This window comes from Citrobacter sp. JUb117 (assembly GCF_024809055.1).
Lineage (GTDB): Bacteria > Pseudomonadota > Gammaproteobacteria > Enterobacterales > Enterobacteriaceae > Citrobacter > Citrobacter gillenii.
Genome location: NZ_JANUFB010000010.1, coordinates 115,344 through 157,827 on the forward strand (window position 1 = coordinate 115,344; position 42,484 = coordinate 157,827).

The window sequence follows — 42,484 nt, forward strand, 5'->3', positions numbered from 1 at the left end:
GCGTACAGAAATTCTTCGCCGTTTCCTGGCTCGGTCGCGACAGTTTTGTCCGTTTCTCGCCGTCGGTCTCTCTGCGCCGCATGGCAGACGAACACGGTACGGATAAAATCATCGCCCAGAAACTGGCGCGCGTGGCGCGTATGCACTTTGCCCGTCAGCGTTTGGCCGCTGTTGGCCCGCGCCTCCCTGCCCGCCAGGATCTGTTTAATAAGCTGCTGGCCTCAAAAGCAATCGCCCGTGCGGTAGAAGATGAAGCCCGCAGTAAAAAGATCTCCCACGAAAAAGCGCAGCAAAATGCCATTGCGCTGATGGAAGAGATCGCCGCCAACTTCTCCTACGAGATGATCCGCCTGACAGACCGTATTCTGGGATTCACCTGGAACCGACTGTATCAGGGTATTAACGTTCACAATGCAGAACGCGTTCGCCAATTGGCGCACGACGGGCATGAAATTGTCTATGTCCCCTGCCACCGCAGCCATATGGATTACATGCTGCTGTCGTACGTTCTGTATCACCAGGGGCTGGTTCCTCCGCACATTGCGGCCGGGATCAACCTGAACTTCTGGCCGGCTGGCCCGATTTTCCGCCGCCTGGGTGCGTTCTTTATTCGTCGTACCTTCAAGGGCAATAAGCTCTATTCCACCGTCTTCCGCGAATACCTCGGCGAGTTGTTCAGCCGCGGTTATTCGGTTGAGTACTTTGTCGAAGGTGGCCGCTCACGTACCGGTCGTTTGCTGGATCCGAAAACCGGCACGCTGTCGATGACCATCCAGGCAATGCTGCGCGGCGGTACGCGTCCTATCACCCTGGTGCCGATTTACATTGGCTACGAGCACGTGATGGAAGTCGGCACCTACGCGAAAGAACTGCGTGGCGCGACAAAAGAGAAAGAGAGCCTGCCGCAGATGCTGCGTGGCTTAAGCAAGCTGCGTAATCTGGGTCAGGGCTACGTCAACTTTGGCGAACCGATGCCATTGATGACCTACCTCAACCAGCACGTGCCGGAGTGGCGTGAGTCTATCGATCCTATCGAGTCGATTCGCCCTGCCTGGCTGACGCCGACGGTCAATAACATTGCCGCCGATCTGATGGTGCGCATTAACAACGCCGGTGCGGCCAACGCCATGAACCTGTGCTGTACCGCGCTACTGGCATCCCGCCAGCGTTCCCTGACCCGCGAGCAGTTAACTGAGCAGCTTGATTGCTACCTCAGCCTGCTGCGTAACGTACCGTATGCATCAGATGCAACGGTTCCGACGCAGAGTGCCAGTGAGCTTATCGATCACGCCCTGCAGATGAACAAGTTTGAGGTCGAGAAAGATACCATCGGTGACATCATCATTCTGCCGCGCGAGCAGGCGGTATTGATGACTTACTACCGCAACAACATTGCGCATATGCTGGTACTGCCGTCACTGATGGCGGCGATTGTGACTCAGCATCGCCGGATTTCACGCGTCGCATTGCAGCAACATATTGATGCGCTGTATCCGATGCTGAAAGCCGAGCTGTTCCTGCGCTGGGAGCGCGATGAGCTTACAGGGGTGATCGACGAACTGGCTGGAGAAATGCAGCGTCAGGGTCTGATTACGTTGCAAAACGATGAGCTGCAAATCAACCCGGCACGCTCCCGCACGCTACAGCTGCTGGCCGCAGGTGCGCGTGAGACTCTGCAGCGCTACGCCATCACCTTCTGGCTGCTGAGCGCGAATCCGTCGATCAACCGCGGTACGCTGGAGAAAGAGAGCCGCACCGTCGCTCAACGTCTTTCCGTACTGCACGGTATCAACGCACCGGAATTCTTCGATAAAGCGGTGTTCAGCTCCCTGGTGCTGACCCTGCGTGACGAAGGCTACATCAGCGACACCGGAGATGCCGAGCCGGAAGAGACGATGAAGATATACCAGATGCTGGCCGAACTGGTGACGTCGGATGTCCGTCTGACCATCGAGAGCGCCACTCAGGGTGAGTAAGCATAAAAAAACCGGTCGAAATGACCGGTTTTTATTTTATCGCAGACTAAAACTCAAAGATGCCAGTAACTCATCGCAAGGCCTAAGAACAACACCAGGCCCACGTAGTTGTTATTCATAAACGCTTTAAAGCAGGCATCCCGCTCGCGGTTAACGATCAGCTTCTGCTGATACACAAACAGCGCCCCTGCCACCAGCAAAGACCAGTAATAGCCCAGCGCCAGTCCGTTCAGCCAGCCCACCAGCGCCATCAGCACCAGTACGCCCACTTGCAGAAGACCAATAATCAGTTTGTCGTTTTGGCCGAACAGGATAGCGGTCGATTTAATGCCAATCTTCAGGTCATCATCGCGGTCGACCATCGCATATTGGGTGTCATAAGCCACTGCCCAGAGAATATTGGCCAGAAACATCAACCAGCAGCTGAGCGGCACCGACTCGCTCACGGCGGCAAACGCCATCGGGATAGACCAGCCAAACGCTGCACCCAGCACCACCTGCGGCAGGTGCGTATAGCGCTTCATGAAGGGATAAACCCATGCCAGCGCCAACGCGGCAATCGACAACAAAATGGTCATCGTGTTGAGCGTCAGGACCAGCAGGAAGGCGAGCAGCACCAGCACAACAAACAACGTGCGGGCTTCTTTCTCCGTCACGGCACCGCTTGGCAGCGGTCGGTTCGCGGTGCGTTTCACATGACCGTCAAATTTGCGGTCAGCGTAATCATTCACCACGCATCCGGCGGCGCGCATTAACCAGACGCCAGCCACAAACACCGCCAGGATCCACAATTGCGGAACCCCAGGGGTCGCCACCCACAACGCCCACAGCGTTGGCCAGAGCAGCAGTAAGGCGCCGATTGGCTTATCCGTACGCATCAAGCGGTGAAACGCCAGCAGCTTATTCTGCGTCAGACTCCACTCCATCTTTATCTTCCTCTCAGTACAACGGCGATGCAGGTAAAAAAAGCTCGGTAAGCATCAGTGGCTTACCGCTCAGCCGCAGGCGGGAACGACGCCCCCACAGCTCTGCATCGCGGCCAATCTCAATAAAATCTCGGGTCAATGTCGATGACGTAAACAGGTAGCGCCCGAGCGGGGTTTTCCCCAGATTTTGCAAGGCCAGTTCAGGGCCACACAATGTCGATTCCGGCACCACGGTGCGCCCGGCAAGCCAGGGTTCACCATCCGCGCAGAGCAGGATTTCACGTAACCAATAGCGGGATTCTGTCGGCAGTAGCGTCAGTTCTTCGGCCACCTCATTTTGCCCAACAAATCCTTCTCGTATCAACGTTACGCTGACCTGCTTTCCCTGCTGCTCAAAACGTTGGGTCATGGAGTCTTCCAGTAACAACCAGTCAAGCAGTTGGGGGTCCAGCGTCGGGATCGCATCAAAATAACGCAGCGCACGCAGTTGCGTTAACGCAGGGTGTGGCATGCCTTACTCTCCGATTTATCACGTTCAGGCATTGTATCGCAGAAAAGGCATTACGGGGTGAGCAAACATGATTAAGTGATCGGCGGAGCAACACAAGCGTAACAAGTAGCATGGAAGGATAAAAAAAGGTGCGCCAGGAGACGCACCAGTTGTTGCAAAATCAGCAATGTGGGGAGACGGTTACCCCTTGCCTTTTACACTGCTGATAAAGGTGGAACGGGCAGATTTGGATCCCAGACGTTCAGCTTCATCAAGCAGCTTCAGCGCTTTATCGACATCGCCTTTGGCCACAGCTTCCTTAATCGCCTGGTTAAAATAGCTTTCCGTGTCGTTCAGCATCGGCTCGCTTTTCTGCGGGGCTGGTGCGGCGACCGGGGCAGCTGCCACCGCAGCCGGAGCCGCATAGGCCGCTGCTGGTGCGGCAGTATTGCCCACCGTCACCGGTCCCGGACCGGATGAGCCAAACAGCGGCCCGACCAGCACGCTGGAGGAGGAGCTGGTTTTGACTTTTAGTTTCAGCAAGCCATCTGTGGTATGACGGGCGATCGGATCCGGGATATCCGGCACGGCGTTACCCACGCCCTTGGCATAGGCTTTTGCCGGGTCAAGCAGAGTCGTGGTCTGCTGGAGATCTTTCTCGGTGGTGAAGACCAGAACATAGAGCTTCTGCTGGCCCAGCGCTGGCGTCAGGCGCATGACCCCTTCCAGGCGATCCGCGCTCATCACGCCGGGCTCCTGATAGGTGAAATAGCTGCTGGGGAAGAAAGCAGATGGCGTCATGCTCTGATCAAGAATCAGGACGTTTGGCGCAAATACGCTGGTTTGTTTGTTCACTTCACTGGAGAGCGTCAGTGTCAGCTCACCAATATTGGCCGGTACGCTATAGGCGGCAACCGGACCGCTAATTCCCGCTACGTCCAGACGCTGACCGGCGGTCGCAAGCTGTGTGGACTGAACCTTAGATTGATCAACAGGCGTCCAGGCTAATTGTTGCAGTGCGGCAGTGGGGATTGCGGGTGCACCGGTGGTGTTCTGTGGCACAAAATTCACATCGGCCAGGCTGATGCCGGGCGCACTGGCAAATAACCCTGCAGATAAACAAAGGGCAACGAGACTTTTCTTCATTTTCATTGTTATCACCTCAGATAGCATGGGTTCAGCGGTGGCCAGGCAATAGCGCGCTAAACCTTAAGTAAGAGGGGCTTACGCCCCTCTTTCGGTCTTTACGTCAGGTTAATGCTGGATTACCACCAGATTTCCATCTGGGCACCGAAGGACCACTCGTCGCTGTCGCCACGGCTGGTGGTGCTGAGACCGGAGTTGGTTGCTGCCGCGAATTTGGTAACGTCGTTACCATTTTTCACGTAGCCCCACTCTTCATCCCATTTGGCATAGGTTGCGAAGACGCGGATTGCCGGACGAGACCAGATGCTGTCGCCCGCCTGCCATTGTTGCGCCAGGGTGACTTTGTACTGGCTGTTGCGATCGCTGGTCTGCTGCGATTTCACGTTGTCATAGCCCACTTCCAGCAGGGTGCTCATGATCGGCGTCCATTTGTACATCGGACGGATACCCACGGTGTACCATTCGGTACCCAGGTCGTTATCCATGTCGAGGTTCTGGTACATACCGACGTACATCAGGTCCCATTTGTCGCCCAGCGAGATAGCACCGTGGTCCAGCACGCGGAACAGGCTACCGTTGTTATTCACCACGTTATTGGCGAAGTTTGTCGTAGAACCGTCTGGATTGGTAACTGAGCGGGTAGAAGAACCGTAAGAGCCCTGGTTCAGGCCTTTACCCTGCGTGGTCATGGAGTCTGTCGCATACTGAACAACAAACTTGTTATAGCCTTTCAGCATGCTCTGAGTATGTTCAGCGGTGAACATCCAGCCATCTTTTGATGCGCCATCTGCCAGGCTGTAGTCGTCGGTGGTGTTAGCACGACCGTAGTCCACACCCAGTTCCAGCATACCGTCCGGGTTAATCGCCATTTGCGCTAAACGCACGTCGAACACGTCGTTGGCGGTGTCTTTGGTACGATCATAAATATTCTGGCTGCTGAACGCGTAAGAGCCGCCCGCTTCCTGAGAACGGGTCGCTGCCAGCGCCAGTTTACCGAAGCCCAGATCGATGTTTTCAATACCGGCACCAGGACCTGAAATATCCCAGTAGTAGAAGTCGATCATGTGCACATCATGACGCTGGTAGAAGCGCTTACCGGCCCAAATGGTGGAACCTGGCAGCCATTCAATCAGGTTTTTACCCTGCACGTTTGCTTCACGGAATGCCGGGTCAGTTCCTTCCCAGTCATTCTGCTGTGCGACGGAGTAGGCGACGTTGGTGTCGAAGTAGAAGCTCTTATCGCCCTCTTTCCACACTTCCTGACCCAGTTTAATTTCCGCATAGGTTTCACATTCGTTACCGAGACGGTATTTACTTTGTGCACCGGTTGCCTGGAAACACTGTTGTTCGCCGCCACTACCCGTCCAGCCGATACCGGAACGAGCATAACCATGGAAATCCACGGCCATTGCCTGAACAGACATAATGCCTGCTGCTACAGCAACCGCCAGAGGGAGTTTGCGCAGAGTAATCATCATTCTATCTCCTGAGATCATTGCTTTTCTTTGAACGCTTCACCTTGACGGATTTGCGCTTTTTTTTAATGGGACACCTTAAACGCCCGGCTCTTGATGCAACCGACGACATGCAGTGCCATCTTCACGGAACAGATGGCAACGCTCTGGCGGCAGGCCGATAGCGAATGTGGCACCCTCTTCTACCAACACCACGTCATTCTGGCGGTACACCAGGTTTTGACGGATGGCGGGGATCTGGATATGAATTTGCGTTTCGTGGCCCAACTGCTCGACCACCTGAACTTCACCTTCGAGGGTGACGTCAGCGATATCGCTGGGCAGCAGATGTTCCGGGCGAATACCTAAGGACATGTTGGCGCCAACCTGCACGGCACGGCTTTCTACCGGTAGCCAGATTTGCTGGCGGTTAGGTAATTCAACCTGCACTTGGTCGATTGCGGTTGCGGTGACTTTCACCGGCAGGAAGTTCATCTTCGGTGAACCAATAAAGCCCGCCACAAAGCGGTCGGCTGGGTAGTGATACAGCTCCAGCGGCTTGCCGACTTGCGCGACGCGGCCCGCATCCAGCACCACGATTTTGTCGGCCAGCGTCATCGCTTCGACCTGATCGTGGGTGACGTAAATCATCGTGCGGCCCAGACGTTTATGCAGGCGGGAGATTTCAATACGCATCTGCACACGCAGTGCCGCATCCAGGTTAGAAAGCGGTTCATCGAGCAGAAACACGCGCGGTTCAGCCACCAGCGTACGGCCAATCGCCACGCGTTGACGCTGACCGCCAGAGAGTGCTTTTGGCTTACGCTCAAGCAGGTGCGCCAGCTGCAGGACTTCAGCGACCTGATTCACCCGCTGGTTCATGACGTCTTTTTTGGCACCGGCTAGTTTGAGACCGAAAGACATATTCTCGGCGACGGATAAATGGGGATACAGCGCGTAGGACTGGAAGACCATACCCACGCCGCGTTCGGCGGGCGGGATGTCGTTCATTCGGGTGTCCCCGATAAACAGGTCGCCGCTGGTGATGGTTTCCAGCCCGGCGATCATACGCAGCAAGGTCGACTTACCGCAGCCTGACGGTCCGACAAATACCACGAACTCTCCTTCGTGAATGTCGAGATTGATATCCTTCGATACCACCACGTCACCCCAGGCTTTCGTTACATTTCGCAGCTGTACGCTCGCCATGCCCTTCTCCCTTCGTTACAACCTGTCATCGACAGCAACATTCATCATGGGCTGACTATGCGTTATCCATTAGGAGCGTGAATCCTCCACCCCCCAGCTTTTTTATGGGGGAGGAGGCGGGAGGATGAGAGAGTCGCGTCTGAGACCCGGGCCGTACGCCGCCAAGGAATTTCGTGATGTCGCCCGCAAAAATCAGTGGGTTTTTATGTGCGCCAGCACGCATTACTCACATTTCTGTAACACAGATCACATAAAGAGTGGGTGGGGCGTAGGGGTAAGGAGGATGGAAAGAGGTTGCCGTATAAAGAAACTAGACACCGTTAAGCCACCTCTGTGTATCCAAGCGCACATCACCAAAAAGGATGGGGAATATGAAAATCAAAACCGGCGCACGCATCCTCGCATTGTCTGCATTGACGACGATGATGTTTTCCGCCTCGGCTCTCGCCAAGATTGAAGAGGGCAAACTGGTTATCTGGATCAACGGCGACAAAGGCTATAACGGCCTCGCTGAAGTGGGTAAAAAATTCGAGAAAGACACCGGCATCAAAGTCACCATTGAACATCCGGATAAGCTGGAAGAAAAATTCCCGCAGGTTGCCGCGACCGGTGACGGCCCGGACATCATCTTCTGGGCACATGACCGTTTTGGCGGCTACGCGCAATCGGGTCTGTTGGCTGAAGTTACGCCAGACAAAGCGTTCCAGGACAAACTGTTCCCGTTCACCTGGGATGCCGTACGTTACAACGGTAAGCTGATCGCCTACCCGATCGCCGTTGAAGCACTGTCGCTGATTTACAACAAAGACCTCGTGCCAAACCCACCGAAAACCTGGGAAGAAATTCCTGCGCTGGATAAAGAGCTGAAGGCGAAAGGCAAATCTGCCCTGATGTTCAACCTGCAAGAACCGTACTTCACCTGGCCGCTGATTGCTGCCGACGGCGGATACGCGTTCAAGTTTGAAAACGGCAAATACGACGTCAAAGACGTGGGCGTGGATAACGCTGGCGCGAAAGCGGGTCTGACCTTCCTGGTTGACCTGATTAAGAACAAACACATGAACGCGGATACCGACTACTCCATCGCTGAAGCGGCCTTTAACAAAGGCGATACCGCGATGACCATCAACGGTCCGTGGGCCTGGTCGAACATCGATAAGAGCAAGGTGAACTACGGCGTAACGCTGCTGCCAACCTTCAAAGGCAAAGCGTCTAAACCGTTTGTCGGCGTACTGAGCGCCGGTATTAACGCCGCCAGCCCGAACAAAGAACTGGCGAAAGAGTTCCTCGAAAACTACCTGCTGACCGATCAGGGTCTGGATGAAGTGAACAAGGACAAACCGCTGGGTGCCGTCGCGCTGAAATCCTTCCAGGAAGAGTTAGCGAAAGATCCACGTATCGCGGCCACCATGGGTAACGCCGAGAAAGGCGAAATCATGCCGAACATCCCGCAGATGTCTGCATTCTGGTATGCCGTTCGTACCGCAGTGATCAACGCCGCCAGCGGTCGTCAAACCGTTGATGCTGCGCTGAAAGATGCACAAGGTCGTATCACCAAGTAATGCTGTAGCGCACGTGCCGGATGGCGGCATGAATGCCTTATCCGGCCTACAAATCACTGTAGGCCTGATAAGCGCAGCGCCATCAGGCATTTTTGCCGACAGATGTTCAAAGTTGTAGAGGAAGATCCCCATGGATGTCATTAAAAAGAAATACTGGTGGCAAAGCGACACGCTGAAATGGTCAGTGATGGGTCTGCTGGGTCTGCTGGTGGGCTACCTTGTTGTTTTGATGTACGCTCAGGGGGAGTACCTGTTTGCCATCATGACGCTTATTTTAAGCTCTGCTGGCCTGTATATTTTCGCCAACCGTAAAGCCTATGCCTGGCGCTATGTCTATCCTGGCGTGGCTGGTATGGGGTTATTTGTTCTGTTCCCACTCATTTGCACCATTGCAATTGCCTTTACCAACTACAGCAGTACCAACCAACTGACCTTTGAGCGCGCCCAGGAAGTCCTGATGGACCGTTCTTATCAGGCGGGTAAAACTTACAACTTTGGTCTGTATCCGGCGGGTACGGAGTGGCAACTGGCCCTCACCGACGGTGAAACAGGTAAAAATTATGTCTCCGACGCCTTTAAATTTGGCGGCGAGCAGAAACTACAACTGAAAGAAGCCGAAGCGCTGCCAGCAGGTGAACGTGCCACGCTGCGTATCATCACGCAAAACCGCCAGGCGCTGACCCAACTGACCGCCGTGCTGCCGGATGACAGCAAGGTGATTATGAGCTCGCTGCGCCAGTTCTCCGGTACGCAGCCACTGTATACGCTTGCTGATGACGGCACGCTCACCAACAATCAGAGCGGCGTAAAATACCGTGCCAATAACGATATTGGTTACTACCAGTCACTCGCGCTAGACGGTAGCTGGGGTACAGAGAAACTCAGCCCAGGCTATACCGTCGCCATCGGCTGGGATAACTTCACCCGTGTCTTTACCGATGAAGGCATTCAGAAACCGTTCTTCGCGATCTTTATCTGGACCGTCGTCTTCTCAGTGCTCACCGTCATCCTGACCGTTGCCGTCGGTATGATTCTGGCCTGTCTGGTGCAATGGGAATCGCTGAAAGGCAAAGCGATTTATCGCGTGCTGCTGATTCTGCCTTACGCCGTGCCGTCGTTTATCTCGATACTGATTTTCAAGGGGTTATTTAACCAGAGCTTCGGTGAAATCAACATGATGTTGAGCGCGCTGTTCGGCATCAAGCCGGCCTGGTTCAGCGACCCAACCACCGCGCGTTCGATGATTATCATCGTCAACACCTGGCTGGGCTATCCGTACATGATGATCCTGTGCATGGGGCTGCTGAAGGCGATTCCCGACGATCTGTATGAAGCCTCGGCAATGGATGGCGCTGGCCCATTCCAGAACTTCTTTAAGATTACGCTGCCGTTGCTGATCAAGCCGCTGACGCCGCTGATGATCGCCAGCTTTGCCTTTAACTTTAACAACTTCGTGCTGATTCAGCTGTTGACCAACGGTGGCCCGGACCGACTCGGTACCACCACGCCAGCCGGTTATACCGACCTGCTTGTCAGTTACACCTACCGTATCGCCTTTGAAGGCGGCGGCGGTCAGGACTTCGGTCTGGCGGCGGCGATAGCCACCCTGATCTTCCTGCTGGTTGGCGCGCTGGCGATTGTGAACCTGAAAGCCACACGTATGAAGTTTGATTAAGGGAGATAACGACAATGGCTATGGTCCAACCGAAATCACAAAAGTTACGTTTATTCGCAACGCACTTAGGTCTGCTGATTTTTATCGCGGCAATTATGTTCCCGCTGCTGATGGTCATTGCCATCTCGCTGCGCGAAGGTAACTTCGCCACCGGCAGTCTGATCCCGGAAAATATCTCCTGGGAACACTGGAAACTGGCGCTGGGCTTTAGCGTGGAACACGCGGATGGCCGCGTGACGCCGCCTCCGTTCCCGGTGCTGCTGTGGCTGTGGAACTCGGTGAAAGTGGCCACCATTACCGCGATCGGTATCGTGACCCTCTCCACCACCTGTGCTTACGCCTTCGCCCGCATGCGCTTCCCAGGTAAAGCCACGTTACTGAAAGGCATGCTGATTTTCCAGATGTTCCCGGCGGTACTGTCGCTGGTGGCGTTATATGCCTTGTTTGACCGTCTGGGCCAGTACATTCCGTTTATCGGTCTGAACACCCACGGTGGCGTGATCTTCGCCTACCTTGGCGGCATTGCGCTGCACGTCTGGACAATCAAGGGGTATTTCGAAACCATCGACGGTTCACTGGAAGAAGCGGCCGCGCTGGATGGCGCAACGCCGTGGCAGGCATTCCGCCTGGTGCTGTTGCCGTTGTCGGTGCCGATTCTGGCGGTGGTGTTCATTCTGTCGTTCATCGCCGCAATTACCGAAGTCCCGGTCGCCTCACTGTTGTTGCGTGATGTGAACAGCTATACCCTGGCAGTCGGTATGCAGCAGTATCTCAATCCACAGAACTATTTGTGGGGCGACTTTGCCGCTGCAGCCGTGCTTTCTGCTATTCCGATCACCCTGGTGTTCCTGCTGGCCCAGCGCTGGCTGGTTAACGGCCTGACGGCAGGCGGTGTGAAAGGCTAAGTTTCATCGATGTACCCGCCCGGCAACGGGCATGCCACTGCAACCCTCAACTTATGTTATCCCAACCTGTGACTGTTTTTCGGCGCTCTACGGAGCGCCCTTTTTTTATGTAATTTTGCATTGCGGTTACGATTATTTTCTTTCGTGCTCGCCATCACTGCAATTTTATTTCTCGCCTGAGCGGACATTAATTAAACAGAGTGAAGATCACAGAAAAGACAAAACGTAATTGCAATGTAAAAAATGATAATTGTCATACCTGCCTGTTAAATCCACCATCACAACACTGATAAAAAGAGCTGTATCTTCTAAGGCAGGTCTGAATGAATACCCAATATAATTCCAGTTATATTTTTTCGATTACATTAGTTGCCACATTAGGAGGACTGTTATTCGGCTACGACACCGCCGTCATCTCCGGTACCGTCGAGTCCTTAAATACGGTTTTTGTCGCCCCACAACATCTGAGCGAATCCGCCGCAAACTCACTGTTAGGCTTCTGCGTCGCCAGCGCGCTGATTGGCTGTATCATCGGTGGTGCGCTGGGTGGCTATTGCAGTAACCGCTTTGGTCGTCGCGATTCACTCAAAATCGCCGCGATCCTGTTCTTTATTTCCGGCATCGGTTCCGCATGGCCGGAATTAGGATTTACCGCCATTAATCCGGATAATGCTGTTCCTGTTTATTTAGCCGGATACGTCCCCGAATTTGTTATTTATCGCATTATTGGTGGTATCGGCGTCGGTTTAGCCTCCATGCTCTCACCGATGTATATCGCAGAACTGGCCCCGGCACATATTCGTGGAAAACTGGTTTCCTTTAACCAGTTCGCGATTATTTTCGGGCAACTGATGGTCTACTGCGTAAACTATTTTATTGCCCGTTCCGGCGACGCCAGCTGGCTGAATACCGATGGCTGGCGTTATATGTTTGCCTCTGAAAGCATTCCTGCCCTGCTGTTTTTAATACTGTTGTATACCGTACCGGAAAGCCCACGCTGGCTGATGGCGCGCGGCAGACACGAGCAGGCGGAAGGTATTCTGCGCAAAATTATGGGCAGCAATCTTGCTACCCAGGCGATGCAGGAGATCAATCAGTCACTGGAGCACGGTCGCAAAACAGGCGGGCGTCTGCTGATGTTTGGCACTGCGGTCATCGTCATCGGCGTCATGCTGTCCATCTTCCAGCAGTTCGTCGGCATCAACGTTGTGCTCTACTACGCGCCGGAAGTTTTTAAAACCCTGGGCGCCAGCACCGACGTCGCGCTGTTGCAGACCATCATCGTGGGCGTAATCAACCTGAGCTTCACCGTGCTGGCAATCATGACGGTCGATAAATTTGGCCGCAAACCGCTGCAAATTATTGGCGCGCTGGGTATGGCCATCGGCATGTTCAGCCTCGGTACTGCGTTTTATACCCAGGCTTCTGGTCTGGTGGCGCTGCTGTCGATGCTGTTTTATGTTGCGGCATTCGCCATGTCCTGGGGCCCGGTGTGCTGGGTACTGCTGGCTGAGATTTTCCCCAACGCGATCCGTGGCAAAGCGCTCGCCATTGCGGTGGCCGCCCAGTGGCTGGCAAACTACTTCGTCTCCTGGACCTTCCCGATGATGGACAAAAATTCGTGGCTGGTTGCCCATTTCCACAACGGTTTCTCCTACTGGATTTACGGTTGTATGGGCATTCTGGCGGCGCTGTTTATGTGGAAATTCGTACCGGAAACCAAAGGCAAAACGCTGGAAGAACTTGAAGAGCTGTGGGAACCCACAGCAGAGAAAGCGAAACCTGCGTCTGCGCAGTAATCAACGAGAACAACACGCCGCAGCCCATGCGGCGCGTTGTTGTTTACTCACGCTTCAGCCGTTTGGAATTACACAGCCACAGCGTGATCACCAGCAGCAGGATCGCTGCGGAATAGATCAACACGTCCATGGGAGCTTTATGATCGACGATGATCAACCGCACAATCGCCGTGATCCCGATATAAACAAAGTAGCGCAGCGGAAAGTGAAAACCTGACTGAAAGTACTTCACAATCAGCGCGATAAATTCAAAGTAGAGGAAGTAAACCACCAGCCCTTCCACCAGCTCATATTTGCTGGTTTGTTCCGGCGCGAACAGCACATCCGCCAGATGCAGCGTCTCTTTGCCGAGGAATACCACCAGAATCAGCCCCAGACTCAGTAGCCCAAGATTCAACACAGTCTGTAACATCGTGGAGATAAACTCCACGCGCGGACGAGATATCGGCGTCATAGCAGCCCCTTTTGCTCAATGGCGAAGTTCCTGTATAACGCAAAAATGTGACGGAGAACTACATTTTTTGTTTATGTTTTGTTCACACAACGGTTCTTGCCGGATGGCGGCTTTGCCTTATCCGGCCTACCGTAGGCCCGGTAAGCGTAGCGTCACCGGGCGATCAACATTCACATCAACGGAAGTTCTCACTCCTGTCACTGGTCATATCGTACAAACCAAACTTACGCCCAAGCTGCTGACCACCGTCGCGCGTCAACGGCGTCCAGCCAATTGCCGCACGGCTGCGGGTTGGTCCCGAGGAGAAGAGATCCAGCGGCACGGAGACATACACGCCTTTGGTGAAATCACCTTCCCCATACTCATCCGGTGATGCATCGGTGAGGGTTGCATAACCGCCGACCACCACGCCGCTGTCGAAGCGTTTGGCGATTTCCAGGGTCCCGCCTTTATCGCCCGCCAGGTACTGCCCCACGCTGGCTTTTACCAGTACATCCTGGGTGAACGACGGGTTCCAGTACGCCGTCAGATGTCCGGTCTTCACGCTGTAGTCGGTGAATTTCATCATGTCCTGCGCACTGCGCCAGTCACGCTGCTTCACATAGTTGGCGTCAACGCCAAACGCCCAATTGCTGTCCAGTGGACGGTACAGCACTTCAGCCCCTGCGCCGCCAAACATGGTTTCCAGATAGCCACCGTACACTTGTCCGTAAAACCCGTTGCCGAGTGACTGGAAGTAGTTGGCCTGCAGGTTATTCACATACACATCGTTCTGCACGTAGTCACGGACGTGAGTACGGACCCGCGGCAAATGTGAATCACTGGGCGGATTGGTATAGTTAAACTTGTCGTAGTTATTGGCCAGGTTAGCAAACAGACTGCCGGTCGTGAGCAGATGGTCTGTCACCCACAGATCTGCCGTTCCCATGACACCCAGCTGATACATATAGAAGTTTTCCGGGCCGCCCACGGACTGGTTGAGTACCGGATCAATGTGAAAATCAAAGCGTGATTTATCGATATACCAGCCCTGCTCGGTGGTCTGCGGCACCACGGGCTCCACGCGCTTTTGCGCCAGCGGTGTTTCATGGCCCAGCGGCTCGCCTTGCAGATGATCCTGCAGACTCGCAACATCTGTTTCGGTGGTGACCTGCGGTAAATTCAGGCGATTTTCCGTAATACGGATCGTACGGATCCCCTCAGGGAGATCGTTCATTACGATCCGATTTGCCCGTTCGATCCCTTCCCGCGAGTCACGGTATTTCACCTGTTCGCCGGTCACGTACAGCGTATCGCCCTGCACCTGGAGTTTCGGATCCGCCAGCCCGGCGTTGTATTTCAGTAGCGTGAGCTGATTCGCCACCACCGAATGTTGCAGGATGGCATCCTGCGGCTGGGGCTGATATTGCGGTCGCGCGTTGTCGTTATACGTTGGTCGCAGATCGTTGAAGTTCGTGCGTAGCGTGACGCCGAACATAAAGGTATTACCGCGCTCGTAGCTGAGATTAACGTCGGCCCAATCGGTGACGCGGTAAATGGCGCCGACGTTAAACTTGCTCTTCTGATCCAGCTTGCCGGCAAAATCCTGCTGGTAGTTGTTACCTTCATATTCCAGCTTCAGGCGCAGCGGCTGCCAGGGCGTCTGGTATTCCACGCCGCCAAACAGTGACGCAGGGCCGTGGAACATCTGGCTACCGTCGATGGAGCCCGCCTGTTTATAGCTGTTATCGCGATAACAGAATTTATCGCTGTACGAGCACAGCGGATTACTCACATTGCCGCTGGTACCAAGATATCCCCAGCCAAGACCAAGCGAGAAATCAAACGGCCCCCAGGCTTTGTTGGCCACGATGTATTCCGCATCAAACAGACCGGTTCCGCCGATATCCCGTGCGCCAACCGCGACCTGCGGCATCCAGTAGCTCTCTTCCCACAATCGCAATTTGAGATCGAACGCTTTGTCTTTATACGTCTGATCGCCTGAAAATGACTCCACGCTGCTGTATTTTTTGGTGCGCACATCGGTATAGCGTAAGGTCGTTTCCAGCCACGGGAACAACTGCACCGACGCGGAGTAGTAGCGGTACTGATCGTTATCGCGGTAGTTGAGGCTCATTTCCCCTTCACGCGCCATCCGCGCGGTTGGCGTTTGCAGCAGCCCCACGCCGCCAAAGTCAGACTGGGAAGGCCCAATCGGCGCAGGGTACGTTTCACCGTGGCAGGCCGTGCTGATACCCAGCGCCAGCAGGCTGAGCAGATAAGTTTTTCTCATTATTCAGGTATCCGCTGGGTCAGAGTGCGAAGAATGTCGGCATTGATTTGATCCGGGGCGCGGCTCCAGACAGAGTCAGACAGCCCAACAAAAATGATGCTGCCGGGCATCGGCTCAACGTGACGTTTATTCCAGTAAGCGACCGGTACTTTTTGCGTGCGTCCATCGGGATAGACTACCCACGCATAGCTGCGATCTGCACCGCTCAGCAGACTTTGTCCGGCGAGATAGCTGGCGATATCACGCCCTGGCATAAACGGCTGTTTACCCGGATGATTGATCGCGCCAAACAGGGTGATTTCCGTTGGCTGAGGCCCAACCCACAGCGTGTAGTTGCCCTGCAACGGCGGATTCCCCCGTTCACTCACCCGCACCGCGTCCGGGTCGAGATTCACCCGCTGTCTGCCGGTTACCTTCAGGGTCTGAATTTGCTGGCGTAGCGTGTTGATAGCGGCTGCATCGTCGCCGCCTTCTTCTGCACTCAGCGCCGCCAGCCGTCCCAACAGCGCCTGTTGCTGGCGCTGCGCGGTAACCGTCGCCAGCTCTTCCCCGATCACCGCCGCGGGCCACCAGCTATTCGCCAGCGTGGGTTGACCCACCAGATCGATAAGATGTTCCGCGCCGGTCAGCGTTTTCGGTTCTGCACTGCCTGAGGTGATCACTTTTACCGTTCCTGCGGCAAAAACAGATGCCGCACAAAGGCTAAAAGTCAGCGCGGTAATCATTCGTTTCATCATGATTTTGCCGCCTTGATCAGCGTGGTCTTCACCGGGAAATAATTCGCACCCAGATACTGCTCTGACTGGCGAATCATCCCGTCACTGTCGATCCAGTAACGGTTATGCCAGCGAGTCCGATCGGTGGTGACTTCTTCGTCCAGCACGCGTACCGGGGTATCTTCGCTGGCAACCCGAATGCTGTCAGTGCCGTCCCATCTGAAGACCGAACGGGCGGTGGCGTAGCGCACCTGCTTATGCTCGGTCCAGCCTATCGTGCGGGTCCAGGTGACGCCATCAACAATCTGGTTTGGTTTGATAAGCGGGTCCGCCGCCAGATTATTCACCGCGATCAGGTTGTCTCCGCCCAGCAGCGTTTTCACCAGACGCCCGTGTTGCGTTACGAGCATGGCCTGGTCCTGGGTGACCCATTTCTGCTGCCCGTTTTCAGCGAAAGCGAGCACCACAAACAGCTGCGGACCGCCGTTAAGCTGCATGTACTGGCTGGCGTAAGGCATGTTGTGGATATCATCATCCGTCATCTGTACGCCAGGAGTACCCAACACGCTTTGCCACAGCGAATGACCCAGCCCTTCGGTGGTAGCTGAACACGCCTGTAATAACAGACAAACCAATATGAGCGCTGGTCGCATCACGACGTTTCTCCGCATTATTGCCGGGTGGCGCGACGCTTACCCGGCCTACAAATCCCACAGGCTTTTGGAAATTCAAAATAACCACACCGAAGTGTGGTTATGGTTAATCCCCTTCATACTTCAGGGGCTACGTACCGGAATTACTGGGTACTGGTGGTCGTGGTGGTGGTGGTTCCGGTATTCGAACCATCGCCACCGCCGGTTGCCGCCAGGGCGACCCCCACCGCGGAGCTTACGGTGCTCACACTGGTTGCGGAGGAACTTCCTGCCGAAACCGACGCGGCTGCCGACCCTGCCGCCTCCCCCACCTGAACGGGGGCAGCATAGACAGAGGTCGTCGCAAGCGCAGATATAGCCAACAGGCCATACAGTACTTTTTTCATCACAATATCCCTTCATTGTATGAATGGAGATTTACCCAAAAGAATTTCGGGCGAGATCGAGTATACACAACCGAAAGTGTGTAAATTACGCCGCGCAGGAATTTAGGATAATTAGAAAAAAGTGGGAGCTAACATTATTAAAAAATACATAAATCAATATAAATCAATCACATGAAATAAATACACAAATAATGCAATATCCGTAAAATCTGAAAATCATTGTGTTAAATCTAACGTGGTATAATTATTTTAGGATTAAACTCAATTAAATCCTATGTAATGAGGAAGACAAGATAAATTATCTTATAAAAAAAGCCGATAATAATATCGGCTTTTTTTATAAGTAATCAGCAAATTCATTCGAATTGCAGCAAGGCGGCAAGATCGTTAATCCCCGGGAGCATAGATTACTATGTGACCGGGGTTAACGAACGCAGCCAACACCGCTGCGGTTCGAAGGAAGAAGCTGATTAACGCCAGGACTTATAACGGTTAATCAAACCGTTAGTCGAGCAATCATGGCTGTTGATCTCTTGATCATCGTTCAACTCAGGCAGAATGCGGTTCGCCAGCTGTTTGCCCAGCTCTACGCCCCACTGGTCGAAGGTGAAGATGTTCAGGATAACGCCCTGAGTAAAGATTTTATGCTCATACAGCGCAATCAGCGCACCCAGGCTGTACGGAGTGATTTCGCGCAGCAGGATAGAGTTCGTAGGACGGTTGCCTTCGAACACTTTGAACGGCACAACGTGGTCCAGCGTCGCCGGATCTTTACCCTGGTCGCGGTATTCTTGTTCAACCACTTCACGAGACTTGCCAAACGCCAGCGCTTCGGTCTGGGCGAAGAAGTTAGACAGCAGCTTCGGATGGTGGTCAGACAACGGGTTATGCGTGATAGCCGGAGCGATGAAATCGCACGGCACCATTTTGGTCCCCTGGTGGATCAGCTGATAGAACGCATGCTGACCGTTGGTCCCCGGCTCACCCCAGATGATTGGGCCAGTCTGGTAATCCACCGCATTGCCGTTACGGTCAACGTATTTACCGTTGGATTCCATGTTGCCCTGCTGGAAGTAGGCCGCAAAGCGGTGCATATACTGGTCGTACGGCAGGATGGCTTCGGTTTCGGCACCATAGAAGTTGTTGTACCAGATACCGATCAGCGCCAGCAGTACCGGCAGGTTTTTCTCCGCTGGGGTAGTGGAGAAATGTTTATCCATGGCGTGCGCGCCGGACAGCAGTTCAACGAAGTTGTCGTAGCCCACGGACAGGATGATCGACAGACCAATCGCTGACCACAGGGAATAACGACCGCCAACCCAGTCCCAGAACTCGAACATGTTGGCCGTATCGATACCGAACTCACCGACTGCTTTCGCATTGATGGACAGCGCCGCGAAGTGTTTTGCCACGTGTTTTTCATCACCGGCGGTCGCCAGGAACCAGTCGCGCGCGCTATGGGCGTTGGTCATGGTTTCCTGGGTGGTGAAGGTTTTAGAGGCGACCAGGAACAGCGTGGTTTCCGGGTTCACTTTCTTCAGTACTTCGGCGATGTGCGTACCATCGACGTTAGACACAAAGTGCATATTCAGGTGATTTTTGTACGGACGCAGCGCTTCGGTCACCATGAACGGACCGAGGTCGGAGCCACCGATACCGATGTTCACCACATCCGTAATCGCTTTGCCGGTGTAGCCTTTCCAGCTGCCGGAGATAATCGCTTCAGAGAAGGATTTCATCTTCTCCAGCACCGCATTCACTTCCGGCATCACATCTTTGCCGTCCACGATGATCGGGGTATTGCTACGGTTGCGCAGCGCCACATGCAGCACTGCACGATCTTCCGTACGGTTGATCTTCTCACCGGAGAACATGGACTTGATAGCACCGCTCAGGTCGGTCTCTTTTGCCAGGTCCTGCAGTTTCGCCAGCGTTTCTTCGGTGATGCGGTTTTTGGAAAAATCCACCAGCATCAAATCGTCAAACGTTGCGGAAAACTTGGCGAAACGATCGCTATCTTTCGCGAACAAGTCCGCGATCGTAACGTCTTTCATCTCTTCAAAGTGTTTTTGTAGTGCCTGCCAGGCTGAGGTCTGCGTTGGATTGATGTTTTTCATTAGCAATACTCTTCTGATTTTGAGAATTGTGACTGAGATCGATTGTAACGCCAGTCACAGAAAAGTGTGATTGTTTTAGTGCCGTTGTCCTGGCGTCCATCAAACAGGGGTAATTATAAGCTCGGTTACTCAGGGCTACAGCAGCATGAAAAATCCGCATAATCCCAGCATTGACAGTACAGGCCATGCCTTTTATTTATATACATAAAGTCATTCGATATGCGTCAAGGCGGCAAACCTGCTCGCCACAGGAGCTTACTGAAGTAAGTGACTGTGGTGAGCAGGTGCAGCCAACGAAGAGGCAGATTGAAGGACGAAATGTAATACGGTATTTGCGCCTGCACCGGTTTCCGTTCTGCCCTTGTGCCATGGTCGCTCTATTCATTCCCTGACACGAGGTAGTTATGACTGATGTAGTTGTCTCCAAGTTTGGCGGTACCAGCGTCGCGGATTTCGACGCCATGAACCGCAGCGCTGATGTGGTGCTTTCCGATGCTAACGTCCGTTTAGTGGTGCTTTCCGCTTCAGCGGGTATTACTAACCTGCTGGTCGCTTTGGCTGAAGGGCTGGAGGCAACTGAACGCTTCGAGAAACTCGACGCTATTCGTCAGATCCAGTTCGATATTCTGGAGCGTTTGCGTTATCCAAACGTGATCCGCGAAGAGATCGAACGTCTGCTGGAAAATATCACCACGCTGGCGGAAGCGGCTTCGCTGGCGACCTCAACCGCGCTGACTGACGAACTGGTCAGCCACGGTGAACTGATGTCCACCCTGCTGTTTGTCGAAATCCTGCGCGAGCGTAACGTTCAGGCGCAGTGGTTTGACGTGCGTAAAGTGATGCGTACCAACGATCGTTTTGGTCGCGCAGAACCAGATGTCATGGCGCTGTCTGAACTGGCAACGCTGCAGCTGGCACCGCGCCTTGAAGAAGGTCTGGTGATCACCCAGGGCTTTATCGGCAGCGAAAGCAAAGGCCGCACTACCACGCTGGGGCGCGGCGGCAGCGACTATACCGCCGCCTTGCTGGCAGAAGCCCTGCACGCCGCACGCGTCGATATCTGGACCGATGTACCGGGCATTTACACGACCGACCCGCGCGTGGTGCCAGCCGCAAAACGCATTGATGAAATTGCCTTTGAAGAGGCCGCAGAACTGGCGACCTTCGGCGCAAAAGTCCTGCACCCGGCGACGCTGCTCCCTGCCGTACGTAGCGATATTCCGGTGTTTGTCGGCTCCAGCAAAGACCCCAAAGCAGGCGGCACACTGGTGTGTAATAAAACCGAGAATCCACCGCTATTTCGTGCCCTGGCGCTGCGTCGCAAGCAAACGCTGCTGACGCTGCATAGCCTGAATATGCTGCATTCTCGCGGGTTTTTAGCGGAAGTGTTCGGCATCCTGGCGCGCCACAATATCTCGGTGGATTTGATAACAACCTCAGAAGTCAGCGTCGCACTGACGCTGGATACCACCGGTTCAACGTCCACCGGCGATACGCTGCTCACGCAATCCCTGCTGATGGAGCTGTCCGCGCTGTGCCGGGTCGAGGTAGAAGAAGGTTTGGCATTGGTCGCCCTGATCGGGAACGACCTGTCTAAAGCCTGCGGCGTGGGAAAAGAGGTGTTCGGCGTGCTGGAACCGTTCAACATCCGCATGATTTGCTACGGCGCATCCAGCCATAATCTGTGCTTCCTGGTGCCGGGCAGCGAAGCCGAGCAGGTCGTACAGAAACTGCATCATAATTTGTTTGAGTAATACCAGCCGGATGGCGGATGCGGCGAAACGCCTTATCGGGCCTACGGTGAATTCGTAGGCCCGATAAGCGGCAATACCATCGGGCAACACAGTCATGACATCACTGTCTCATATAACAGTCGGTCCAGTTCCCTGACATCGCCTTCCCGGCTATCCGGTAACACCGGTGGCGTTTCGCCTCGCGCCAGCTCCTCGCGGATAAACGCATGCAGCAGTGGACGGCGCAGTCCATATTCCGCTTCCCCTGCCCGCTGCTTGCGTTCCAGCAGGTCGTCTATCTCCTGACGCAGCGGCGCATCCAGCTCGCTCCCCGCCAACAGTTCGGCAAAGCGCATGGGCGGCACGCCTTTTCCCGCTTCGACCCAACGCACGGCCAGCAACGGACGCAGCACGTAGAAGTATTTTTTTAGTCGCACTTCATTGCCTTGCAGATAGCCACGGAAGTTTTTTCGCGCCATCGAATAGTAGTGCCAGCGGGCACGCACAGGCGAAAACCATTTTGGCACCAGCGCTTTCAACGCAGACACCGTCGCGTCATCCTGCTGATAAACCACCGGCGAATCCAGCCACTCGATAAGCGTCGGGTTAGCCCCTTTCAGCAGACCCAAAGCTTTACGCCACTCCCAGCCGCACACGTCCAGTTCATCGTCTATGGGCAGTTCAATAACATCACGCGGCGCTTCCACCCGCAGATACCATTCTGGCGGATGAACGTACAAAAATCGCACGTCGTAATCACTGTCCGGAGAGGCGAATCCCCAGCCACGGCTGCCGGATTCACAGGCGTACAGCACCTTCACGCCATAGCGCTGTTCCACCTTTTTTAGCTGGCGCACTACCCGTTCGCGCATCGCGGCGTTCACTCCGTTATTGCTCATTTTACTTATCCTTTTATATTCACCAGACCGTGAAGAACCTGGTCCAGACCGCCAAATACCGAGATTTTATCGATACGCTCCGCCACTCTCTCGAGGGTTTCCAGCTCTTTTAAACGCAGCGCCACTGGGTTGTTTTCCATCACTTTCGCTGTGTTCAACAACGAGCGCGTGGCGGCCGTTTCTTCACGTCGACGAATGACGTTGGCCTGCGCCGATTTTTCGGCCTCCACCAGCTGCGACAGGATGGTTTTCATATCGCCTGGCAGCACGATATCTTTCACGCCCAGCGAAGCAACCTCAATGCCAAACGGCGTCATGCGGTTTTTCACCTGCGTGCTTACCACGTCATCAATCACCTGCTTATCTTCCAGCAGTTCGTCCAGCGTTCGGGTACCAACCGCCTCGCGCAGCGCAAACTGCAGCTCACGGTACAAGTGATCCAGTGGTTTTGTCAGTTGGCCAAACGCCTGTAATACGCCGCTGTAGCGCCAGTTCGCCGCCAGATTCAGACGCAGGTTGACCTTATCTTTGGTCAGGATCTCCTGCCCGCCGACCTCCAGTACCTGCAAGCGGGTATCAACGACTTCCGCTTCCACCAGATGATTCACCTTCCAGTACGCACTCAACCCCGGCGGCAACAGTGCCTGCGTCTCACCATCAATTTTCAGCACACCGACGTGCCAGGCCGGAACCTGCACCGTTAAGATCGCGTCACGACCTTTTACCGCACCGCTACGGCGTGGCTGTAACACGGCATTCATCACGTCCGTTGGGACCTGAACCTGACGCGTATCCATGCGTACCAACGTTAACGCCTCCTCGGCTCGCCAGTACAGGCGACGGGTTGAAGGCGGTAAAATTTCCTGCAAGACGCCGTTCACATACAGCGCACCGGCTTCGGTCTCGGTTAAATCTGCCGCCACACAGTACTGTTCCACCCACGCAGGCTGGAAGCGACGCAGATACTCCGCCAACGCCTCAGGAACATCGCTGCCATCGGCATTTACCACCAGAACATCCGGTGTGTTAAACCACGGCAAACGGTGTTCACCTGCATTCAGCACCTTGTAGTAGTCACCCTGGCGGGATAACAGACCAAGCTGGCCTTTACGAATAGTGATTTTCTTCATCCTTTTTTATTCCTTATTGTGAGTCAGGCGCGGGTGCAGGGGCGAAGCGGCAGGGGAATTCCCTTTTGCCTGTCGCACGGCGTCATTACCGGCAGCCTGTTTTGGGCGGTGCTGACTGCACACGAACCCGTTTTATTTCTATGATTAACAACCAGTTTTCATTTGGAGGATGAAATTGGGAATCGAACCCACTTGGTGGTCATCGGCTGACGGAACACCCCGGGAAAACAGCCTGTGCCGTTCCTGACGTGCCGGCGGGGTTTAACCCCCTGCGTTTTCAGCGTTGTTGACGTATCAGGTATTGCCAGAAGCGTGCCAGAAAGAAAAATCATCAAATTTATTTTTTATTCCATTGATTAATATAGTTTTTATTTTTAACCCTCAGATTAATGATTGCCGTTGCGCAGAGATTTTTTTATCTTACAATATCGATATTTATCTTTATGGATAAAGTATGAAAAAGCGGCGGGTGGTGATTGGCGTTCTGGGCACGGTGCTGGATAAGCGCGGAAAACGGGCGAATCGGTTTAAGAAATGGCGCCCTACGGTTGGACTGTGCCAGCAGGCTGATTTCCCCATCGACAGACTGGAACTGCTCCACCAGCCGCGCGACGAAAGCATGGCACAGCGGCTGATTGAAGATGTCGCCCTGCTCTCTCCTCATACCGAGGTGCGCCCGCATGCGGTGACCATTAACGACCCGTGGGATTTTGAGGAGGTTTACGCCGCGTTCCTCGACTTCGCCACCCACTACACATTTGATACTGAAAACGAAGAGTATCTGGTGCATATCACTACCGGCACACACGTGGCGCAGATTTGTTGGTTCCTGCTGACGGAGGCGCGCTATCTGCCGGCCAGCCTTTTGCAATCCAGCCCGGCACCGCGAGGTTCATCTGATGAGGCCGTCGCCGCAGGTGTCTGCTCGGTTATCGATCTCGATTTAAGCCGCTATACCGCGCTAACCAGCCGCTTTCAGCGTGAGCAGCAGCAATCGGTCTCCTTCCTGAAAGCTGGTATCGAAACCCGTAATGCCACGTTCAATACGCTCATCGACCGTATTGAGCGCGTGGCGCTGCGCTCGACCGACCCGATTCTACTGACAGGTCCCACCGGCGCGGGGAAATCGTTCCTCGCCAAACGGATTTTTCAGCTACGCCAGTCACGCCATCTGGTGGCCGGTAAACTGGTAGCGGTTAACTGCGCCACCCTGCGCGGCGACAACGCGATGTCGACATTATTCGGACACGTCAAAGGCGCGTTTACCGGCGCACTCACGCCACGCACCGGGCTGTTGCGCGAGGCTGACGGTGGGGTGTTATTTCTCGATGAGATTGCCGAACTGGGGCTGGACGAGCAGGCTATGCTGCTGAAAGCGATTGAAGAAAAAACCTTTTTTCCGTTTGGTGGCGACAAAGAGGTGCACAGCGATTTCCAGTTGATTGCCGGGACGCATCGCGATATGCAGCAGTGGGTTTCAGAAGGTCGTTTTCGTGAAGATCTCTACGCGCGCATCAATATGTGGCGCTTTGCCCTGCCCGGTCTGGCGCAGCGGCGGGAAGATATCGCACCCAACGTAGAGTATGAGCTCCAGCGCTTTTCCAGCCTCAAACAGGCGCAGACTCGCTTTGATAAAGAAGCGCGCGAGCGCTATCTGGCTTTCGCCTGTTCACCAAAGGCGCTATGGCGCGGCAACTTTCGCGAGCTGAGTTCATCTGTTGCACGCATGGCGACGCTGGCCGAACAGGGGCGCATCACGCTCGCGCTGGTCGAAGAGGAGATCGCGTTATTGCAGGAAAGCTGGCAGCTCACCGATTCACAGCCGGAATTCGATCTGGACATTGACCTGTTTGATAAGCGTCAGTTAGAAACGGTGATCGACGTCTGCCGACGCAGCGCATCGTTGTCTGAAGCGGGCCGCGAGCTGTTTGCCGTTTCCAGGCTGAAGAAAGCCAATCCTAACGACGCCGACCGCCTGCGCAAATATCTGGCCCGTTTTGGGCTGAGCTGGGAAAACGTCCGTAGCCAATCATAAAATTAAAAAAAGTACCGGGTGACGCATGCTTACCCGGTCTGGATGCTATCAGCCAGCCCAGGATTACCGTACACTGGGTTAATCGGCAAACTGAGGGCAACCGTATGGCACTCCCCCGCATTACCCAAAAAGAGATGACCGAGCGCGAACAGCGCGAACTGAAAACGCTGCTCGACCGCGCGCGTATTGCACACGGTCGACTGCTAACCAACGCGGAAACCAACAGCATTAAGAAAGAGTACATCGATAAGCTGATGCTGCAGCGCGAAGCTGAGGCTAAAAAAGCCCGCCAGTTGAAGAAAAAGCTGGCTTATAAACCGGATGCGGAATCCTCGTTTTCCTGGTCAGCGAATACGCCAACGCGCGGCAGACGTTAACGCCCTTTCTTCTTACGCCCCGGCTGAACAAAACGTTTACCGTTGGATGCCGGGCGCGCTTTCTCTTTCTCAGCAGCTTTTTCGATTTTCACCACCGGGCGCTTAATGCCTGCAGTTTTTGGCTTCGCTTTCGGCTTCGGTTTCGCTTCCGAGGAAGAGTTCTCAATCAGCTTGAACAGATCGATCAGCTCATCATCGGTCAGGTCACGCCATTCACCCAGCGGCAAACCAGACAAGCCGATGTTCATGATCCGCGTACGTTCAAGTTTTACCACTTCATAGCCAAAGTGTTCGCACATCCGACGGATCTGACGGTTCAGGCCCTGCACCAGGGTGATACGGAAGACAAACGGTGCCTCTTTCCTGACCTTACATTTCTTGGTGACGGTACCGAGAATGGGGACGCCCGCCCCCATGCCACGAATAAAGTCATCGGTTACGGGTTTATCGACCGTCACCAGATACTCTTTCTCATGATCGTTACCGGCACGCAGGATTTTATTCACCAGGTCGCCGTGGTTAGTGAGAAAGATCAGCCCCTGGGAATCTTTGTCCAGACGACCAATCGGGAACACGCGCTTACTGTGGTTAACAAAATCAACGATGTTATCGCGCTCACCATCTTCAGTGGTGCTGACAATACCGACCGGTTTGTTCAGCGCGATAAAAACCAGATCTTCCGCTTCACGCGGCTCAATCAACTGACCGTTCACTTTCACGACGTCGCCAGGCATCACCTGATCGCCAATGGCGGCGCGTTTGCCATTCAGGAAGACATTCCCTTGTTCGATAAAGCGATCCGCTTCGCGACGCGAGCAGATTCCGCTTTCACTGATGTATTTGTTTAATCGGATGGATGAGTCGGGCAGCATAATTTCTCCTGTATACACTTCATCCTTCAAGCTGTTTCTGCGTTGGCTGCCCTCACTCACCCAGGTCACATAGCAATCTATGCTCCCAGGGATTCGCTCCCTTGCCGCCTTGATACAGTTTGAATGATTTTGTGTATTAAAAGCGAAATATACCCTACCTTGCGGGGGATAAAAATAATCGTGAACGCCAGTCCCGACACTATTTGCGATCTGTCACGCCTTTCAACATAATCAGCCCCGTCATGGCGCTCTAATAACCATTAATCAGAAAATCAATTGCATCTCGAAGTTCAGCCCTGTTTGCGGTCAGGTCTCCCACACAGTTACCCATATTTTTCACAGGTATGCCTGTCATCATGTGCGTCATCACCACATAGGCTTGCCCACCAATACTAACAACAGGACAAATTTTAGCTGGAGGTACTTCGTCAGGGAACTGACTGAGCGCTATAACGGGTGCAACCAGTACATGCCGCAAAACAGCGGCCACCGGATGCTGTAAGCTAATTAAAAACGGATAAACACCTTTTCCACTTCCAGTGTTCTCATAAGCGCAATACTGCTCCATCAGAATGTCCTTTGAAAATCACTGAACGAACCGTTTTCTTCCACCCATTGATTTAATACTTCTATCGATTTTTTATTATCCCGCAACCATTCTTCGCGTCTGTTCTCACGAAATTTTTCGATTAGGGCTTCGGTTAAAACAGCTGACAGATTGATTTTAAGCTTACGTGCCTCTTCCAGTATCTCTGGAGCCAGAGAGACATTAACTGATTTTTTTACCTTAGATACAGTGCGCATGATAACCCCTATAGTAATGCGCATGACATACCTAAGGTTAGCGTAATAAGCGAGCATTATCTATTCCCCGACCAGCAAATCATCATGTCACAGTAGGGTGGTTGCACAGACCTGTCACGCCCCGAAGAAAAAGTCTGCGAGGCGCTTTCCTGTTTCCTCCAACCCAGGTATGCCCGCATCACAAACTTACTTAATATCCACTCTCAACTTGTCAATTCAGAATGTAGTTTATAAAATACATGGAACGTACTCATGGAAATTCTTCAGACAATGGTTTTCCAGCGTTGGGAGCAAAACCTACGGGACAGGAGAGCTAAAACGCTCATTGCTACACGCCTTTTTCGTTTGGCTAATGGTTTAGCTGGTGATGTCAAACCTGTTGGAGAAGGCATCAGCGAAATGCGCATTTCCTACGGTCCTGGTTACAGGATTTACTTTAAACAGCAAGGCTGCCACATCATCATTTTGTTATGTGGGGGCGATAAAAGCTCACAAGCCAACGATATCACTATGGCAAAAATGCTCGCCCGTTCACTGGATTATCAAGAGATCCGCCACCATGAATAAACTTACTCGGTACGATCCCGCAACTGCGCTGGTTGATGATGAAGAAATTGCCGTATTTATGGCGGATGCCCTCGAAACAGGCGATGCAGCGTACATTGCAAAAGCCCTGGGCGTGGTGGCTCGCGCTAAGGGAATGGCGAACATCGCGGCAGAAACGGGATTATCCCGCGAACAACTTTATCGCTCTTTTAGTGAGAAAGGTAACCCAACGCTGAAAACTACGCTTGCAGTGATGAAGGCGCTCGGTATTGAATTGACACTTAAAAAATAGCCCCTGCTTCTATCTCCCCCCTTCCAACATCGTGAGCCATATCAGTGAGGCGTTATACTGACGGTGGTAACATGACCGCGGTTTGTAATTTTTTGATTACATGGAGAAATGATGGAACTGCTTTTATTGAGTAACTCGACGCTGCCGGGCAAAGCCTGGATGGAACACGCGCTACCGCTGATTGCTGAGCAACTGAACGGTCGCCGTACTGCGGTGTTTATCCCGTTTGCTGGCGTGACGCAAACCTGGGATGAGTACACGGCGAAAACGGCCGCCGTCTTTGCTCCCATGGGCGTCGACGTCACGGGTATTCATACCGTTGCCGATCCGGTGGCGGCAATTGAAAATGCAGACGTGGTGATTGTCGGTGGTGGTAACACCTTCCAGTTGCTGAAAGAGAGTCGCGAACGCGGGCTGCTGGCGCCGATTGTTGACGTGGTCAAACGCGGCGCGCTGTACATTGGCTGGAGTGCAGGTTCCAACCTCGCCTGCCCAACCATCCGTACCACTAACGACATGCCGATTGTCGATCCAAAAGGCTTTGATGCCCTGGGCCTGTTCCCACTGCAGATTAACCCGCACTTCACCAACGCGTTGCCGGAAGGCCACAAAGGCGAAACGCGTGAACAGCGTATTCGCGAGCTGCTGGTGGTTGCGCCAGAGCTGACGGTAATTGGTCTGCCAGAAGGCAACTGGATCAAGGTGAGCGATGGTCAGGCGGTTCTTGGCGGTCCGAACACCACATATATCTTTAAAGCGGGTGAAGACGCGGTTGCCGTTGAAGCAGGCCACTGCTTTTAGTGGATTTGTTGTCTGATGCCGGATGGCGGCTGCGCCTTATCCGGCCTACAAGATTGACGACAAAATTGACGGTTATCCGTAGGCCCGGTAAGCGTAAGCGCCACCGGGCAACATTTCACCTGTCCCCGTTAGTAATCATCCCGTTCGTCGTCTTCGTCCGGTTGCTCCAGCACGCTGTAGGCAACGGAGCAAAATAACGAGTTCAGACGCTGCATGTCGCCTAACAGCGCGAGGTGCAGGGAACTGGTTTCGATGCTCTGCACGTTTTGCTGATGCAGGCGATCGACGTGTGCGTGCGAATAACGACGGTTAAGAATACGAAAACGGTGTTTGCTGCGACGCAGTCGACGGGCGCTGGTCACGTCACCAGAGAAGAACACTGACATCGCCAGCTTCAGGTTGCTGAGCAGCTGATCGTAGAGCGCATCCAGCTCTTTCAGACCTTCCAGAGAAAAGGCCCGACGCGCGGCCAGCGACTTATCGGCAATCTCGCTCCCCATGCGTTCGACGATATCGGAAGCCTGCTCCAGGTTGAGCGACATCTCGATAATCTCCGCCCAGCGCTTTGACTCCTCTTCCGCCAGCTCATCTTTTGGCATCCGCGCCAGGTAAAGTTTGATCGCGGTGTACAACACGTTGATATCGTCGGCCATCCTGCGCAGCTCTTTTTCCTCGCGCGGCTCACCGTGCATCACCCGCTTCAGCCCTTCCATCATCTGCTCCATGGCGTCACCAATACGCAGGGCTTCGCGAGCCGCATTCGCCAGTGCGAGCGTAGGGGTATCGAGTGCACTGACGTCCAGATGCTTGGGCTTCAGATGGCCGTCCAATTCCGGCTCATCGCGGATAATACGTTTGCAAAAGCGCGCCATCGGCTCGGCGAACGGCACCATCGCCACGCAGCGCACCAGGTTGTAGAAGACGTGGAAGTAGATAACCAGTTCGGATTTTGGCAGCGGCAGTTCATCCATCAGATTCGCCAGCGGATGCACAAACGGCAGAATAATCAGGCTGCCCACCAGCTTAAACAACAGGCTGCCGAGCGCCACGCGGCGGGCGGCGGCATTGGCGGCACTGTTATTGAGCATCGCCAGCAGGCCGGAGCCGAGGTTCGCACCAATCACCAGACACAGCGCTACCGGGAACGAAATAATACCCGCGGCTGTCAGCGTTGCCGTCAGCAGGACCGCCGCCAGGCTGGAGTAACTGATAATCGCGAACATGGCGCCAATCAGCGCATCGAGCATGATATCGCCGGTGAGCGAGGCAAAAATAACCTGCACCCCGTTGGCCTGAGTGATCGGCGTGACCGCCTGCACAATCAGCTCCAGCGCCAGCAAAATGAGCCCCAGCCCGATGCCTACGCGCCCCAGTTGCCCAACGCGGGACTGCTTACGTCCGAGGAAGAAAACAACGCCAATGAAAATCAGCAGCGGCGACAGCCACGAGAGGTCAAAGGTCAGGATACGCGCCATCAGCGCGGTCCCGACGTCAGCACCAAGCACAATCACCAGCGCAGGCGTCAGCGCCACCAGATCCTGGGCGACAAACGACGTCACCAGCATGGTGGTGGCGTTACTGCTTTGCACCAGAGCAGTAACGCCAATGCCCGCGCAAAAGGCGAGCGGCTTCTTTTCAACGCTACGGCTGAGCACGGTACGCAGGCGTGCGCCAAAGACGCGCATCACGCCGGTACGCACGATATGGGTACCCCAAACCAGCATCGCCACGGCAGAAAGCAGGTGTAACAGAGTTAGCACGGAATCAGGTTCTCCTTATCGTTATATGCTCCTGAGGCTCATGACACCAACGCGCACAAGTTCCCTTCAGTATAAGGGTTTAAACGTAATAAAGAGACAGGGCACTCATTGAGCGCCCTGTTTGTTGTAAAGAAAGATAACAGTTTTGTGAATCAGTCGGCGTCGTAGCCTAAGTTAGGCGCTAACCAGCGCTCAACTTCTGCCACGCTCATGCCTTTACGGAAGGCATAATCTTCAACCTGATCGCGTTGAATTTGTGCGACGGCGTAGTACTTGCTGTCAGGATGACTGAAGTACCAACCGGAAACCGATGCACCAGGCCACATGGCAAAAGATTCAGTGAGTTTCATACCGGTGTGCGTTTCTACATCCAGCAGTTCCCAGATGGTCGCCTTCTCGGTGTGCTCAGGGCACGCCGGATAGCCCGGAGCCGGACGAATACCTTGATAGTTCTCGCGGATCAGTTCGTCATTACTGAGGTTCTCGTTCGCCGCATATCCCCAGTAAACTTTACGCACCCGTTCATGCAGATATTCAGCGAAGGCTTCCGCCAGACGATCGGCAATCGCTTTCACCATAATTTTATTGTAATCATCATGCTGTGCGTCGAACGCGTCAGCCAGCATGTCTTCTTCCAGGCCGCCGGTGACGGCGAAAGCGCCAATGTAATCCGCTTTGCCGGAGGTTTTCGGTGCCACAAAGTCAGACAGGCAGTAGTTAGCAAAACCAACCTTCTCCGTCTGCTGGCGCAGATGGTGGCTGACGGTCAGGACGTGCGTCCGCGTTTCATCCCGGTAGATCTCAATGTCATCACCTACGCGGTTAGCCGGGAACAGGCCAACGACACCACGCGGGTTCAGGGTTTTCTCGGCGCTCAATTTATCCAACATGTCGTTGGCATCTTTGAACAGGCGTTTAGCCTCTTCACCCACCACCTCATCTTCCAGAATGCGCGGATATTTCCCGGCCAGCGACCAGGTCATAAAGAACGGTGTCCAGTCGATGTAGTTGCGCAGCGTTTCAATGCTGGCTTCAACTTCCTGCACGCCCAGGCGGTGCGCCACTGGCGGGGTATAGTTTTCCCAGTCGAAGGCCAGGTCGTTATCACGCGCGGCCTCCAGCGTCACCGGCGGGGTACGCGGTTTTTTACGCGCATGCTGAATACGCACAGTTTCGTACTCTTTACGCGTGCGGGCGACAAAGTCATCGTGTTGGGTATCAGACAGCAACGCAGCCACCACGCCGACGGTGCGCGAGGCGTTCTGCACATAGACCGTCGGGCCGCTGTAGTTCTGCTCGATTTTCACCGCCGTGTGCGCTTTTGAGGTGGTCGCGCCGCCAATCAGCAGCGGAATAGTAAAGCCCTGGCGCTCCATCTCTTTCGCTACGTTGACCATTTCGTCCAGCGACGGGGTGATCAGCCCGGAAAGGCCAATCAGGTCAGCATTCACTTCGCGTGCGGTGCGCAGGATTTTCTCTGCCGGCACCATCACGCCAAGATCGATAATTTCGTAGTTGTTACACTGCAGCACCACGCCAACGATGTTTTTACCGATGTCGTGCACGTCGCCCTTGACGGTGGCGATCACCATCTTGCCGTTGCTGGAGCCTTTCTCTTTGCTGGCTTCAATGTACGGTTCAAGGTAGGCCACCGCCTGCTTCATCACGCGAGCAGACTTCACCACCTGCGGCAGGAACATTTTACCGTCGCTGAACAGGTCACCAACCACGTTCATGCCGTCCATCAGCGGCCCTTCGATAACCTCAATCGGGCGCGCAGCCTGCTGACGGGCTTCTTCGGTATCCTGCTCGATAAACTCGGTAATGCCTTTCACCAGCGAGTATTCCAGGCGTTTTTTCACGTCCCAGCTGCGCCATTCTGCCAGTTGCGTATTGGCCGTTTCGTCAGTTTTGCTGCCGCGATATTTCTCTGCCAGCTCCAGCAGGCGTTCGGTACCGTCATCGCGGCGGTTGAGGATCACGTCTTCAACCGCATCGCGCAGTTCGGCAGGCAGATCGTCATAAATCGCCAGCTGACCAGCGTTCACAATGCCCATGTCCATGCCGTTGCGAATGGCGTAGTACAGGAACACTGCGTGGATCGCTTCGCGCACCGGGTCATTGCCACGGAACGAGAACGACACGTTGGAGACACCACCGGAGATTAGCGCATGCGGTAGTTCGCGTTTGATGTCTTCACAGGCACCGATAAAGTCCTGCGCGTAGTTGTTGTGCTCTTCGATGCCGGTCGCGACGGCAAAGATATTCGGGTCAAAGATAATGTCTTCCGGCGGGAAACCCACTTCTTCGGTGAGAATTTTGTACGCCCGGCGGCAAATCTCAATTTTACGCGCGCGGGTGTCGGCCTGGCCCTGTTCATCAAAGGCCATCACCACCACGGCAGCACCGTAGCGACGGACCAGTTTGGCATGGTGGATAAACGGCTCAACGCCCTCTTTCATCGAGATGGAGTTAACGATGCCCTTACCCTGAATGCACTTCAGCCCTTTTTCAATGACGTCCCATTTCGAGGAGTCGATCATGATCGGTACGCGAGCAATATCCGGTTCACCGGCGATCAAGTTGAGGAAACGCACCATCGCCGCCTCGGCGTCAAGCATCCCCTCATCCATGTTGATATCGATAATCTGCGCACCGCTTTCCACCTGCTGGCGGGCAACATCCAGCGCTTCGCTGTATTTTTCTTCTTTAATCAGTCGCTTAAATTTGGCAGAGCCGGTGACGTTAGTACGTTCACCGACGTTAACAAACAGGCTGTCATCACCAATGTTCAGCGGCTCAAGGCCTGAAAGACGGCAGGCAACCGGCAGTTCCGGCAGTTGACGCGGCGGTAAACCTTCAACCGCACGGCTCATGGCGGCAATATGTTCCGGCGTGGTGCCGCAGCAGCCGCCGACAATGTTCAGGAAACCCGCTTCAGCCCATTCGCGGATTTGCTTCGCCATGGTGTCAGCGTCGAGATCGTATTCGCCGAAGGCATTTGGCAAACCGGCATTCGGGTGCGCGGTGACATAGCAGTCGGCAATCCGCGACAGTTCCTGTACGTACTGGCGCAGCTCGTCCGGGCCTAACGCACAGTTGAGGCCGAAGGTCAGCGCGTCAGCATGGCGCAGTGCGTTATAGAAGGCTTCGGTGGTCTGCCCGGAGAGCGTACGCCCGGAAGCGTCGGTGATGGTGCCGGAGATCATAATCGGCAGCTCAACGCCCAGGGCTTCAAATTCGGTTTTTACCGCAAAAATAGCGGCTTTGGCATTAAGCGTGTCAAAAACGGTTTCGATCAGGATCAGGTCGCTACCGCCTTCCACCAGCGCTTTAGTGGATTCACGGTACGCGGCCACCAGCTGATCAAAAGTAATATTGCGGTAGGCGGGATCGTTGACGTCCGGTGAGATAGACGCGGTGCGGTTAGTCGGACCGAGAACACCCGCGACATAGCGCGGTTTATCCGGCGTACGTGCTGTCCATTCGTCGGCGCAGGCGCGCGCCAGTTTTGCCGCGGTGAAGTTGATTTCCGCCGACAGGGATTCCATCTGGTAATCCGCCATGGCGATAGTCGTCGAGTTGAAGGTGTTGGTTTCAATGATATCCGCGCCCGCTTCAAAGTAGGCATGATGAATCGCGGTGATAACCTCCGGCTTGCTCAGCACCAACAGGTCGTTGTTGCCTTTCAGATCGCTCGGCCAGTCGGCAAAGCGTTGGCCGCGGAAATCGTCTTCACTCAAACGATAACCCTGGATCATGGTGCCCATACCGCCATCCAGCACCAGAATACGTTCTTTTAACTGCTGACGTAATTGTTCAACTTTGCTGCTCACACTCACTCCCGACAACGCTCAACCAGACCGAAAAAAGGCCAACAAAGCATACTGGCATAAACCAGTGAGGTGGAAAAGCAAACAACGACCAACATGAGACATGTTCAGCTTCACTCATCCGATCAGTACAGGAACTCTTGCATTATAATTGAATAAAACGAAAATGATTTCCACGATACAGAAAAGGAGTCTGCCATGGTTGCCACTGTCCCCGCGAAACGCGGTAGAAAACCCGCCGCCACAACTACGCCTGCAACCGGGCAGGTTCAGTCTTTGACCCGAGGTCTGAAGCTGCTGGAATGGATTGCGGAATCCAACGGCAGCGTAGCGCTGACCGAGCTGGCGCAGCAGGCCGGTCTGCCCAATTCCACCACGCACCGTTTGTTGACCACCATGCAGCAGCAGGGTTTTGTGCGTCAGGTGGGTGACTTAGGACACTGGGCCGTGGGCGCCCATGCGTTTATCGTCGGCAGTAGCTTCCTGCAAAGCCGCAACCTGCTGGCAATCGTCCACCCTATTCTGCGTAAGCTGATGGAAGACTCCGGTGAAACAGTGAACCTGGCGGTGCTGGACCACAGCGACCATCAGGCGATTATCATCGATCAGGTACAGTGCACACAGCTGATGAGAATGTCTGCCCCTATCGGTGGCAAACTGCCGATGCACGCCTCTGGCGCGGGGAAAGCGTTCCTGGCGCAACTCAGCGAAGAACAGGTTACCAGCCTGCTGCACCGCAAAGGCCTGCACGCGTATACCCACGCCACGCTGGTCTCACCGGTGCATCTGAAAGAAGATCTCGCCCAGACCCGTAAGCGCGGTTATTCGTTTGATGATGAAGAACATGCGCTGGGCCTGCGCTGTGTGGCGTCATGCATTTACGACGAACATCGCGAACCGTTCGCCGCCATTTCGATCTCCGGCCCGATCTCCCGCATTACCGACGACCGCGTCACCGAGTTCGGTGCGATGGCAATCAAAGCGGCCAAAGAGGTCACACTGGCATACGGTGGGATTCGGTAAGATGGGACTGCCGGGTGGCAGCTACGCCTGGCCCGGCCTGCTATCCAATGTTGGGGCTGATTTGTAGGTCTGATAAGCGCAGCGCCATCAGGCACGGCGCACATTGCCGGATGGCGGCGCAAAGGCCTTATCCGGCCTACGGTCGGTTTCATAACGCACGCTAAACCGCTGGCGGCGCCGATAGGCGTAAACGTCTTCCACGTGCCCTTCACGGATCCGCGTTTGCAGACCTCGCCAGTAGTCGGCGCTGAACAAATCGGCATGCATCTCTTCAAATAACGGTCCAATACGCGGATCGGCGCACAGCCAGTGACGAAATTCTTCCGGAAATACATCTCCCGGCGAGACGCTGTACCACGGTTCGCTGGCCAGCTCATCCTCCGGGTAACGCGCGGGCGGGATATGGCGGAAATTCACCTCCGTCATGTAGCAAATTTCATCATAGTCGTAGAACACCACCCGCCCGTGTCGGGTCACGCCGAAGTTTTTAAACAGCATGTCACCCGGGAAAATATTGGCGGCAGCCAGTTGGCGAATAGCGTTACCATATTCTTCTATCGCATCCCGCAGCTGCTGGCCTTCGACCTGCTCCAGCCAGATATTTAGCGGCACCATCCGCCGTTCGATATACAGATGACGAATCACGATCTGCTCGCCGAGATCGGTCATTTTTTCGGGTACTTCCTGCTGCAACAACGCCATCAGCGCCGGGGAAATTTGTCGTTTATCCAGCACAAAATTTTCGAATTCCTGGGTATCGGCCATGCGTCCAACGCGATCGTGCTCTTTGACCAGTTGGTAACAGGCGCGGACGTGGGCCGCAGACATCTCTTTTTGCGGCGCAAATTTGTCTTTAATAATTTTGAAGACCCGATCGAATCCAGGCAGAGTAAACACCAGCATCACCATGCCGCGTATTCCCGGCGCTTCGATAAACTGTTCATCGCAGTCGGCCAGATACAGCAGATATTCACGGTAGCTTTCGGTTTTCGCATGCTTCTGACAGCCAATCGCCATATACAGCTCGGCGGTGGTTTTACCGGGCAGGATCTCACGCAGCCACTCGACCAGTGCCGCAGGCAATGGCGCGTAGACCATAAAGTAAGAGCGGGCAAAACCAAACACAATGCTGGCTTCCGCCGTAGTCGTCAGACAAGTATCGACAAACAATTCGCCTTCGTCAGTGCGGTGAATAGGCAGTAAAAACGGCAGCGTGACCTCTGGTGTGATCAGTTTTCCCACCAGCCAGGCGGCCTTATTGCGATAAAACAATTCGTTCGCCACCTGCAAATGGCAGCGCGCCAGCACCGCTTCGCCAACAATTTCCGTCAGGTGCTCGATGATGTAGTGAATATCACGCTGTTTATTCTGCCATGGCAGACGAAGGGGGAGATCGCTGAGCACGCGCGTGAGCAGCCCTTCCCAGCCTGAATCTGGGAAAAAGTCTTTCGCCAGCGGGCGCGGGATAGTACGAAATCGACGTTCTGACTGAGAGCTGAAAATAAACAACCGCTCGGGCGTCAGCGAGCGGTGATCAAATAACCGGCAGTACACGGAGTTAAAAAAGCTCTCGGCAATCTCAAAGCGCGGATAGTCCGGCAGCAACTGGGTGTAATGCTCTTTTACACGAAGTAAAAATGCCGCATCGGTACTTTTGCCGTCGGTAATGCAGCGCAACTGTTCCACTACCAGACCAACGTGATGATCGTAGAGATGGATACGGCTTTTCATCGCCTGCTGCACAGCATGCCAGTCAGCGTGTTCAAAACGCTGCTGCGCGCCGGACGTCACTTCCAGAAACCGGCCATACTGCGCATCAAAACCTTGCAGGATGGTTTGGGCAATCAGCAATTCCAGGCCACGCGACATCTTTTGCCCTCGTTCAGAATCGAATAATGCCGGATGGCGCATTCGCGTATCCGGCCTACACAGAACTGTAGGCCCGGTAAGCATTACGCCACCGGGCATCAGGTCGATCAGAACTGTGATTCTTCAGTGGACCCGGTCAGCGCAGTAACGGATGACGCGCCACCCTGAATGATGGTCGTCACTTTGTCGAAATAACCGGTACCCACTTCCTGCTGGTGGGATACGAAGGTGTAGCCATCTTTCGCCGCCGCAAATTCTGGCTGCTGAACTTTCTCAACGTAGTGGCGCATGCCTTCGCCCTGTGCATAGGAACGCGCGAGGTCAAACATGTTGAACCACATACTGTGGATACCCGCCAGGGTAATGAACTGATATTTATAGCCCATATCGGACAGCTGTTGCTGGAAGCTGGCAATGGTTTTGTCATCCAGGTTCTTCTGCCAGTTAAACGACGGCGAACAGTTGTAGGCCAGCAGTTTGCCCGGATATTTAGCATGGATAGCATCGGCAAAGCGGCGCGCCAGTTCGAGATCCGGTGTGGAGGTTTCGCACCACACCAGGTCAGCATACGGGGCGTAGGCCAGTCCGCGACTGATCGCCTGCTCAATACCCGCATGGGTACGGTAGAACCCTTCGCTGGTGCGCTCGCCGGTAATGAACTCGCTGTCGTAAGGGTCGCAGTCAGAAGTAATCAAATCCGCCGCGTCAGCATCGGTACGGGCAATAACCAGCGTCGGGACGCCCATCACGTCTGCCGCCAGACGGGCCGCCACCAGTTTCTGGATAGCTTCCTGAGTCGGTACCAGCACCTTGCCGCCCATGTGACCGCATTTTTTCACCGAGGCGAGCTGATCTTCGAAGTGAACCGCCGCTGCACCGGCTTCAATCATCGACTTCATCAATTCAAACGCGTTCAGGACACCGCCAAAACCGGCTTCGGCATCGGCAACGATCGGCAGGAAGTAATCCACATAGCGCGGATCGGTTGGCTCAATACCGGTTGACCATTGGATCTGATCCGCCCGACGGAAGGTGTTGTTGATCCGATCCACCACGGCGGGCACAGAGTTCGCCGGGTACAGCGATTGATCCGGGTACATGCTGGAGGCCAGGTTGGCGTCTGCCGCCACCTGCCACCCGGAAAGGTAGACCGCTTCAATACCGGCTTTCGCCTGTTGCAGCGCCTGACCACCAGTCAGTGCACCGAGGCTGTTGATATAACCTTTCTTCGATCCGCCGTGCAGCAAACGCCACATTTTCGCTGCGCCAAGCTGCGCCAGCGTACATTCCGGGTTGACCGAGCCACGTAACTTCACCACTTCCTCCGCGCTGTACGGGCGGGTAATGCCTTCCCAGCGTGGTTGTGTCCATTCTTTCTGTAAGTCTTCGATTTGTTGAGTACGGGTTTTCATGTGCAGATGCTCCATATTATTCTCCTGGCTTCCCAGGCGTTATTGGTGAAGGCAGTTTGGTCACGGTCAGCGCGCAAAAACCGGAGCGTACTTATAGTACGTGAGGATTTTGAGCACTGCCCGGGGCTAAAATGGCGAACAAAATAGCCTGGGCTGTTAAGCCAGTAAGCGGTAGCCTGGCAAGGTAAGGAAGTCGATCAGTTCGTCAGAGGTGGTGATTTGCTCCATCAGGCGTGCGGCGTCATCAAAGCGCCCGCTGCTGTAGCGGTGTTCACCCAGCTCGTCCTGAATCACCCGCATTTCTTCGGCCAGCATCTGACGGAACAGCGGTTTGGTCACCGGCTTACCGTTGCTGAGGGTTTTCTGATGGTGGATCCACTGCCAGATGGAGGTACGGGAGATTTCGGCAGTTGCCGCATCTTCCATCAGGCCATAAATCGGTACGCAACCGTTGCCAGAGATCCACGCTTCGATGTACTGCACGGCAACGCGAATATTGGCGCGCATGCCTTCTTCAGTACGTTCCCCTTCGCACGGAGCCAGCAGTTGTTCTGCAGTAATCGGCGCATCCTCTTCTCGGGTGACAAACAGCTGATTTTTGTTGTTGCCCAGCACATCGTTGAAAATCGCCATTGCGGTATCTGCCAGTCCAGGGTGAGCAACCCAGGTCCCGTCATGACCGTTACTGGCTTCCAGCGCTTTATCCGCTTTAACTTTTGCCAGCACCTGATTGTTGCGCTCAGCGTCTTTGCTGGGGATAAACGCCGCCATACCGCCCATCGCAAAGGCACCGCGTTTATGACAGGTTTTAATCAGCAGACGCGAGTAGGCGCTGAGGAACGGCTTATCCATCGTTACCACCTGACGATCGGGCAGAACACGATCCGGGTGATTCTTGAGGGTTTTGATGTAGCTGAAAATGTAATCCCAACGACCGCAGTTGAGGCCGACAATATGGTCACGCAGCGCGTGCAGGATCTCATCCATCTGGAAAACGGCTGGCAGTGTTTCGATCAGCAACGTGGCTTTTATCGTGCCGCGTGGCAGATTAAATCTGTCTTCTGTATAACTGAAGACTTCACTCCACCAGGCCGCTTCTTGCCAGGCCTGCGTTTTCGGCAAATAGAAGTAAGGACCACTGCCTTTAGCCAGCAAGGCTTTGTAGTTGTGGAAGAAATAGAGGGCAAAGTCGAACAGACTGCCGGGAATCGCTTCCTCACGCCAGGTGACGTGTTTTTCCGGCAGATGCAGGCCACGTACACGACAAACCAATAACGCCGGATCGGGCTTCAGTTGGTATATCTTGCCAGCGTCGTTGGTGTAACTGATGGTACCGTTCACCGCATCGCGCAGGTTGATTTGCCCGTCGATCACTTTACCCCACTCGGGAGCCAGTGAATCCTCAAAGTCAGCCATAAAGACTCTAACGTTGGCGTTGAGCGCGTTAATCACCATCTTGCGTTCAACGGGTCCGGTGATTTCCACGCGACGATCCTGTAAATCATCAGGAATACCGCGAATCTTCCAGCCACCTTCACGAATGGAAGCTGTTTCCGAAATAAAATCAGGCAACTTACCGTCATCAATATCCTGCTGCTGCTGAATACGCGCGGCGAGAAGTTTATTGCGTTTTGGCGTAAATCGAGTCACCAATTCGGTCAGGAATTCCACCGCCTCTGCGGTCAAAATCTGCTGTTCCTGCTCGCCATGCGGCCTGGTAAAAACCAGCTCATCGGTTGTTGTTGCCTGTTGATTCATTGCGTAGTTCCTCGTCATTGATCCAAACACATCCCCAATGCGAACGAAGGATCGTTGTGCGGTTTTCGTTCAGCACAACTAAGACTACCCATTTAAATTTCAAAATCAAAAACAATTTCCATTTTTAATTTAATTATCAATTAACTTATTGATAACAATCATAATAAAAATTAATCACACCGTGAGGTGCGTTTCGGAAATAAAAAAAGCACCCGAAGGTGCCTGATTCAACATGCTGAAACGCTTAAGGATCGTTTGCTACAGAAGATTAATCCAGCGTTGGATTCATGTGGCGCAGATCGTATGGCGTGATCTGGTAGACGTAATAGTTGAGCCAGTTAATAAACAGCAAATTGCCATGGCTACGCCAGCTTGCCCGAGGTTTGTTTTGTGGGTCATCTTGCGGGAAATAGTTGTACGGAACGTCCGGGGTCAACCCCGCTTCGGCGTCACGAAAATATTCACCGGCCAGCGTATCGGCGTCATATTCCGGATGACCCGTCACGAACGCAATACGTTTATCTTTACTGGCAAACAGGTAGGCATCGCCCTCTTCCGTCTCGGCAAAAATCTCAAGATCGGTGTAATCCCTGATCAACGCAGCAGGGAAATCAGCATAGCGTGAGTGCGGTGCAAGGAAGGCATCATCAAAACCACGTGTCAGCAGGGCATGGGGATGAAGGATGTGGTGTTCGTATACACCTGAAAGCTTGTCGTTGCGGGTTTGCTTGGGGATGCCATAAAGGATATTCAGTGCGGCCTGCACCGCCCAACAGACAAACAATGTTGATGTGACGTGGTCTTTCGCCCACTCCAGTACCTGTTTGATCTGCGGCCAGTAGGCCACATCGTTAAACTCAACCAGGCCTAACGGTGCCCCGGTGACGATCAGTCCATCAAAGTTCTGATCGCAAATATCCTCGAAATTACAGTAAAAGTTATTCAGATGCTCCGTCGGCGTATTGCGCGACTCGCGGGCATCAATGCGTAATAGCTGAACGTCCACCTGCAGCGGTGAGTTCGACAATAACCGGAGAAACTGGTTTTCCGTTTCGATCTTCTTCGGCATCAGGTTGAGGATAAGCACCTTCAGAGGACGAATTTCCTGACCGGATGCGCGGGATGTCGTCATGACAAAGACGTTTTCCTCACGCAAGAAATTGACGGCGGGTAGCTCGTCCAGCACGCGAATTGGCATAACCTGATAACCTCACAACATACGTTTAAACGTTTAGACATCCAGATAGCTGACAATAACCAGGAATCGTGTGAATGTCGAGCCTGCATGCTCAAGGTGAGAAAGTTTCACGACTCACTCGCTGTAGAATAGTGCAGTAAGAGTCAAAAGGAGAATGCTTTGTCGTTCACGGGCAGGATAAAGGACATTTTACGCGGACAGAAGAGAGGTTTTGCTGGGCAGATAAGGCGCTGACGCGGCTATCCAACCGCTTTTACATACAACAGACGCAAAAAAGCCCATCCTGACGGATGGGCTTCTTCACTTGTTTGATGCCTGGCAGTTCCCTACTCTCGCATGGGGAGACCCCACACTACCATCGGCGCTACGGCGTTTCACTTCTGAGTTCGGCATGGGGTCAGG

34 protein-coding genes and 1 rRNA gene (1 of these 35 running past the window's edge) are annotated in these 42,484 nt (G+C 54.1%); 12 read left to right on the forward strand and 23 right to left on the reverse strand.

Features of this window, described 5'->3' with window-relative positions; translation table 11 throughout:
* On the forward strand, window positions 1-1,976 hold the 3' portion of the coding sequence (gene plsB, locus M2374_RS19935) for a glycerol-3-phosphate 1-O-acyltransferase PlsB (protein ID WP_115259706.1). The gene continues 445 nt to the left of window position 1, outside the view; the window shows 1,976 of its 2,421 coding nt (coding positions 446-2,421); its start codon lies beyond the left edge, outside the window; its stop codon occupies window positions 1,974-1,976.
* Between the two features lie 53 nt (window positions 1,977-2,029).
* Here plsB and ubiA read toward each other — a convergent pair whose 3' ends face one another.
* The 5 genes from ubiA to malK form a co-directional block, all read right to left on the reverse strand.
* Window positions 2,030-2,902, reverse strand: coding sequence for a 4-hydroxybenzoate octaprenyltransferase (ubiA, locus tag M2374_RS19940; protein ID WP_096758722.1), 873 nt, complete (start codon window positions 2,900-2,902; stop codon window positions 2,030-2,032).
* Window positions 2,903-2,915: 13 nt separating this feature from the next.
* On the reverse strand, window positions 2,916-3,413 hold the full coding sequence (ubiC, locus tag M2374_RS19945; RefSeq protein WP_096758723.1) for a chorismate lyase: 498 nt from the start codon (window positions 3,411-3,413) through the stop codon (window positions 2,916-2,918).
* A 180-nt stretch (window positions 3,414-3,593) separates the two neighbouring features.
* Window positions 3,594-4,544, reverse strand: coding sequence for a maltose operon protein MalM (gene malM, locus M2374_RS19950; RefSeq protein ID WP_181688566.1), 951 nt, complete (start codon window positions 4,542-4,544; stop codon window positions 3,594-3,596).
* A gap of 113 nt (window positions 4,545-4,657) precedes the next feature.
* Window positions 4,658-6,016, reverse strand: coding sequence for a maltoporin (locus tag M2374_RS19955; RefSeq protein WP_181688567.1), 1,359 nt, complete (start codon window positions 6,014-6,016; stop codon window positions 4,658-4,660).
* Window positions 6,017-6,091: 75 nt separating this feature from the next.
* Window positions 6,092-7,201: a maltose/maltodextrin ABC transporter ATP-binding protein MalK gene (malK, locus tag M2374_RS19960; protein WP_096758726.1), complete on the reverse strand. Its 1,110-nt coding sequence runs from the start codon at window positions 7,199-7,201 to the stop codon at window positions 6,092-6,094.
* Window positions 7,202-7,572: 371 nt separating this feature from the next.
* Between malK and malE the strand changes: the two genes are divergently transcribed.
* The 4 genes from malE to xylE all read left to right on the forward strand — a co-directional run bounded on the left by malE (window position 7,573) and on the right by xylE (window position 13,142).
* Window positions 7,573-8,763 carry a maltose/maltodextrin ABC transporter substrate-binding protein MalE gene (gene malE, locus M2374_RS19965; RefSeq protein WP_096758727.1) on the forward strand — a complete coding sequence of 397 codons (1,191 nt, stop codon included), beginning with the start codon at window positions 7,573-7,575 and terminating at the stop codon, window positions 8,761-8,763.
* 130 nt (window positions 8,764-8,893) lie between these two features.
* Complete coding sequence (malF, locus tag M2374_RS19970) at window positions 8,894-10,438, forward strand: maltose ABC transporter permease MalF (RefSeq protein ID WP_117343610.1); 1,545 nt, start codon at window positions 8,894-8,896, stop codon at window positions 10,436-10,438.
* A 14-nt stretch (window positions 10,439-10,452) separates the two neighbouring features.
* On the forward strand, window positions 10,453-11,343 hold the full coding sequence (gene malG, locus M2374_RS19975; protein ID WP_043018069.1) for a maltose ABC transporter permease MalG: 891 nt from the start codon (window positions 10,453-10,455) through the stop codon (window positions 11,341-11,343).
* Window positions 11,344-11,666: 323 nt separating this feature from the next.
* Window positions 11,667-13,142, forward strand: coding sequence for a D-xylose transporter XylE (gene xylE / locus M2374_RS19980; protein WP_181688568.1), 1,476 nt, complete (start codon window positions 11,667-11,669; stop codon window positions 13,140-13,142).
* 43 nt (window positions 13,143-13,185) lie between these two features.
* Here the strand turns inward: xylE and psiE are convergent, their stop codons facing one another.
* From psiE to pgi, 6 genes are all read right to left on the reverse strand, one after another.
* Complete coding sequence (psiE, locus tag M2374_RS19985) at window positions 13,186-13,596, reverse strand: phosphate-starvation-inducible protein PsiE (RefSeq protein WP_096758732.1); 411 nt, start codon at window positions 13,594-13,596, stop codon at window positions 13,186-13,188.
* Between the two features lie 175 nt (window positions 13,597-13,771).
* Window positions 13,772-15,868, reverse strand: a complete 2,097-nt coding sequence (locus M2374_RS19990; protein ID WP_181490728.1) for a YjbH domain-containing protein — start codon at window positions 15,866-15,868, stop codon at window positions 13,772-13,774.
* Complete coding sequence (locus tag M2374_RS19995; protein ID WP_096758734.1) at window positions 15,868-16,605, reverse strand: capsule biosynthesis GfcC family protein; 738 nt, start codon at window positions 16,603-16,605, stop codon at window positions 15,868-15,870. Before M2374_RS19995 ends, M2374_RS19990 begins: the two co-directional genes overlap by 1 nt.
* Entirely contained in the window at window positions 16,602-17,240 is a 639-nt protein-coding gene (locus M2374_RS20000) for a YjbF family lipoprotein (protein ID WP_181688569.1), read from the reverse strand. The genes M2374_RS19995 and M2374_RS20000 overlap by 4 nt, the downstream gene beginning before the upstream one ends.
* 140 nt (window positions 17,241-17,380) lie before the next feature.
* Window positions 17,381-17,623: an exopolysaccharide production protein YjbE gene (gene yjbE / locus M2374_RS20005; RefSeq protein ID WP_096758736.1), complete on the reverse strand. Its 243-nt coding sequence runs from the start codon at window positions 17,621-17,623 to the stop codon at window positions 17,381-17,383.
* Between the two features lie 470 nt (window positions 17,624-18,093).
* Complete coding sequence (gene pgi / locus M2374_RS20010; RefSeq protein WP_181688570.1) at window positions 18,094-19,740, reverse strand: glucose-6-phosphate isomerase; 1,647 nt, start codon at window positions 19,738-19,740, stop codon at window positions 18,094-18,096.
* A 404-nt stretch (window positions 19,741-20,144) separates the two neighbouring features.
* On the opposite strand from pgi, the gene lysC reads away from it, so the two are divergent.
* Window positions 20,145-21,494, forward strand: a complete 1,350-nt coding sequence (lysC, locus tag M2374_RS20015) for a lysine-sensitive aspartokinase 3 (RefSeq protein WP_181688571.1) — start codon at window positions 20,145-20,147, stop codon at window positions 21,492-21,494.
* A 92-nt stretch (window positions 21,495-21,586) separates the two neighbouring features.
* Here lysC and M2374_RS20020 read toward each other — a convergent pair whose 3' ends face one another.
* Both M2374_RS20020 and M2374_RS20025 read right to left on the reverse strand, forming a co-directional pair.
* The gene (locus M2374_RS20020) at window positions 21,587-22,372 is read right to left on the reverse strand and encodes a nucleotidyltransferase domain-containing protein (protein ID WP_096758739.1); all 786 of its coding nucleotides are present in this window, start codon (window positions 22,370-22,372) and stop codon (window positions 21,587-21,589) included.
* Window positions 22,373-22,377: 5 nt separating this feature from the next.
* Complete coding sequence (locus M2374_RS20025) at window positions 22,378-23,502, reverse strand: slipin family protein (protein WP_181688572.1); 1,125 nt, start codon at window positions 23,500-23,502, stop codon at window positions 22,378-22,380.
* Window positions 23,503-23,956: 454 nt separating this feature from the next.
* On the opposite strand from M2374_RS20025, the gene rtcR reads away from it, so the two are divergent.
* Together rtcR and M2374_RS20035 are read left to right on the forward strand one after the other, a co-directional pair.
* Window positions 23,957-25,537 (forward strand): RNA repair transcriptional activator RtcR, encoded by a 1,581-nt coding sequence (rtcR, locus tag M2374_RS20030; protein WP_181688573.1) that lies wholly within the window; start codon window positions 23,957-23,959, stop codon window positions 25,535-25,537.
* Between the two features lie 104 nt (window positions 25,538-25,641).
* Window positions 25,642-25,914, forward strand: coding sequence for a DUF3811 domain-containing protein (locus M2374_RS20035; RefSeq protein ID WP_181596016.1), 273 nt, complete (start codon window positions 25,642-25,644; stop codon window positions 25,912-25,914).
* Here the strand turns inward: M2374_RS20035 and rluF are convergent.
* The 3 genes from rluF to M2374_RS20050 all read right to left on the reverse strand — a co-directional run bounded on the left by rluF (window position 25,911) and on the right by M2374_RS20050 (window position 27,647).
* Window positions 25,911-26,786: a 23S rRNA pseudouridine(2604) synthase RluF gene (gene rluF, locus M2374_RS20040; RefSeq protein ID WP_137399222.1), complete on the reverse strand. Its 876-nt coding sequence runs from the start codon at window positions 26,784-26,786 to the stop codon at window positions 25,911-25,913. The two genes, M2374_RS20035 and rluF, sit on opposite strands and share 4 nt — an antisense overlap.
* A gap of 250 nt (window positions 26,787-27,036) precedes the next feature.
* A complete protein-coding gene (locus M2374_RS20045) occupies window positions 27,037-27,354 on the reverse strand; it encodes a CcdB family protein (protein WP_181688574.1) in 318 nt (105 codons plus the stop codon).
* Window positions 27,354-27,647: a type II toxin-antitoxin system CcdA family antitoxin gene (locus M2374_RS20050; RefSeq protein WP_174361424.1), complete on the reverse strand. Its 294-nt coding sequence runs from the start codon at window positions 27,645-27,647 to the stop codon at window positions 27,354-27,356. The genes M2374_RS20045 and M2374_RS20050 overlap by 1 nt, the downstream gene beginning before the upstream one ends.
* 195 nt (window positions 27,648-27,842) lie before the next feature.
* Between M2374_RS20050 and M2374_RS20055 the strand changes: the two genes are divergently transcribed.
* The 3 genes from M2374_RS20055 (at window position 27,843) to pepE (ending at window position 29,229) form a co-directional block, all read left to right on the forward strand.
* Complete coding sequence (locus tag M2374_RS20055) at window positions 27,843-28,157, forward strand: type II toxin-antitoxin system RelE/ParE family toxin (RefSeq protein ID WP_135912739.1); 315 nt, start codon at window positions 27,843-27,845, stop codon at window positions 28,155-28,157.
* Window positions 28,150-28,428 carry an addiction module antidote protein gene (locus M2374_RS20060; protein WP_115259723.1) on the forward strand — a complete coding sequence of 93 codons (279 nt, stop codon included), beginning with the start codon at window positions 28,150-28,152 and terminating at the stop codon, window positions 28,426-28,428. Before M2374_RS20055 ends, M2374_RS20060 begins: the two co-directional genes overlap by 8 nt.
* A 111-nt stretch (window positions 28,429-28,539) precedes the next feature.
* On the forward strand, window positions 28,540-29,229 hold the full coding sequence (pepE, locus tag M2374_RS20065) for a dipeptidase PepE (RefSeq protein WP_115259724.1): 690 nt from the start codon (window positions 28,540-28,542) through the stop codon (window positions 29,227-29,229).
* 128 nt (window positions 29,230-29,357) lie between these two features.
* Here the strand turns inward: pepE and M2374_RS20070 are convergent, their stop codons facing one another.
* Together M2374_RS20070 and metH are read right to left on the reverse strand one after the other, a co-directional pair.
* Window positions 29,358-30,989, reverse strand: a complete 1,632-nt coding sequence (locus tag M2374_RS20070) for a Na/Pi cotransporter family protein (protein WP_117343624.1) — start codon at window positions 30,987-30,989, stop codon at window positions 29,358-29,360.
* A 152-nt stretch (window positions 30,990-31,141) separates the two neighbouring features.
* Window positions 31,142-34,825 (reverse strand): methionine synthase, encoded by a 3,684-nt coding sequence (metH, locus tag M2374_RS20075; RefSeq protein ID WP_181688575.1) that lies wholly within the window; start codon window positions 34,823-34,825, stop codon window positions 31,142-31,144.
* 195 nt (window positions 34,826-35,020) lie between these two features.
* Between metH and iclR the strand changes: the two genes are divergently transcribed.
* Window positions 35,021-35,845: a glyoxylate bypass operon transcriptional repressor IclR gene (gene iclR, locus M2374_RS20080; RefSeq protein WP_096758758.1), complete on the forward strand. Its 825-nt coding sequence runs from the start codon at window positions 35,021-35,023 to the stop codon at window positions 35,843-35,845.
* 87 nt (window positions 35,846-35,932) lie between these two features.
* Here iclR and aceK read toward each other — a convergent pair whose 3' ends face one another.
* The 5 genes from aceK to rrf all read right to left on the reverse strand — a co-directional run.
* Entirely contained in the window at window positions 35,933-37,714 is a 1,782-nt protein-coding gene (aceK, locus tag M2374_RS20085; RefSeq protein ID WP_137362229.1) for a bifunctional isocitrate dehydrogenase kinase/phosphatase, read from the reverse strand.
* A 107-nt stretch (window positions 37,715-37,821) separates the two neighbouring features.
* Complete coding sequence (gene aceA, locus M2374_RS20090) at window positions 37,822-39,126, reverse strand: isocitrate lyase (RefSeq protein ID WP_096759483.1); 1,305 nt, start codon at window positions 39,124-39,126, stop codon at window positions 37,822-37,824.
* Window positions 39,127-39,282: 156 nt separating this feature from the next.
* Entirely contained in the window at window positions 39,283-40,884 is a 1,602-nt protein-coding gene (gene aceB / locus M2374_RS20095) for a malate synthase A (RefSeq protein WP_181688576.1), read from the reverse strand.
* A gap of 268 nt (window positions 40,885-41,152) precedes the next feature.
* Window positions 41,153-42,082, reverse strand: coding sequence for a homoserine O-succinyltransferase (gene metA, locus M2374_RS20100; protein ID WP_096758761.1), 930 nt, complete (start codon window positions 42,080-42,082; stop codon window positions 41,153-41,155).
* A 313-nt stretch (window positions 42,083-42,395) separates the two neighbouring features.
* Window positions 42,396-42,484: ribosomal RNA gene (gene rrf / locus M2374_RS20105) — 5S ribosomal RNA — on the reverse strand; the annotation flags it as partial.

What these genes read in the sequence shown, in the direction of transcription:
- ubiA (WP_096758722.1), bottom strand. Translation starts at nt 2,902, where the DNA reads ATGGAGTGGAGTCTGACGCAGAATAAGCTGCTGGCGTTTCACCGCTTG.
- ubiC (WP_096758723.1), bottom strand. Translation starts at nt 3,413, where the DNA reads ATGCCACACCCTGCGTTAACGCAACTGCGTGCGCTGCGTTATTTTGAT.
- malM (WP_181688566.1), bottom strand. Translation starts at nt 4,544, where the DNA reads ATGAAAATGAAGAAAAGTCTCGTTGCCCTTTGTTTATCTGCAGGGTTA.
- M2374_RS19955 (WP_181688567.1), bottom strand. Translation starts at nt 6,016, where the DNA reads ATGATGATTACTCTGCGCAAACTCCCTCTGGCGGTTGCTGTAGCAGCA.
- malK (WP_096758726.1), bottom strand. Translation starts at nt 7,201, where the DNA reads ATGGCGAGCGTACAGCTGCGAAATGTAACGAAAGCCTGGGGTGACGTG.
- malE (WP_096758727.1), top strand. Translation starts at nt 7,573, where the DNA reads ATGAAAATCAAAACCGGCGCACGCATCCTCGCATTGTCTGCATTGACG.
- malF (WP_117343610.1), top strand. Translation starts at nt 8,894, where the DNA reads ATGGATGTCATTAAAAAGAAATACTGGTGGCAAAGCGACACGCTGAAA.
- malG (WP_043018069.1), top strand. Translation starts at nt 10,453, where the DNA reads ATGGCTATGGTCCAACCGAAATCACAAAAGTTACGTTTATTCGCAACG.
- xylE (WP_181688568.1), top strand. Translation starts at nt 11,667, where the DNA reads ATGAATACCCAATATAATTCCAGTTATATTTTTTCGATTACATTAGTT.
- psiE (WP_096758732.1), bottom strand. Translation starts at nt 13,596, where the DNA reads ATGACGCCGATATCTCGTCCGCGCGTGGAGTTTATCTCCACGATGTTA.
- M2374_RS19990 (WP_181490728.1), bottom strand. Translation starts at nt 15,868, where the DNA reads ATGAGAAAAACTTATCTGCTCAGCCTGCTGGCGCTGGGTATCAGCACG.
- M2374_RS19995 (WP_096758734.1), bottom strand. Translation starts at nt 16,605, where the DNA reads ATGATGAAACGAATGATTACCGCGCTGACTTTTAGCCTTTGTGCGGCA.
- yjbE (WP_096758736.1), bottom strand. Translation starts at nt 17,623, where the DNA reads ATGAAAAAAGTACTGTATGGCCTGTTGGCTATATCTGCGCTTGCGACG.
- pgi (WP_181688570.1), bottom strand. Translation starts at nt 19,740, where the DNA reads ATGAAAAACATCAATCCAACGCAGACCTCAGCCTGGCAGGCACTACAA.
- lysC (WP_181688571.1), top strand. Translation starts at nt 20,145, where the DNA reads ATGACTGATGTAGTTGTCTCCAAGTTTGGCGGTACCAGCGTCGCGGAT.
- M2374_RS20020 (WP_096758739.1), bottom strand. Translation starts at nt 22,372, where the DNA reads ATGAGCAATAACGGAGTGAACGCCGCGATGCGCGAACGGGTAGTGCGC.
- M2374_RS20025 (WP_181688572.1), bottom strand. Translation starts at nt 23,502, where the DNA reads ATGAAGAAAATCACTATTCGTAAAGGCCAGCTTGGTCTGTTATCCCGC.
- rtcR (WP_181688573.1), top strand. Translation starts at nt 23,957, where the DNA reads ATGAAAAAGCGGCGGGTGGTGATTGGCGTTCTGGGCACGGTGCTGGAT.
- M2374_RS20035 (WP_181596016.1), top strand. Translation starts at nt 25,642, where the DNA reads ATGGCACTCCCCCGCATTACCCAAAAAGAGATGACCGAGCGCGAACAG.
- rluF (WP_137399222.1), bottom strand. Translation starts at nt 26,786, where the DNA reads ATGCTGCCCGACTCATCCATCCGATTAAACAAATACATCAGTGAAAGC.
- M2374_RS20045 (WP_181688574.1), bottom strand. Translation starts at nt 27,354, where the DNA reads ATGGAGCAGTATTGCGCTTATGAGAACACTGGAAGTGGAAAAGGTGTT.
- M2374_RS20050 (WP_174361424.1), bottom strand. Translation starts at nt 27,647, where the DNA reads ATGCTCGCTTATTACGCTAACCTTAGGTATGTCATGCGCATTACTATA.
- M2374_RS20055 (WP_135912739.1), top strand. Translation starts at nt 27,843, where the DNA reads ATGGAAATTCTTCAGACAATGGTTTTCCAGCGTTGGGAGCAAAACCTA.
- M2374_RS20060 (WP_115259723.1), top strand. Translation starts at nt 28,150, where the DNA reads ATGAATAAACTTACTCGGTACGATCCCGCAACTGCGCTGGTTGATGAT.
- pepE (WP_115259724.1), top strand. Translation starts at nt 28,540, where the DNA reads ATGGAACTGCTTTTATTGAGTAACTCGACGCTGCCGGGCAAAGCCTGG.
- iclR (WP_096758758.1), top strand. Translation starts at nt 35,021, where the DNA reads ATGGTTGCCACTGTCCCCGCGAAACGCGGTAGAAAACCCGCCGCCACA.
- aceK (WP_137362229.1), bottom strand. Translation starts at nt 37,714, where the DNA reads ATGTCGCGTGGCCTGGAATTGCTGATTGCCCAAACCATCCTGCAAGGT.
- aceA (WP_096759483.1), bottom strand. Translation starts at nt 39,126, where the DNA reads ATGAAAACCCGTACTCAACAAATCGAAGACTTACAGAAAGAATGGACA.
- aceB (WP_181688576.1), bottom strand. Translation starts at nt 40,884, where the DNA reads ATGAATCAACAGGCAACAACAACCGATGAGCTGGTTTTTACCAGGCCG.
- metA (WP_096758761.1), bottom strand. Translation starts at nt 42,082, where the DNA reads ATGCCAATTCGCGTGCTGGACGAGCTACCCGCCGTCAATTTCTTGCGT.